53 protein-coding genes and 3 tRNA genes (2 of these 56 running past the window's edge) are annotated in these 56,302 nt (G+C 72.4%); 29 read left to right on the top strand and 27 right to left on the bottom strand.

Annotated elements, in window-relative coordinates; genetic code table 11:
- The 3 genes from ACIG87_RS22095 to purD all read left to right on the top strand — a co-directional run.
- Positions 1-130, top strand: partial view of an adenylosuccinate synthase gene (locus ACIG87_RS22095; RefSeq protein WP_396852802.1) — the 3' portion only. It extends 1,160 nt beyond the left edge of the window; the window shows 130 of its 1,290 coding nt (coding positions 1,161-1,290); its start codon lies off the left edge, out of view; the stop codon is at positions 128-130.
- A 179-nt stretch (positions 131-309) separates the two neighbouring features.
- Positions 310-1,230: a type IV toxin-antitoxin system AbiEi family antitoxin domain-containing protein gene (locus tag ACIG87_RS22090; RefSeq protein WP_396852800.1), complete on the top strand. Its 921-nt coding sequence runs from the start codon at positions 310-312 to the stop codon at positions 1,228-1,230.
- Between the two features lie 200 nt (positions 1,231-1,430).
- Entirely contained in the window at positions 1,431-2,681 is a 1,251-nt protein-coding gene (gene purD, locus ACIG87_RS22085; RefSeq protein WP_396852798.1) for a phosphoribosylamine--glycine ligase, read from the top strand.
- Positions 2,682-2,696: 15 nt separating this feature from the next.
- Here the strand turns inward: purD and ACIG87_RS22080 are convergent, their stop codons facing one another.
- The 4 genes from ACIG87_RS22080 to ACIG87_RS22065 all read right to left on the bottom strand — a co-directional run bounded on the left by ACIG87_RS22080 (position 2,697) and on the right by ACIG87_RS22065 (position 7,473).
- Positions 2,697-3,896 (bottom strand): serine hydrolase domain-containing protein, encoded by a 1,200-nt coding sequence (locus tag ACIG87_RS22080; RefSeq protein ID WP_396852797.1) that lies wholly within the window; start codon positions 3,894-3,896, stop codon positions 2,697-2,699.
- Between the two features lie 98 nt (positions 3,897-3,994).
- Positions 3,995-5,560: an AMP-binding protein gene (locus ACIG87_RS22075; protein ID WP_396852795.1), complete on the bottom strand. Its 1,566-nt coding sequence runs from the start codon at positions 5,558-5,560 to the stop codon at positions 3,995-3,997.
- A gap of 243 nt (positions 5,561-5,803) precedes the next feature.
- Positions 5,804-7,018, bottom strand: a complete 1,215-nt coding sequence (locus tag ACIG87_RS22070) for an acyl-CoA dehydrogenase family protein (protein WP_396852793.1) — start codon at positions 7,016-7,018, stop codon at positions 5,804-5,806.
- A gap of 2 nt (positions 7,019-7,020) precedes the next feature.
- On the bottom strand, positions 7,021-7,473 hold the full coding sequence (locus tag ACIG87_RS22065; protein WP_396852792.1) for an SCP2 sterol-binding domain-containing protein: 453 nt from the start codon (positions 7,471-7,473) through the stop codon (positions 7,021-7,023).
- A 77-nt stretch (positions 7,474-7,550) separates the two neighbouring features.
- On the opposite strand from ACIG87_RS22065, the gene ACIG87_RS22060 reads away from it, so the two are divergent.
- Positions 7,551-8,189 (top strand): TetR/AcrR family transcriptional regulator, encoded by a 639-nt coding sequence (locus tag ACIG87_RS22060; RefSeq protein ID WP_396852790.1) that lies wholly within the window; start codon positions 7,551-7,553, stop codon positions 8,187-8,189.
- Positions 8,190-8,399: 210 nt separating this feature from the next.
- Positions 8,400-9,632 (top strand): hypothetical protein, encoded by a 1,233-nt coding sequence (locus ACIG87_RS22055; protein ID WP_396852788.1) that lies wholly within the window; start codon positions 8,400-8,402, stop codon positions 9,630-9,632.
- A 17-nt stretch (positions 9,633-9,649) separates the two neighbouring features.
- Here the strand turns inward: ACIG87_RS22055 and ACIG87_RS22050 are convergent, their stop codons facing one another.
- From ACIG87_RS22050 to ACIG87_RS22025, 6 genes are all read right to left on the bottom strand, one after another.
- Positions 9,650-10,939: an adenylosuccinate synthetase gene (locus ACIG87_RS22050; RefSeq protein WP_396852918.1), complete on the bottom strand. Its 1,290-nt coding sequence runs from the start codon at positions 10,937-10,939 to the stop codon at positions 9,650-9,652.
- Between the two features lie 80 nt (positions 10,940-11,019).
- Complete coding sequence (locus tag ACIG87_RS22045; RefSeq protein WP_396852787.1) at positions 11,020-11,985, bottom strand: hypothetical protein; 966 nt, start codon at positions 11,983-11,985, stop codon at positions 11,020-11,022.
- A 10-nt stretch (positions 11,986-11,995) separates the two neighbouring features.
- On the bottom strand, positions 11,996-13,009 hold the full coding sequence (locus ACIG87_RS22040) for a serine/threonine protein kinase (RefSeq protein WP_396852786.1): 1,014 nt from the start codon (positions 13,007-13,009) through the stop codon (positions 11,996-11,998).
- Complete coding sequence (locus ACIG87_RS22035; RefSeq protein WP_396852784.1) at positions 13,006-13,758, bottom strand: NUDIX hydrolase; 753 nt, start codon at positions 13,756-13,758, stop codon at positions 13,006-13,008. The genes ACIG87_RS22040 and ACIG87_RS22035 overlap by 4 nt, the downstream gene beginning before the upstream one ends.
- Positions 13,759-13,907: 149 nt before the next feature.
- Positions 13,908-14,912, bottom strand: a complete 1,005-nt coding sequence (locus tag ACIG87_RS22030) for a MaoC/PaaZ C-terminal domain-containing protein (protein WP_396852782.1) — start codon at positions 14,910-14,912, stop codon at positions 13,908-13,910.
- Complete coding sequence (locus ACIG87_RS22025) at positions 14,912-16,288, bottom strand: 3-oxoacyl-ACP reductase (protein ID WP_396852780.1); 1,377 nt, start codon at positions 16,286-16,288, stop codon at positions 14,912-14,914. Before ACIG87_RS22025 ends, ACIG87_RS22030 begins: the two co-directional genes overlap by 1 nt.
- A 56-nt stretch (positions 16,289-16,344) precedes the next feature.
- On the opposite strand from ACIG87_RS22025, the gene ACIG87_RS22020 reads away from it, so the two are divergent.
- From ACIG87_RS22020 to purB, 6 genes are all read left to right on the top strand, one after another.
- Entirely contained in the window at positions 16,345-17,637 is a 1,293-nt protein-coding gene (locus ACIG87_RS22020) for an acetyl-CoA C-acetyltransferase (RefSeq protein WP_396852778.1), read from the top strand.
- Between the two features lie 205 nt (positions 17,638-17,842).
- Positions 17,843-19,300 carry a UTRA domain-containing protein gene (locus tag ACIG87_RS22015; protein WP_396852777.1) on the top strand — a complete coding sequence of 486 codons (1,458 nt, stop codon included), beginning with the start codon at positions 17,843-17,845 and terminating at the stop codon, positions 19,298-19,300.
- 19 nt (positions 19,301-19,319) lie between these two features.
- Positions 19,320-20,036, top strand: coding sequence for a GntR family transcriptional regulator (locus ACIG87_RS22010; RefSeq protein WP_396852776.1), 717 nt, complete (start codon positions 19,320-19,322; stop codon positions 20,034-20,036).
- A gap of 165 nt (positions 20,037-20,201) precedes the next feature.
- A complete protein-coding gene (locus tag ACIG87_RS22005; RefSeq protein ID WP_396852774.1) occupies positions 20,202-20,828 on the top strand; it encodes a hypothetical protein in 627 nt (208 codons plus the stop codon).
- A 244-nt stretch (positions 20,829-21,072) separates the two neighbouring features.
- Positions 21,073-23,040, top strand: a complete 1,968-nt coding sequence (locus tag ACIG87_RS22000) for a GTP-binding protein (protein WP_396852772.1) — start codon at positions 21,073-21,075, stop codon at positions 23,038-23,040.
- 194 nt (positions 23,041-23,234) lie between these two features.
- The gene (purB, locus tag ACIG87_RS21995; protein ID WP_396852771.1) at positions 23,235-24,659 is read left to right on the top strand and encodes an adenylosuccinate lyase; all 1,425 of its coding nucleotides are present in this window, start codon (positions 23,235-23,237) and stop codon (positions 24,657-24,659) included.
- A 192-nt stretch (positions 24,660-24,851) separates the two neighbouring features.
- Here purB and ACIG87_RS21990 read toward each other — a convergent pair whose 3' ends face one another.
- Positions 24,852-25,418: a YbjQ family protein gene (locus tag ACIG87_RS21990; protein WP_396852770.1), complete on the bottom strand. Its 567-nt coding sequence runs from the start codon at positions 25,416-25,418 to the stop codon at positions 24,852-24,854.
- Between the two features lie 769 nt (positions 25,419-26,187).
- On the opposite strand from ACIG87_RS21990, the gene purS reads away from it, so the two are divergent.
- The 4 genes from purS (at position 26,188) to ACIG87_RS21970 (ending at position 30,799) form a co-directional block, all read left to right on the top strand.
- The gene (gene purS, locus ACIG87_RS21985) at positions 26,188-26,448 is read left to right on the top strand and encodes a phosphoribosylformylglycinamidine synthase subunit PurS (RefSeq protein WP_091252121.1); all 261 of its coding nucleotides are present in this window, start codon (positions 26,188-26,190) and stop codon (positions 26,446-26,448) included.
- Entirely contained in the window at positions 26,445-27,128 is a 684-nt protein-coding gene (gene purQ, locus ACIG87_RS21980; RefSeq protein WP_396852768.1) for a phosphoribosylformylglycinamidine synthase subunit PurQ, read from the top strand. The genes purS and purQ overlap by 4 nt, the downstream gene beginning before the upstream one ends.
- Positions 27,129-27,198: 70 nt before the next feature.
- The gene (purL, locus tag ACIG87_RS21975) at positions 27,199-30,039 is read left to right on the top strand and encodes a phosphoribosylformylglycinamidine synthase subunit PurL (RefSeq protein WP_396852767.1); all 2,841 of its coding nucleotides are present in this window, start codon (positions 27,199-27,201) and stop codon (positions 30,037-30,039) included.
- A 4-nt stretch (positions 30,040-30,043) separates the two neighbouring features.
- Positions 30,044-30,799, top strand: a complete 756-nt coding sequence (locus ACIG87_RS21970) for a 2-phosphosulfolactate phosphatase (protein WP_396852765.1) — start codon at positions 30,044-30,046, stop codon at positions 30,797-30,799.
- A 158-nt stretch (positions 30,800-30,957) separates the two neighbouring features.
- Here ACIG87_RS21970 and ACIG87_RS21965 read toward each other — a convergent pair whose 3' ends face one another.
- Entirely contained in the window at positions 30,958-33,231 is a 2,274-nt protein-coding gene (locus ACIG87_RS21965; protein WP_396852764.1) for a carboxypeptidase regulatory-like domain-containing protein, read from the bottom strand.
- A 133-nt stretch (positions 33,232-33,364) separates the two neighbouring features.
- On the opposite strand from ACIG87_RS21965, the gene ACIG87_RS21960 reads away from it, so the two are divergent.
- From ACIG87_RS21960 to amcA, 5 genes are all read left to right on the top strand, one after another.
- Entirely contained in the window at positions 33,365-33,688 is a 324-nt protein-coding gene (locus ACIG87_RS21960) for a sterol carrier family protein (protein WP_396852917.1), read from the top strand.
- A 168-nt stretch (positions 33,689-33,856) separates the two neighbouring features.
- Positions 33,857-35,392 (top strand): amidophosphoribosyltransferase, encoded by a 1,536-nt coding sequence (purF, locus tag ACIG87_RS21955; protein ID WP_396852763.1) that lies wholly within the window; start codon positions 33,857-33,859, stop codon positions 35,390-35,392.
- Between the two features lie 59 nt (positions 35,393-35,451).
- Positions 35,452-36,606, top strand: coding sequence for a phosphoribosylformylglycinamidine cyclo-ligase (gene purM, locus ACIG87_RS21950; protein WP_396852761.1), 1,155 nt, complete (start codon positions 35,452-35,454; stop codon positions 36,604-36,606).
- A 129-nt stretch (positions 36,607-36,735) separates the two neighbouring features.
- A complete protein-coding gene (gene amcB, locus ACIG87_RS21945) occupies positions 36,736-37,839 on the top strand; it encodes a cyclophane-forming radical SAM peptide maturase AmcB (protein ID WP_396852915.1) in 1,104 nt (367 codons plus the stop codon).
- Entirely contained in the window at positions 37,808-38,041 is a 234-nt protein-coding gene (amcA, locus tag ACIG87_RS21940; protein WP_396852759.1) for a multiple cyclophane-containing RiPP AmcA, read from the top strand. Before amcB ends, amcA begins: the two co-directional genes overlap by 32 nt.
- A 151-nt stretch (positions 38,042-38,192) precedes the next feature.
- Here the strand turns inward: amcA and ACIG87_RS21935 are convergent, their stop codons facing one another.
- Together ACIG87_RS21935 and ACIG87_RS21930 are read right to left on the bottom strand one after the other, a co-directional pair.
- Positions 38,193-38,411 carry a DUF3073 domain-containing protein gene (locus ACIG87_RS21935; protein ID WP_091252097.1) on the bottom strand — a complete coding sequence of 73 codons (219 nt, stop codon included), beginning with the start codon at positions 38,409-38,411 and terminating at the stop codon, positions 38,193-38,195.
- A gap of 339 nt (positions 38,412-38,750) precedes the next feature.
- Complete coding sequence (locus ACIG87_RS21930; RefSeq protein ID WP_396852758.1) at positions 38,751-39,833, bottom strand: Glu/Leu/Phe/Val dehydrogenase; 1,083 nt, start codon at positions 39,831-39,833, stop codon at positions 38,751-38,753.
- Positions 39,834-40,007: 174 nt separating this feature from the next.
- Here ACIG87_RS21930 and ACIG87_RS21925 point away from each other — a divergent pair, with 174 nt between their 5' ends.
- Positions 40,008-40,847, top strand: coding sequence for a hypothetical protein (locus ACIG87_RS21925; protein ID WP_396852757.1), 840 nt, complete (start codon positions 40,008-40,010; stop codon positions 40,845-40,847).
- A 251-nt stretch (positions 40,848-41,098) separates the two neighbouring features.
- Positions 41,099-41,308, top strand: a complete 210-nt coding sequence (locus ACIG87_RS21920; protein ID WP_007073996.1) for a BldC family transcriptional regulator — start codon at positions 41,099-41,101, stop codon at positions 41,306-41,308.
- 93 nt (positions 41,309-41,401) lie between these two features.
- On the opposite strand, the gene ACIG87_RS21915 is transcribed toward ACIG87_RS21920, so the two are convergent.
- Positions 41,402-41,782, bottom strand: coding sequence for a PPOX class F420-dependent oxidoreductase (locus ACIG87_RS21915; RefSeq protein ID WP_396852755.1), 381 nt, complete (start codon positions 41,780-41,782; stop codon positions 41,402-41,404).
- A 43-nt stretch (positions 41,783-41,825) separates the two neighbouring features.
- Here ACIG87_RS21915 and ACIG87_RS21910 point away from each other — a divergent pair, with 43 nt between their 5' ends.
- A complete protein-coding gene (locus ACIG87_RS21910) occupies positions 41,826-42,617 on the top strand; it encodes a class I SAM-dependent methyltransferase (protein WP_396852754.1) in 792 nt (263 codons plus the stop codon).
- 130 nt (positions 42,618-42,747) lie between these two features.
- Here ACIG87_RS21910 and ACIG87_RS21905 read toward each other — a convergent pair whose 3' ends face one another.
- Entirely contained in the window at positions 42,748-43,053 is a 306-nt protein-coding gene (locus tag ACIG87_RS21905) for a hypothetical protein (RefSeq protein WP_396852752.1), read from the bottom strand.
- A gap of 168 nt (positions 43,054-43,221) precedes the next feature.
- Here ACIG87_RS21905 and ACIG87_RS21900 point away from each other — a divergent pair, with 168 nt between their 5' ends.
- Complete coding sequence (locus tag ACIG87_RS21900) at positions 43,222-44,076, top strand: 3-hydroxyacyl-CoA dehydrogenase family protein (RefSeq protein ID WP_396852914.1); 855 nt, start codon at positions 43,222-43,224, stop codon at positions 44,074-44,076.
- A complete protein-coding gene (locus tag ACIG87_RS21895) occupies positions 44,073-44,816 on the top strand; it encodes an enoyl-CoA hydratase/isomerase family protein (RefSeq protein WP_396852750.1) in 744 nt (247 codons plus the stop codon). The genes ACIG87_RS21900 and ACIG87_RS21895 overlap by 4 nt, the downstream gene beginning before the upstream one ends.
- Before the next feature lie 133 nt (positions 44,817-44,949).
- On the opposite strand, the gene ACIG87_RS21890 is transcribed toward ACIG87_RS21895, so the two are convergent.
- The gene (locus tag ACIG87_RS21890; RefSeq protein ID WP_396852749.1) at positions 44,950-46,302 is read right to left on the bottom strand and encodes an ABC transporter substrate-binding protein; all 1,353 of its coding nucleotides are present in this window, start codon (positions 46,300-46,302) and stop codon (positions 44,950-44,952) included.
- A gap of 182 nt (positions 46,303-46,484) precedes the next feature.
- Between ACIG87_RS21890 and ACIG87_RS21885 the strand changes: the two genes are divergently transcribed.
- On the top strand, positions 46,485-46,874 hold the full coding sequence (locus ACIG87_RS21885; RefSeq protein WP_396852747.1) for a hypothetical protein: 390 nt from the start codon (positions 46,485-46,487) through the stop codon (positions 46,872-46,874).
- A gap of 61 nt (positions 46,875-46,935) precedes the next feature.
- Here the strand turns inward: ACIG87_RS21885 and ACIG87_RS21880 are convergent, their stop codons facing one another.
- Positions 46,936-47,349 (bottom strand): hypothetical protein, encoded by a 414-nt coding sequence (locus ACIG87_RS21880; RefSeq protein WP_396852746.1) that lies wholly within the window; start codon positions 47,347-47,349, stop codon positions 46,936-46,938.
- Between the two features lie 126 nt (positions 47,350-47,475).
- Here ACIG87_RS21880 and ACIG87_RS21875 point away from each other — a divergent pair, with 126 nt between their 5' ends.
- Positions 47,476-48,189, top strand: coding sequence for a DUF2786 domain-containing protein (locus ACIG87_RS21875; RefSeq protein WP_396852745.1), 714 nt, complete (start codon positions 47,476-47,478; stop codon positions 48,187-48,189).
- A 112-nt stretch (positions 48,190-48,301) separates the two neighbouring features.
- On the opposite strand, the gene ACIG87_RS21870 is transcribed toward ACIG87_RS21875, so the two are convergent.
- The 9 genes from ACIG87_RS21870 to ACIG87_RS21830 form a co-directional block, all read right to left on the bottom strand.
- Positions 48,302-48,826 carry an SRPBCC family protein gene (locus ACIG87_RS21870; protein ID WP_396852743.1) on the bottom strand — a complete coding sequence of 175 codons (525 nt, stop codon included), beginning with the start codon at positions 48,824-48,826 and terminating at the stop codon, positions 48,302-48,304.
- A 265-nt stretch (positions 48,827-49,091) separates the two neighbouring features.
- Positions 49,092-49,165 (bottom strand) — tRNA-Phe (locus ACIG87_RS21865).
- 102 nt (positions 49,166-49,267) lie between these two features.
- Positions 49,268-49,344 (bottom strand) — tRNA-Asp (locus ACIG87_RS21860).
- Between the two features lie 32 nt (positions 49,345-49,376).
- Positions 49,377-49,449: transfer RNA gene (locus tag ACIG87_RS21855), tRNA-Glu, on the bottom strand.
- Between the two features lie 143 nt (positions 49,450-49,592).
- On the bottom strand, positions 49,593-50,387 hold the full coding sequence (locus tag ACIG87_RS21850; RefSeq protein ID WP_396852741.1) for a polysaccharide deacetylase family protein: 795 nt from the start codon (positions 50,385-50,387) through the stop codon (positions 49,593-49,595).
- 63 nt (positions 50,388-50,450) lie between these two features.
- Positions 50,451-51,389, bottom strand: coding sequence for a MerR family transcriptional regulator (locus ACIG87_RS21845; protein ID WP_396852739.1), 939 nt, complete (start codon positions 51,387-51,389; stop codon positions 50,451-50,453).
- The gene (gene idi, locus ACIG87_RS21840) at positions 51,379-51,996 is read right to left on the bottom strand and encodes an isopentenyl-diphosphate Delta-isomerase (RefSeq protein ID WP_396852737.1); all 618 of its coding nucleotides are present in this window, start codon (positions 51,994-51,996) and stop codon (positions 51,379-51,381) included. The genes ACIG87_RS21845 and idi overlap by 11 nt, the downstream gene beginning before the upstream one ends.
- A gap of 4 nt (positions 51,997-52,000) precedes the next feature.
- Positions 52,001-53,482, bottom strand: a complete 1,482-nt coding sequence (crtI, locus tag ACIG87_RS21835) for a phytoene desaturase family protein (protein ID WP_396852735.1) — start codon at positions 53,480-53,482, stop codon at positions 52,001-52,003.
- A gap of 28 nt (positions 53,483-53,510) precedes the next feature.
- Entirely contained in the window at positions 53,511-54,665 is a 1,155-nt protein-coding gene (locus tag ACIG87_RS21830; protein WP_396852733.1) for a polyprenyl synthetase family protein, read from the bottom strand.
- A gap of 65 nt (positions 54,666-54,730) precedes the next feature.
- Here ACIG87_RS21830 and ACIG87_RS21825 point away from each other — a divergent pair, with 65 nt between their 5' ends.
- Together ACIG87_RS21825 and ACIG87_RS21820 are read left to right on the top strand one after the other, a co-directional pair.
- A complete protein-coding gene (locus ACIG87_RS21825) occupies positions 54,731-55,642 on the top strand; it encodes a phytoene/squalene synthase family protein (protein ID WP_396852731.1) in 912 nt (303 codons plus the stop codon).
- Positions 55,639-56,302: the 5' portion of a cryptochrome/photolyase family protein gene (locus ACIG87_RS21820; protein WP_396852729.1), read on the top strand. 659 nt of this gene lie beyond the right edge of the window; the window shows 664 of its 1,323 coding nt (coding positions 1-664); it begins with the start codon at positions 55,639-55,641; the stop codon falls past the right edge of the window. Before ACIG87_RS21825 ends, ACIG87_RS21820 begins: the two co-directional genes overlap by 4 nt.

Genomic DNA, 56,302 nt, shown 5'->3' with positions numbered 1-56,302 from the left:
GGACGAGCTCCCCGAGAACGCCCGCCGCTACATCGCCCGCATCGAGGAGCTCACCGGCACCCGCGTCAGCGTCGTAGGCGTAGGCCCCGGCCGCGAAGAAAACGTAGTCCGCCACCCCCTCCTCCCCTAACCCCTCCCTCCCCCGCCCCCGGTCTCCCCGGTCTCCCCGGTGATCAAGAGGTTTACGTCAACGATGAGCAGGCTCGTGACGTAAACCTCTTGATCACCAGCTGATCCCGTGCGGGTTATCCACAGGGTTGTCCACAGGGGTCGAAAGTGGGGTAGGTGGGGGGTGAGGGTGGGGCGGTGATGCCGCTCGAACTCATCCGTCGTGTCGCTGCCTCGCAGGACGGGATGGTCACCACCAGACAGGCGTTGGCGGCCGGGTTGACCCGGGATCAGATTCGGCAGCTCTGGCGCTCCGGCCGGTGGACGAGGCTGGCCCGCGGTTGTTTCGCGCCGGTCGGGGAACTGCACGGCGCGGCCACCGCGCGGGCCCGCATCCGGGCTGCCGTGGCGAGCCTCGGCCCGGGAGCCTTCGCGGTCCTCGACAGCGCACTGGATCTGCATGGCATCGCCGGACTGCGCCGAAGCTCCGCCGTCCACGTCTCGGTGCCGGTGGACCGACCCCGGCCGCAGCGAACCGGCGATCCCTCCCCCGTGATCCACCAACTGACCGTGGCCGCCGGCGACATCGTCGAGGTGGCCGGCATTCCCACCACCTCACCGTTGCGCACCGTGACGGACGTGATTCTCCGGCAGGGCCGGTACCCGGCCGTGTCCGTGCTCGACTCCGCGTTGAACAGCGGACTCGTCACGTGTGAGGACTTGGCGACCGTACCGACGCTCGTCCGGGGCCGACGAGGAGCTCCGGCGGCCAGGAGCCATCTCGGCGAGGCGGACGGGCGGGCCCAGTCACCGCTGGAAACCTGGGCACGGTTGCGATGCGTCGACGGTGGTGTCCCGCCCGACGTGTTGCAGCTGGAGGTCCGCGACCGGGACGGTCATCTGCTCGGCGTCGGGGACCTGGGTTGGCGTGCCGCGCGGCTGATCGCCGAGGCCGACGGCGCTGGCCCGCACAGCACGCCGGATGCCCTCTTCGCCGACCGTCGCCGGCAGAACCGCCTGGTCAACGCGGGCTGGCGAATTCTCCGATTCACCTGGTCCGACGCTCTCCGCCCGGACTACATCCCCCAAACAATCCGCCAAGCCATGCCCCCCACCCCCTGACCCACCCCCCACCCCGCCCCCCACCCCGCCCTCCCCCTCCCTTCCCCCTGATTCCGCGGTGATCAAGAGGTTTGTGTCACCTCAGAGATCAACTTTGACGTAAAGCTCTTGATCACCGCGACTGGGCGGGCGGGGTGAGGGTGGGTGGGGCGGGGGCGTGGGGGGAGGGGATTGGTGGGGGGTGGGTAGAGTTCGTCGCCGTGCGTGTACTTCTTCTGGGTGGTGGCGGGCGGGAGCATGCGCTCGCCCTGGGGCTGGTCGATGATCCGGCTGTCGAGGCCCTGCTCGCGGCACCCGGCAACCCGGGAATCGCGGGGCTGGCGGAGCTGCGACAGGTCGACCCCGTCGATCCCGTCGCGGTGGCCGAGTTGGCCGTGGAGGTCGGTGCCGATCTGGTGGTGATCGGGCCGGAGGCGCCACTGGTCGCCGGGGTCGCCGACGCGGTGCGCGCCAAGGGTGTCCCCGCGTTCGGGCCGTCGGCCGAGGCCGCCCGGTTGGAGGGTTCCAAGACCTTCGCCAAGGAGATCATGACGGCTGCCGGGGTGCCGACCGCCCGCGCGTACACCTGCACGGACGCGGAGAGCGTCGGTCGGGCGCTGGACGAGTTCGGCACGCCGTACGTGGTGAAGAACGACGGGCTGGCCGCTGGTAAGGGAGTGGTGGTCACCGACGACCGGGCCGTCGCGCTGCGGCACGCGCAGGAGTGCGGCCGGGTGGTGGTCGAGGAGTACCTGTCCGGCCCCGAGGTCTCCCTCTTCGTGGTGACCGACGGCGACGCCGCCCTGCCGCTGCTGCCCGCGCAGGACTTCAAACGGGTCGGCGACGGCGACGCCGGCCCGAACACCGGCGGCATGGGGGCGTACGCGCCGCTGCCGTGGGCGCCGTCCGGCCTGGTCGAGGAGGTGATGGCCGACGTGGTCCACCCGACGCTGGCCGAGATGCGCCGCCGGGGCACCCCGTTCTCCGGTCTGCTCTACGTCGGGCTGGCGCTCACCGCCGCCGGCCCCCGGGTGATCGAGTTCAACGCCCGCTTCGGCGATCCGGAGACCCAGGTCGTCCTGGCGCTGCTGGAGACCCCGCTCGCCGGGCTGTTGCACGCCGCCGCGACGGGCACGCTGGCTGCGCACCCGCCGCTGCGGTGGCGTGACGGCGCGGCCGTCACCGTCGTGGTCGCGGCCGAGGGTTATCCGGCCGCGCCGCGCACCGGTGACGTGATCACCGGTGCCGACCACCCGGGGGTCATCCACGCCGGCACCGCCCGGCGGGCCGCCGACGGCGCGCTGCTCTCCGCCGGCGGCCGGGTCCTCTGCGGTACGGCCACCGGCCCGGACCTGACCGCCGCCCGGGACGCCGCCTACGCCCTGGTACGCGGCATCGAGCTGGCCGGTTCGCATCATCGCGGCGACATCGCCGCCACCGCGATCGCCGGCCGGATCACCGTCCCCGACTGACGGTCCACCGACGGGTCAGAGCAGCCCGAGCGTGGCGGTGATGACCCGTTGGGCGGTCAGGCCGAGTTCCTCGCCCTTGGCGTCGGTGCCGGTGATCGAGTACTCCACCCGGAACCGGCCGTCCCGGGTGGAGGCGACTGCGGCGAGGTAGCCGTACCGGGAGCCGGTCTTGATCCACAGGGTCTCGCCGTCGGGCAGCGGGTACGCGGTGAGCCCGGCGCCGTAGCGGGCCGGCCCGCCGTCGACGTCCGGGACGGTCGGCAGGGTGAACATCACGGTCAGCTGCGCCGCGGGCACCACCCGGCCGGCGAAGAGCGCCGTGTAGAAGGTGTCCAGGTCGGTCAGGCTGGAGATGACGTTGCCGGAGGCCGGGGTGAAGGTCTGGCTCCAGTTGGTCACGTCCACCAGCTCGGTCCGGCCGTCCCGGACGACGGTCTGGTAGCCGTGGGCGTGCGGGCCCCGGATGGTCGGGTCGTCGCTCGGGGCGTAGGTGTCGCGCAGGCCGAGCGGCCGGGCGATGCGTCGGTCCAGCTCCGTCGCGTACGAGTGGCCGGTGACCTTCTCGATGAGCAGGCCGGCGACGATGTAGCCCATGTTGGTGTAGTGCTGCTTCTCGCCGGGCTCGAACTCGCGGGGGTTCTCCAGCCCCAGCCGGACCAGTTGTTGCGGGGTCCACCGGTCGTACCGGTGGACGAGCTGCCACTCGATGTCGTGGGGAACGGTGGGGCTGGGCAGCCCGCTGGTGTGGTCGAGCAGCTGGCGGACGGTGACGGTCGGGTAGTCGGCGGGGAGCAGTCCGGGAAGGAGTCGCTGCACGGTTCCGTCCAGGTCGATCCGGCCCTCGGCCGCGAGTTGCAGCACCAGCGCGGCGGTGAAGACCTTGGTGACGCTGCCGACCCGGAACCGGGCGTGCGATGGTACGGGTGCCTGGCTGCGCAGGTCCCGGACGCCGGTGGCACCGGTCCAGCAGCCGTCGGGCGTGGTGATCCGGACCTGGGCGCTGGTGGCGTCGGCGTTGGGTAGTCCGGCGATCGCCTGCTGGATGGGGGTCGGGTCGAGGGTGCCGGGCCGGCAGTCCGTCCCGGCCCGGCGTCCGTCGAGGACGGGCGCGGCGACTTTACCGGGTGCGGCGGCGACTGCGGTGGGGGCCACGACGCTCAGCAGGGTGCCGAGCGTCGTGGCGACGACAAGGCTGCGGCGATTCATGATCTTCATAGCGTTGAGCCTGCCGGCCGGCGGGTTCGCAGGCATCCGGGAGAGGCCCTCGGCGTACCCGGGTCGTCGACTCCGGGGACTCCCCCGGTGGCCCCAGCTCAGCCGTAGTAGCGGCGGAGTTCCCGGGTGAGCACCTTGCCGGTGGCGTTGCGGGGCAGGTACTTCACGAAGACCACATCCCGGGGTACGGAGAACCGGGCCAGGTAGTGCCGGACGTACTCGCGGACCGCCTCGGGGTCGAGGGTCTCGCCGGGGCGCAGCGCGAGGAAGGCGGCGAGCTGCTGCCCGTACTTCGGGTCCGGCACGCCGAGCACGGCGGCCTCGCGGACCTGCGGCAGCCGGGCGAGCAGGTCCTCCACCTCGGACGGGAAGACGTTCTCCCCGCCGGAGACGATCATGTCGTCGGCCCGGCCGTCGACGAAGAGCAGCCCGTCGGCGGTGATCCGGCCGAGGTCGCCGGTGTCGAGCAGCCCGTCATGGGTCTCCCGGCGGGTGCCCGAGGTGTAGCCCTCGAAGAGCATCTCGTTGCCCACGAAGATCCGGCCGACCTGCCCGGTGGGCACCGGGCCGCCGTCGGCGTCGAGGATCTCCAGCCGGGTGCCGTGCGGGGGCCGACCGGCGGTGGTCGGTGCCCGGCGCAGCTCGGCGGGGCCGGCGATGGCGGCCCAGGAGACCTCCGTCGAGCCGTACAGGTTGTAGATGACGTCGCCGTAGGTGTCCATGAACCGGGTGGCCAGGCCGCCGGGCAGCGCCGAGCCGCTGACCGCGACCACCTTCAGCGCCGGCCGTGGCTCCGGTGGCGGCTCGTCGAGCAGGCGTTGCAGCATCACCGGTACGGCGAAGAGCGCCCGACACCGGTGCGCCACGAGCGCGGCCAGCGTGGCGGCCGGGTCGAACCGCCGGTGCAGCACGATGGTGGCGCGCAGCGCGAAGGCGACCTGGAGTGCCGCGTACCCCCAGGTGTGGAAGATCGGGGCGGCGATCAGCACGGTGTCCCGGGCATGCAGCGGGATGCGGTCGATGATGGACACCAGCGGGCCGAAGCCGTTCGGGACGGGCCGGCGGGCGCCCTTGGGCGCACCGGTGGTGCCGGAGGTCAGCACGATGGTCCGGCCGTCGTGGGCGGGTGGTTCGAGCCGGTCGCCGGGGAGCGCGGCGGCGATCAGGTCGGTGAGGCCGCGTTCGTCGATCCGGTGCACCTCGGCGGGGATGCCGAGGACCCGTTCGGCGAACTCGGTGTCGTGCACCAGCACCCTGAGGCGTTGCTCCTCGGCGACGGTGGCGAGCTGAGCGGCGGACAGGCCGGTGTTGACCAGGACCGCGTCGGCACCGAGCAGGGTGGCGGCGACGATGCCCTCGACGAGCCCGTGGTGGTTGCGGCAGAGCAGCCCGACCCGGTCGCCGGCCTGCACGCCGAGGCCGGTACGCATCGAGCGGGCCAACCGCTCGGCCCGGTCGAGCAGTTCCCGGTAGGTGAGTTCGTCGCCGTGTTCGTCGACGACGGCGACCCGGCCCGGGTCTCGGGCGGCGGCCTGCCGCAGCTCCCCGGCCATTCCCCAGCCCCACGTGCGCAGCGCGCCGAGCTGTGCGGCCACCCGGACGGGGTGTCCGGGAGCGAGCAGTCCCCGCTTGGTCAACGTGGCCACGATGAACGGCAGGTCCATCCGGCGATCCTCCTTCGGGGTGCGTCGCGGGGCCGACTCAGGCCCTCACCAGGGGTCCACCTTTCGAGCATGCGCTCTTTCCGGCGGGCGGCCCAGCCGCCGTGAAGCGGGACTGCCGTGGCCCGGCGGTTTCGCCGCTTGGGTGACGGGCAGCCGGGTGTTGCTCATCGGCAGCACCCGGCTACCGCAAGGGCCCGCCACCGCGCCGACGCCATCGTGACCCGAGGCGGAAGGTAGGTGCGGTCAGCGGATCTGGATGCCGGAGATGGCGCGGGAGATGACCAGCCGCTGGATCTCGGAGGTGCCCTCGAAGATGGTGTAGATCTTGGCGTCCCGGTACCAGCGTTCGACCGGGTGGTCGCGGAGGAAGCCCGCGCCGCCGAGCAGCTGCACCGCTTTGTCGGTCACCGAGACGGCCACCTCACCCGCCTTGAGCTTGGACATCGAGCCCTCGCCGGCGGTGAAGGGGCGGTTGTTGCGGCCCATCCAGGCCGCCCGCCAGACCAGCAGCCGGGCGGCGTCGATCTCCATCTTCATGTCGGCCAGGGCGAAGGCGACGGCCTGGTTCTCGATGATCGGCCGACCGAACTGGACCCGGTCCTTCGCGTAGTCGAGGGCGTACTCGTAGGCGGCTCGGGCCACCCCGAGGGCCTGCGCGCCGACGGTCGGCCGGGACAGCTCGAAGGTGCGCATCGCGGCCTGGCCGCTGGCCCGCTGCCCGGAACGGGCCCGCGCCAGGCGCTCGTCCAGCGCCTCCTTGCCGCCGAGCAGGCAGCGCCCCGGCACCCGTACGTCGTCGAGGAAGACGTCGGCGGTGTGCGAGGCGCGCAGCCCCAGCTTCTTGAGCTTGCGGGTCGCGTGCAGCCCAGCCGTCCCCGGCGGTACGACGAACGCGGCCTGCCCGCGCGAGCGCAGCTCGGGCTCGACCGAGGCGGTGACCACGTGCACCCCGGCGATCCCGCCGTTCGTGGCGTACGCCTTCTGCCCGCGTAACACCCACTCGTCGGTGGCCTCGTCGTAGCTGGCCCTGGTCCGCATCGCCGCGACGTCGGAGCCGGCCTCCGGCTCGGTGGTGCAGAACGCGGCGACGGCGGGTTCGTCGACCGTGCCGAAGCACTGCGGCACCCATTCGATCAGCTGGTCCGGGGTGCCGGTGCCGTAGATCGCGGCGATGGCGAGCGAGGTGCCGAAGATGCTCAGGCCGATGCCGGCGTCGCCCCAGAAGAGCTCTTCGCTGGCGATCGGCAGGGAGAGGCCGGTGGGATCGGCCCAGCAGGTGGCGAGGAACTCGAAGCCGTACAGGCCGACCTTCGCCGCCTCCTGGATGATCGGCCAGGGGGTCTCCTCCCGGGCGTCCCATTCGGCCGCGGCCGGGCGCACGACCTCGGCGGCGAAGCCGTGCACCCAGTCGCGCAGATCCCGCTGTTCCTCGTTCAGGTCGAGCGAGAACTCGGCCATCGTCAGGCCTTGGGGATGTCGAACAGGTTGGCGATGTTGGCGGCCAGGCCCAGGTCGCCCTTGGCCTTCAGCTTGCCGGTCATGAACATCATCACCGGGTTCGCGCCACCGGAAATGATCTTCACGAACTCCAGCGGACCCATGGTGAGGCTGAGCTTCGGGTCGTGCTGCGGCGGCTCGTTGACGGTGCAGGCACCGTCGGCGATGGCCACCTCGTAGGTGTCGGTGCCGCCGTCGGGGCGACCGGTGATGTTCCAGTGGATCACGGCGTTGGTGGCGCCGGCGCGGTCGGCCCGGAACAGTTGGGGCATCCGGCTGAAGACCTCGCTGAGCACCTTGCCGCGCAGGTCGCCGGACATCACCTCGACGATCTTGTCGTCCGGGGTGGACTTGACCAGCTGGGCGAACTCCTTGGGGCCGTAGTTGGCAAAGTTGGCCGGGTCGAAGTCAGTCATGGGAAATGCACCTCTCGGGGTGGACCGATTTGGTTACTCTGGCGTAACCTTACGCACGAGTAGGTATGCTCGCAAGAGTGTCCAGCACCCCCAGCTTCAAGCGCCTTCCCCGGGCTGTCCGCGAACAGCAGATGCTCGACGCGGCCGTGAAGGTCTTCTCCCGACGCGGCTTCCACGCCGCCAGCATGGACGAGATCGCCGAGGACGCGGGCATCTCCAAGCCGATGGTCTACGCGTACCTCGGCACCAAGGAGGAGCTCTTCATCGCCTGCCTGCACCGGGAGACCGCCCGGATGGTGCAGGCCATCGCCGGGGCCGCCGCCCCCGACCTCCCGGCCGACCAGCGGCTCTGGCGCGGGCTGCGGGCCTTCTTCGGCTTCGTCGGGGCGCACCGCGACGGCTGGGCGGTGCTCTACCGACAGGCCCGGGGCTCCCAACCGTTCGCCGCCGAACTGGCCGCGATGCGCGCCCGGTTGGTCGACGTGGTCGCCGGGATGTTCGACCACGCGCTGCGCGCCCAGGGCCGGGAGGTCGCCGAGACCGAGCTGGAGGTCGTCGCGTACGCCCTGGTCGGCGCGAGTGAGTCGCTGGCGGACTGGCTGGCCGACCACCCGGACGCCGAGCCGGAGAAGACCGCCACCCGGATGATGAACGTCGCCTGGCTCGGCGCTGCCCAGCTCCTCGACGGCGTCACCTGGCACCCCCCGGCGGACTGACCGCTACCGGTGGCCACCCGGCAGTGGGCCGGCCGGGCCGGCTGCGTCGCCACGTTCGCCGGCCGCTCGGGCCGGCACTGGTCAGGCGGTACCGGTCGGGCCGGCAGTGGTCAGGCGGTACCGGTCGGGCCGGCAGTGGTCAGGCGGCACTGGTCGGGACGGCGGGCAGCACGCCGCCGGACTGTCGGAGCCGACTGCGAGGATCACCGCGTGCTGAACGGTATCGACGAGATCGACTGGTCCCGGTTGTCCCACGCGTACGGTCCGGCGGACGACGTGCCCGCGCAGCTCCGGGCGCTCGCCTCGGCCGACCCGGCCGTCCGGGGCCGGGCCCTGCACGACCTCTACGGCAACATCTTCCACCAGGGCACCCGCTACGAGGCCACCGCCTACGCGGTGCCTTTCCTGTTGGAGCTGCTGGCCGATCCGGTCACTCCGGAGCCGTCCGAAGTGCTCGCCCTGCTCGTCGCGTTGGCCGTCGGTTACGACGAGAGCTGGCTCCCCGACAACCTGCCCGTGGCCGAGCTGCGCCGCGTGGCGGCCGGCGGTGCGGCCCTGCTCGCCGCCGCCCCCCACCCCGGCGACCCGGAGTTCGACGACAACGAGGGCGACTACGTCTATGTCGGCTCGCTCTCCACGGCCGACCAGGAGCGGCTGTACGCCCACATCGAGCTGACCGCATACGACGCGGTGCGCGCGGGCGTACCGCTGTTCCGGGAGCTGTCGACCCGGCCCGACCCGGCGCTGCGGGTGGATGCCGCCCACGCGCTGGCCTGGTTCCCGGAGGACGCGGCGGGCAGCGTGCCGGCGCTGACCGCCCTCATCGACGCCGCCCCCGACGCAGCGCAGACAGCGCAGGAGCAGGCGGTGGTGGCCGGCACCGCCGCAGTCGCGCTCGGGCTGCTCGGCGTCGCTCCCGACCCGGCCCTGCTCACCGACGCCCGACCGGTGGTCCGCTGGGGCGCGGCGGTCGGGCGGGCCCGGGTGCTCGGCCCGGCCGCCGACCGGGCGACGGTCGACGAGCTGATGACCTGGGCCGCCGGTCGGGGGGAAAGGGTCGAGGGGGTGCCGTTCCTCGACGGTGACCTGGCCGGTCACGCCGGCCTGGCGCTGCGGCAGCTCGGCACCGACCACGCCGGGGCGGGCTTCGAGGTGCTGCTGGGCCGGATTCCGTCGGTCTCCGGCACCGAGGCGCTGCCCGTGGTGGCGCAGGCGCTCACCATGGCGTTTCCCGACGGCCCGCTCCCCGCCGCTACGCCCGCGACCGACCTCACCGACCGGCAACGTCGGCTGGCCGAGACGCTGGCCGGGTCGCCCGACAGTTGGCTGATCGGGACGCGCAACTTCGGCAACTTCTCCCAGTTGGTCGCCAGCCGTGGACTGCCCGGTGACCCGGCGACGCTCCGCGCCTACCTGGACGACGGCTCCGCTCCGCCCCGCTGACCCCACCGGCCCGCCGCTCATGCCGGCACGGCGTTACGGGTCGCCGGCCGGGGGCCCGGGACCGGGTCGGCGGCCAGCCAGCCGTACGCCGTCTTGTCGGCGGCGGTGGGGCCGTGCGAGGTGAGCACCACCGGGGCGGCCAGCGCCTCGGCCACCGCCGCCGGCCAGTCGGTCGGCAAGTCGTCGTAGACCGGGCGGGCCCGCAGCAGGCGGGCGGTGAGCGCCGCCTGCCGGTCCAGGTCGCCGGGTGGGCCGGGGCGCAGCCGGTCGACGCCGTCGTAGCGGCGGCAGAACCGCAGCAGCCGGCCGGTCGGGTCGGGGCCGGTCAGGTCGAGGTGGGTGAGGGCGAGCCCGTCCACCCCGCCGGCCACGTCCAGGGCGTACCGGTGGGCGACGGCGTCGAAGTGACCGAACCGGAACCGGCCCTGCCACGGGTTCGTCGGGTTGCGCGGGTCGGTCAGTGGCAGCGCCGGATCCTCGGTGACCAGCGGACCCGGCCCGTGCCGGGTGGTCACCGTCCGCAACACCCCCAGCCGGTACGCCGCCCCGGCCGACCCCGCCTCGGCGAGCAGCGTCTCGGCGTTGGCGAAGGTGGTGGTGCTCCACGTGGTGTACGGATGGAAGCCGTGCCACTCGTCCAGCAGCACCCCCTGCGCCCCCTCGAAGACGCAGGTCCCGGCCCGCAGCGCCCCGGCCAGGTAGGACCGGTCGACGATCGCCACCCGGGCGGCGAAGCCGGTGAACGCCGGCAGGCAGTCCGCCACCGGCGGGGCGTCCAGCGGGCCCAGCTCGGCGGTGAGCCGGTCCCGTAGCGCGGTGAGCCGGCGACGCAGCAGCTCCGGATCGCGGCAGTCGGCCACCCGGGGCGCCTCGTCGGGGTGGGCGAGCCCGTACCGGACGGCCTCACCCACCCCCAGCCCGCAGGAGCCGTGCCGGTCGGCACCCCGGGCGATCTCCCGGGCCCGGTTGGCGGCCCGGTGGTACGGCGTGGCCAGCAGCGCCTCCCCGTCGACGGTGAGCCGGTCCAGGGCGTCGGGCACCCCGACCGAGGCGAGGTGGTCGGCCTCGGCCGCCAGCGCCAGCGGGTCCACCACCTGCTGCCGGGCCAGGTGGGTACGCACTCCCGGGTGGAACGTCCCAGCCCCGAACTGCGCGAAGGTGTGCTGCCGGCCGTCGGGCAGCACGACGTTGTGGGCGGCCTGCGCACCCCCGTTGAACCGCACCACCGTGTGCACGGGACGGGTCGCGCAGAGCCAGTCCACGACGGTGCCCTTGCCGGCGTCGCCGTAACCGAGGTCCACCACGATCACGTGCCGGCCGGGCCCGGGTCGGTCCGGGCCCGGCGGGACCGACCCGGGCCGTCGGGTGGCGGGGCCGGGGGCGTCGTTCACAGCCGGGTCACCCCGCCGGCCGGGCGCGGCGCGGTCGGGGCCGGCAGCGCGGACACCTCGGTGCGCCGGCCGCCGCCCAGCCGGGCCAGCGCCTTCGACACCGTGCCGGTGGCCGTGGAGCCGGCCCGGTCCAGGTCCCGCAGCCCCTCGTCCAGGTCGATGGCCTGTTCGCCGAGTCCGACGGTGAGCGCGATGGTCTCGCAGACCGCGTCCAGGTCGTCCAGGACGACGGCGCGCTGCCCGAGCAGGTCGCGCCAGAAGTCGAGCACCTTGGCCTTGCCGGCGTAGTGGCTGCCGGCGGGGAGCAGGTAGTAGGTGTCCCAGCGGCGGGTCACCTCGTCGACGATCTGCCGCAACGGCACGTCCGCGCCGAGGTCGTCGCCGATCAGCCGGCTCACCTCCCGCCGGTTCACCCGGGGGTACGCCAGCTCGTCGCCGATGATGAACAGGTAACCGCGCCGGCCTCGCTTCTCCCAACTGTCGGTGACCGTGTGCCGGGCCATGAAGTACATCGCCAGCTCGTACGACTCGGTCATCTGACCGCCCCCGCCGCGCTCCAGCACGATCCGGCCGAGGTCGTCGTCCATCCGGTTGTCCGACTCGAACTGCCCCACCTGCAACGGCACCCGGTCACAGGTGGCGTCACCGATCGCACCGAACAGGATCTGCGGGTCGCGGGCGTAGCCCTGGCGCAGCAGCAGCCCGAGCAGCTGCGGCAGCTTGGCCTGGAGGGTGCGCGGCACGTGCCCCATCGAGCCGGTCACGTCGAACAGCACCGCGATGGGTGTCGACTGCGGGTGCTCGGCGTTGTCGCGGCTCTCGCGTACGGCACCGCGCGGGTCGAGTGCGGGGTGCACGGTGCGCGCCCCGCTGTCGCTGTAGGAGAACGCGCTGGTGCCGGTGGTCCGGCGGTAGCGGTCGGCGGCGTCGTACACGTCGGTGGACCAGATTCCGCTGCCCATGGCAGCCTCCCTAGGGGTTGAGGGTGAAGGGTCGGAAGGTGCGTGGCCCGTAGAGCCGGTCCAGCACCTCGTCGAGTTCGCCGAGCAGTCGCCAGGCGTCGTCGGGTCGGGCGGCCAGCGCCGGGCGGCGGCAGCCGTCGGCGAAGGCGCGCAGTTCGTGCGGGGCCCGGTCGCCCATCAGCCAGCTCATGCACCGGGCGGCCATCGCCAGGTCGGTGCCGGGGCCGGCGGGCCGGCGCGCGGCCACCTCCGCCGGGTACCAGTCCTCGTGACCGGGGACCAGTGCCGGGACGGTCCCGCCGTCGACGGCGGAGAAGCACCAGTCGACGAGCACCACGCCGTGCGCGTCCGGCTCGATCAGCACGTGTCGGGGGAGCACCGCGCCGTGCACCACGCCGGCCCGGTGGGCCAGGCCGAGGGCGACCAGCAGCCGCCGCCAGATCCAGGCCGCGTCCCGGGCGTCCAACCCGTCCGGGTACGCCCGGCGCACCGCGTCGAGGTCGTGCAGTCCGGGTACGGCGGCCAGCACGTTGACCCGCCGCTCCGCGCCGCTGGCCGCCTCCCGATGGCGGAAGGTGTCGACCAGCCGGGGCACGTACGGCAGGTGGCGTGGGTCGCCCCGCACCTCGATGGCCCGTAGGGCGTCTGCCTCGCGGACCATCAGGTCGTTGTCGGCCGGATCGCGGGGCAGCTTGAGCAGCCGGTCCGCCCCGACGTCGTAGAGGTCGGCGAGGTCGCCGGTGTGGGCGAGCGCCCCGAGCCGGTACCCACCGAGCACGACCGGCTGCCCGCCGAAGGCCGCCGATCCGGTGGGCGGCGGGGTCCGGGCGGCGTGCCAGCGGGTGGTGACCTGGACGAAGGCGTCGGTGGCTTCGGCGCGTACCCGATCGTCGAGCGCGCCAAGCCGGTCGGGGTGCAGGGCCGCGACCAGCTCGCGGTAGCGGTGCGCCGGGGTGTCGACGCCGAACAGCTCGGCGTCGGTGCGGGCCACCGCGACCAGGCGGATCGCCTCGTCGATCCTCACCGGACGGTCTCCTCCCGGGCGGGGCGCAGCAGCGCCGGGTGCAGCAGGCGGGCGTCGCCGGCCCGGTAGAGCCGGGCCCGGGGGCCGCCCCGGGCACCGCCGCGCTTGGTGCTGGTGCCGGTGCTCTCCACGAACCCGGGGACGGAGAGCACCTTGCGGTGGAAGTTGCCGGCGTGCAGCGGGTGCCCCCAGACCGTCTCGTAGACGCCGCGCAGCTCGCCGATGGTGAACTCGGGGCCGAGGAAGCGGGTGGCCAGCGGGGTGTACTCCAGCTTGGACCGGGCCCGCTCCAGCCCGTCGTCGACGATCCGGGCGTGGTCGAAGGCGAGCTGGCGGCTGGGCAACGCGGTGACCGGCAGCCAGGCGGCCTCGTCGGCGTCGGAGTCGGCGACCGGGTCGGGCAGGTCGGGGGCGAAGGCGAGGTGGGCGACCGAGACGATCCGCATCCGCGGGTCGCGGTCCGGGCTGCCGTAGCTGGCGAGCTGTTCCAGGTGGACCCGGCGCAACCGGTCGCCGCCGAGCCCGGTCTCCTCGGCGAGTTCGCGGCGGGCCCCGGCGGTCAGGTCCTCGTCGGGCTGGACGAAGCCGCCGGGTAGCGCCCAGTGCCCCTGGTACGGCGGTTGGCCGCGCCGGATCAGCAGCAGGTGCAGCGCGTCCTCGCGGATGGTCAGCGCGACCACGTCGACGGTGACCGCGGTCGAGGGGTAGGCGGTGGGGTCGTACGCGGCGAGGAAGTCCTGCTCGTTCACGGCGTCTCTCTCAGTCAGAGAATTACTCGATCTGAGAACAACTTAGCTCATGCTGCGGCCATGGGCAACCGACGCCGCGTGTGGTGGTGGGCGCACGCAGCAGTGGCCGCCCGCCCGCCGCGGGTAGCGGCGGGGGACCACTGTGGCGGTCAGCGGACGGTGCCCACCAGGTGCGGACGGCCGGTCCGCGCGTCGTGCAGGGCGAAGTCCCAACCCGGGACGGCACTGAACGCCACCGTCGACGGCAGCGGCACCGGCAGCTTGAACCCCACCTCCACGGTGTACGCCTCGGGCAGCCGGCTCTCCAGCGCAGCCAGACAGCGGGCCTTGCTCCACATGCCGTGCGCGATCGGTCGGGGGAAACCGAACAGCCGCGCCCCCAGCCGGGAGGTGTGGATCGGGTTGTGGTCACCGGAGACCCGGGCGTATTCCGTACCCACTCGGGGGGTGACCCGCCAGTGCGCGGTGGCGGCCGGCGGTGCGGGCCGCTCACCCGGGGCGCGCCCGGCACCACCGCCGGCCCCCCGCTCCCGGCCCAGGTACGTCGAGACCCCGCGCCACACCTCCTCGCCGCCGACCGAGCCGACCAGGACGACGTCGACCTGCCGCCCGCGCGCATGCGGTCGCAGCTGCTCCGCGTGGACGACGAAGTCCCACGGTTCGCCGGCCGGGACCGGCCGGTGCACGGTGATCCGGTTGCCCACGTGCACCACCCCGGCCAACGGGAACGGGAACTCCGGCAGGGTCATCAACCGCAACGCCAGCGGAAACCCCAGCACGTGCGGGTACGTCGCCGGCAGCGTGTCGGTGAGCCGGAAACCGCAGACCCGGTCGTACTCGGCGAGGTGGCCCCGGTCGACGGCGAGCCCGGTGACGGCCAGCTCGACCGGCGGCGCGGCGTCCGGCCGGCGGGACCGGCCGAGGCCGGGCACCGTGTCGCGCAGCGCCCGCCGGTAGAGCGCGCCCGGCCTCGGCAGCCGGGGCAACTCCACCCGGTCCCGCCCGGTCCGCGCCGCCAGATCCCCGGGCGCGTGGTCCGTCAGGTCCCCGGTGACTGCCGCCGGTGAGATGACCTCGGTCGGTCCCTCGATCAGGTCGTTGACCGACAGCTCTCCGCCGTCGGTCTCCTCGGATCGGTCCCTGCGCCGTGCCATCACGCCCCCAACAGACTCTGGCCGCAGACCCGGACCACGTTGCCGCTGACCGCGCCCGAGGCCGGCCAGGCCAGCCAGCCGATCGTCTCGGCGACGTCCACCGGCAGGCCGCCCTGCGCCATGCTGTTCATCCGGCGACCCGCCTCGCGGATCACCAACGGAACCCGGGCGGTCAGCCGGGTCTCGATGAAGCCGGGGGCCACCGCGTTGACGCTGATTCCCCGCCCGGCCAGCGCCGGGGCGAGCGAGTCGACCAGGCCGATCACCCCGGCCTTGCTGGTCGCGTAGTTGGTCTGGCCCCGGTTGCCGGCGATCCCGGCGATCGACGAGACGGCGACCAGCCGACCCCCCTCGGGGATCAGTCCCCGTTCCAGCAGCACCTCGTTGATCCGTTCCTGGCTGGAGAGGTTGACGTCGATCACCGAGTCCCACCGGTCGGCGTCCATCCGACCCAGCGTCCGGTCCCGGGTGATGCCGGCATTGTGCACCACCACGTCGACCCGGCTGTGCCGGTCGGCCAGGTGGTCGGCGAGCCGGGCGGGGGCGTCCGCGCCGGTGAGATCGAGCTGCACGGCGGTGCCGCCGATCTCGTTGGCGACCGCCGCGAGGGCGTCCCCGGCCGCCGGGACGTCCAGCGCGACGACCCGGGCGCCGTCGCGGGCCAGTACCCGGGCCACCGCCGCGCCGATGCCCCGGGCCGCGCCGGTGACCAGCACGATCTGCCCGGCCAGCGGCAGGTTCCAGTCCGCCGGGGCGGTCGCCCGCCCGGTGCCGACCCGGATCACCTGCCCCGAGACGTACGCGGAGCGGCCGGAGAGCAGGAACCGCAGGGTCGCCGCCAGGCTGGTCGAGGTACCGGCGTCCCCGCCGGTGGTGACGTGGACCAGTTGGGCGGTGACGCCCCGGCCGAACTCCTTGCCGATGCTGCGGGTCAGCCCCTCCAGGGCCCGCTGGGCGGTGGCCTCGCGGGGCGAGCCGCACTCGGCGGGCGGGGTGCCCAACACGATCACCCGACCGCTGGGCAGCACCGACCTGGCCTGCGGGTGGAAGAAGTCGTAGAGCTGACGCAGGCCGGTGGAGTCGGTGATGCCGGTGGCGTCGTACACCAGGGCACCGTTCTTCGGCAGTTGGCCCGTGGTGGGGTCCGGGTCGCCGCTCGCCGGGACGTCCCGCAACTCGACCCCGGCGTCGAGCAGCATCCGGCCCACCTGCACCGCCAGTCTCGGCCCGCCGGCCGCGCTGAGCAGGACCGGGCCGGGCAGCAGCGGGTCGCCGGGGGTGTGCCGGCGCAGTCGCGGCGGGTCGGGCAGCCCGAGGCGCTTGACCAGCGCGCGACCGGCCCCCGATTGGACGAAGCTCGCGTACCTGTCGGTCATAGGCGTAGCCTACTGGCCAGTAGGTTGTGGGCAAGTCCTGAAACGGAGGCGGGATCGTGCAGAGCATCCGGCGGGTCGCGGTCATCGGCGGCAACCGCATCCCCTTCGCCCGGTCCAACTCCCGGTACGCCAGCGCCTCCAACACCGACCTGCTCGGCGCGGCGCTGGACGGGCTGATCGCCCGGTTCGGGCTGGCCGGGCAGCGGGTCGGCGAGGTGGTCGCCGGCGCGGTGCTCAAGCACTCGAAGGACTTCAACCTCACCCGTGAGGTGGTGCTCGGCTCCAAGCTCGACCCGCACACCCCCGCGTACGACATCCAGCAGGCCTGCGGCACCGGCCTGGAGGCGGCCATCCTGGTCGCCAACAAGATCGCCCTCGGGCAGCTCGACGTGGGCATCGCCGGTGGCGTCGACACCACCTCCGACGCGCCGCTGGCGATCAACGAGGAGATGCGCCGCACCCTGCTGAGGCTGAACAGCGCCCGCACCCTCGGTGAGCGGTTGAAGATCGCCGCGAAGCTCCGCCCGCACCAGCCGTTCACACCGGAGTTGCCGCGCAACGCCGAGCCCCGGACCGGGCTGTCGATGGGCGAGCACGCCGCGCGGACCGCGCTGCGCTGGCAGATCGACCGGCGGTCCCAGGACGAGCTGGCGCTCCGCTCGCACCAGCGCCTCGCCGCCGCGTACGACCGGGGTTTCTTCGACGACCTGATGACGCCGTACCTAGGGCTGACCCGGGACCAGAACCTCCGCGCCGACACCAGCCTGGACAAGCTCGGCGCGCTCCGGCCGGTCTTCGGCACCCGGGGTCCGGACGCCGACCAGGCCACCATGACCGCCGGCAACTCGTCCCCGCTGACCGACGGCGCGTCCACCGTGCTGCTCGCCTCCGAGCAGTGGGCGCGCGAACACCAGCTTCCCGTGCTGGCCTGGTTCTCCTGGTCGGAGACGGCGGCGGTGGACTTCGTGCACGGCGACGAGGGGCTGCTGATGGCCCCCGCGTACGCGGTGCCCCGGATGCTGGGTCGGGCCGGACTGACCCTCCAGGACTTCGACTTCTACGAGATCCACGAGGCGTTCGCCTCGCAGGTGCTGGCCACCCTGGCTGCCTGGGAGTCGCCGGAGTTCGGCAAGGAGCGGTTGGGGCTGGACGCCCCGCTCGGTGCGATCGACCGGGACCGGCTCAACGTCAACGGCTCGTCGCTCGCCGCCGGGCACCCGTTCGCCGCTACCGGCGGCCGGATCGTGGCGACGCTGGCCAAGCTGCTCGCCGAGAAGGGCAGCGGCCGAGGGCTGATCTCGATCTGCGCGGCCGGCGGGCAGGGCGTGACCGCCATCCTGGAGCGCTGACACCGCACCGGTCCCGGCGAAACTGATCTACGTGCCTCGGCGAGGCGCGGGCACCGGCCTGCGCGCCACCCGGTGGGCCACGGCACCGGCCTGCGTCACTCGCGGAGGCACGGGCCTCCTTTGAGGGACGAACCACCCGAAGACTCTCATTTACCTTCTGACCTCCGCACGATGAGGGCAACGCTCGTCCCTTGTCAGGAGGTTTGTGGTGATACGCAGAGGCTGGCTCGTCGCCGTACTCTCCGGTGCGGCCCTGGCCGTCTTCCCCGGGGTCGCGCCGTCGGCCGGTGCGCCGATCACCACGGCCGAGGCCGCCGCGCCGATCACCACGGCCGAGGCCGCCGCGCTCCCCGACGACGGCTCCCGGGTACCGGACGGGAGCCGCCCCGGCCACGGTGAACAGCCCGGCGGCCCCACCGCGCCCGGTCGAACCAGGGCTCCGCAGCCGGCGGCCGACAGCCTCTGCCGCCCCGGCCTACCGCCGGACGCGCCGCAGACCACCCAGTTCTACGACGACAACCGGCTGCTCGGGCCGACCACGTTGCCGAGCCCGTCCCCGGTCGGCCCGCTGCTCGCCGGCTACCAGCGGTTCGGCGCGCAGAGCGAGGCCCAGTGGGTACGGAACTACACCGCGAACGGGGCCGGCACCGCACTGGTCTTCCCACCGGAGAACGGCTTCTTCCTCGGTCCGGACGGCAAGCCGGTGAAGCAGCGGCAGACCATGCTGCCCGGGTACCGCCTCGACCGTTTCGGCTTTCCCGGCGGTGCCTTCCTGGCCCCGCTCGGCACCCCGTTCGGCTCCCGCTCCCTCGCCCCGCAGAGCCTGAACACCCCACCCACGCCGCCGGCCACCACGCCACCCGCCCCGCTGGCCAACTACCACACCTACTGCGTGCTCAAGCTGCGGGGCGGGCGTACGGCGGGTTCCACCGGCCGCGGGGGAGTGCGGTGGTGGATGCCGCTGCCGTACGCCCGCCCGATCTCGGCCGGCGCGGAAACCGACGCGACGCGGTCAGACCACTGGAAACCTTACTGCCTTTTCGATAAGGCGACAAGGAGTGGCGGGCGGGGTAGTTTCTTCGAACTACCCTTGACCAGTGCTGGTGTGGAGGAGTCGAAGGTGAGTCGTCCCGAGTGGATCAGCGTCTCGATGCCCTACGTCAGGCCCGGATCGCGAGCAGGCGGGGACGCGTGGGCAGCGGAGGCGGCGCAGCGCGGTGGGCTCGGTACCCAGAGCCTGTTGGAGGTGGTGGAGCTGACACCTGCGGCTGAGGTGACGGAAGCTCTGCAACTGGACGCCGAGACGCCCGTGATCGTTCGACGGCGGCTCATGATGTTCGATGGGCAGCCGGTGGAGTTGACCGACTCGTACTATCCGGCCCCGATCGCTCGCGGCACTGCCCTGAGTAAGCCTGGCAAGATTCGAGGAGGAGCGGTCAGCCTGCTCGCCGAGTTGGGCTATCGTCCCCGGCGGGTCACGGAGGACGTCTACACCCGGCAGCCCACCGAGTCCCAGCGGGGCGCGCTGGGGTTGACGGCTGGGGAATGGGTGCTCGGCCTGACCCGGGTGCTCAGTACCGCCGAGGGCGTGCCGGTCGAGTTGAGCGTGATGACGATGGTGCCCCACGGTCGGCGTCTACGGTACGAACTGACCGTCGAATAGCGGATCGAGGGAGCGGCACATGGCCAGCGAAGGCGACGGTCGTCCTCGGCACGAGCAGATTGCGGCCGACCTTCGAGCCCGCATCATGTGTGGCGACCTGCCCGCCGGTTCGCAGCTACCGTCGATCCCCACCCTGACGACGCGTTATGCCGCTGCCACGGCGACTGTCCAACGGGCGCTTGCCGCCTTGAGGGCGGAGGGAGCGGTGCGCAGCGAGATGGGCAGGGGCGTTTTCGTGCGCGACCGCCAACCTCTCGTCATGGAGGCTTCGGCATACCTCGCGCCGGAGCCGAGCGGGATCAGTTACCGCCTGCTGGCCGTCAACGAGGTGGAGCCGTCCCCGGAGATCGGGCGGCTACTGGCGCTGGACGGCGACGACAAGGCGGTGCTGCGACAGTGGCTGATGCTGCATGGCGGAGAGCCGACGGAGTTGTGCTGGTCGTACTACCCGGCCTCGATCGCGCGGGGCACCGAGCTTGCCGGCCGCCGCAAGATCAGTGGTGGGGCGTCCCGGGTCCTGGCGGATCTCGGCCATCCGCAGCACGAGGTGGTCGATCGGGTGTCGGCCCGAATGCCGACCTCCGAGGAGGTGGAGACCTTGGCGCTGCCGCCGTACGTGCCGGTGTTACGCCAACTGCGGGTGGTCTACACCGCGACGGAGCAGCCCGTCGAGGTGTCGGTTCTGATCAAGGGCAGCCATCTGCACGAGCTTCGTTACGGTTTCCGCACCGGGTAGTCGTTGCCGGAGTGGTGGAGCGCGCTGACGAACTGTCGGACCAGGAGCGGGCCGAACGGGTCGGCTGAGCCTTCACGCAGTTCGGGGCCGTGTTGTCGGGGCTTCCTACCGTGGTGTCAGCCCGCCCCGGACATCATGGTGGCGGCGCCCCGTCAAGGAGTTGTCATGCCTGGTCGTGCTCTGCTCCGTACCACCGCCGTCGCCCTGGCCGCCGTGCTGGCGGCCGGCGGCTGTGCCTCCACCGCGACGAGTTCTGCGGATGCCACGGCGACCGGGGCGACCGGCGGCCCGTCGAACCCGGGCGACGCGACGACCGCCCCCGTCGCCGACGCCGGCACCGGCACCGGCACCGGCACGGTCACCGACGGCGAGACGCCGGACGGCGGCGTCAAGGGCGGCGGCCCCGCCGGCAGTCCCTCGGCCGGCGGTGGCAACGACAGTGGCGACGCCAAGTCCGGTACGAAGGCGAGCGGGCCCGTCATCAGCTTCTTCCGGGTGGCCGACAAACCGCGCTGCCCGGCCGGCACCAGCGCCAACCCGATCGCCGGCGGCGGGGTGCTGGTGGAGTGGCGGGTCAGCAACGTCAAGGCGGTGGCCCTGTCGATCGACGGTCCCGGCATCTATCGCGACGACTATCCGTCGGCGGGTAGCGAGGAGTTCACCTTTCCCTGCTCGGGTCGGGAAGGGGACATCCAGAAGCACACCTACCTGTTGACCGCGAGCAACGCCCACGGCAAGCAGACGAAGACCATCGTGGTGACCGCTCCGGTGCACGACATTCCGACCGTGTGACCGAGCTCTGATCTCCGCGATCTGCCACCCGACCTGAAAGGGCGGTCGGCCTGTCGAAGGGGCGGATCCGGGCCGTGGGGGACGGCCCGGAGCGGACACCGGGAGAACCGTGATCAATGGTAAGGTCCGTTCAGGTAGATCGTCATTTCATTCTGTTCGCGATAGGGAGATGAGATGCGCCGACAGTCCGGAGCAGTAGACGGGACGGTCATGTCGGCTATCTACCTCTGGGCGGCGTTCATCAATGGGCTCCCTCAATATCGGGATCGTTGCGCATGTTGACGCAGGAAAAACGAGCCTGACCGAGCGGCTTCTTCATCACACCGGTGTCATCGACCAGATCGGAAGCGTCGACACCGGCAGTACCCAGACCGACTCCATGGAGATGGAGCGGCGTCGCGGGATCACCATCCGGTCAGCCGTGGTGTCCTTCGCCATTGACGGTCTTCAGGTCAATCTCATCGACACGCCTGGTCACCCGGACTTCATCGCCGAGGTGGAGCGGGCGCTGCGCGTGCTCGACGGCGCCATCCTGGTGGTCTCGTCCGTCGAAGGGGTGCAGGCGCAGACCCGGATTCTCATGCGGACGTTGGATCGCCTGCGGATTCCCGTCCTCATCTTCGCCAACAAGATCGACCGCGTGGGTGCCCGGTACCAGGATCTGCTGGACAGCATCGGGGAGAAACTCACTCCCCGCCGACTCGCGATGAGTGCGGTGACCGATCCCGGCACCGGCAGGGCGCGGTCGCTGCCGCTGCCGCTGTCCGGTGGCGGGCGGGGTGCGTCGGTGGCCGATCTGCTGGCCGAGGAGAGTGACGCCTTTCTCGAGTCCTACCTCGGCGACGCCGGGCACCTCACCGAGCGGGACTACCGCGCGGAGTTGACGCGTCAGGTGCGGCAGGCGCTGGTGGTGCCGGTGTACTTCGGCTCGGCCGTCACCGGCGAGGGCGTGGGCGAGCTGCTCCGGGCCGTCAAGGAGTTCCTTCCGCCGTCGGCCGGCGACCCGTCGGCGCGGCTGCGGGCGAGCGTCTTCAAGATCGACTGGGTGCCCGGTGGTGAGAAGGTCGCCTACGCGCGGGTGCACTCCGGTCGGCTCGCGGCCCGGGAGCCGGTCGGCACGTATCGCCGTGACCGCACCGGCGAGGTGGTCGAGGGCAACGGCAAGGTGACGTCGGTACGGGTCTTCGCGCACGGCACCACGACCCGCGAGACGGTGGCCGGGCCCGGCGACATCGCCAAGGTCCACGGGCTGGCGCAGGTGCAGGTCGGCGACCAGCTCGGTTCGCCCGAGGGGCTGCCGACCGGCGGCTTCTTCGCTCCGCCGAGCCTGGAGACCGTCGTCCGGGCCGCCCGGCCGGAGCAGACCGTACAGCTCTACCAGCGCCTGCAGCGGTTGGCCGAGGAGGACCCGCTGATCGACGTACGCCGCAACGAGGCGGAGCAGAGCATCTCGGTGGCGCTCTACGGCGAGGTGCAACGCGAGGTGATCAGGGACCTGCTGATGGACCGGTACGACATCGAGGTGATCTTCGAGGAGACCACGACGGTGTACGTCGAGAAGGTGGTGGGCATCGGCCGAGGGCTGGACGTGATCGGGCAGAACGAGTTCCCCGCCACCGTCGGCCTGCGGATCGAGCCCGGCCCCTCGGGCACCGGCGTGCGGTACCTCATCGAGGTCGAGCCCGGCGGGCTACCGGCCGCCTTCCACAAGGCGATCGAGGAGACCGTCCGGCAGACGTTGCGGCAGGGGCTGCACGGCTGGGAGGTCGTCGACTGCGTGGTCACGTTGACCGACACCGCGTACTTCAGCCCGGTCACCTCGGCCGGCGACTTCCGTAAGCTCACCCCGCTGGTGCTGATGACCGCGCTGCGCGAGGCGGGGACCACGGTGCACGAGCCGGTGAACCAGTTCGACCTGGAGGTGCCCGACGACACGGTCCGCGCGGTCATGTCCCGGCTGGCCGCTGCGCGGGCGATCGTGGACCAGTGCGAGGCGCGGGGCCCGGTCAGCCGCCTGCACGGCACCATCCCGGCGAGCAGCGTCCACGACATCGAGCGCCAACTACCGGGCCTGTCCCACGGCGAAGGCGTGTTCGTCTCCACGCTGAGCGGTTACCGCAGGACCACCGGCAGCCCGCCGACCCGCCGACGCACCGACGGCAACCCGCTCCACCGCAAGGAGTACCTGACGCACGTGCTCAAGCGGGGGTGACCGATCGCCGGGTCGGCGGTGTCGGCCGCTTCGCGCCGAGGTCGGCGGTGTCGGCGCGGGACAGGGGGCCGGCACGTGGCGCACGGGCTCCCCGGTCATCACCTGGGGGTGGTGGAGGGCATCGCGGCTCGCTTCCTCCGCCCCTCGTCGGCCCGACCAGGTCACCGGTCGTCGGGTAGGCGAGAATGAGGTACGTGACGACGATCCCGAACGTGCTCGCCCACCGGTACGCCTCACCCGAACTGGTCGCCCTCTGGTCCCCGGAGGAGAAGGTCCGGATGGAGCGGCGGCTCTGGCTCGCGGTCCTCCGCGCCCAGCGTGACCTCGGCGTGGCCGTCCCGGACGGGGTGGTCGAGGCGTACGAGCGGGTGGTCGACGACGTCGACCTGGCCTCGATCGCCGAGCGGGAGCGGGTCACCCGGCACGACGTGAAGGCCCGGATCGAGGAGTTCAGCGCGCTCGCCGGGTACGAGCACGTGCACAAGGGGATGACCTCCCGCGACCTCACCGAGAACGTCGAGCAGCTCCAGGTGCGCGCCTCGCTGGAGCTGATCCGGGACCGGGTGGTCGCCGCGCTGGCCCGGCTGGCCCGGCTCGCCCACGAGCACTCCGGCCTGGTGCTGACCGGTCGCTCGCACAACGTCGCCGCGCAGGCCACCACGCTGGGCAAGCGCTTCGCCTCGGCGGCGGAAGAGCTGCTGATCGCGTACGAGCGGCTGGAGGACCTGATCGGCCGCTACCCGCTGCGCGGGATCAAGGGCCCGGTGGGTACCGCCGCCGACCAGCTCGACCTCTTCGACGGGGACGCCGAGAAGGTCGCGGAGCTGGAGCGTCGGGTCGCCGGCCACCTCGGCTTCGCCCGGGTGCTGGACAGCGTCGGGCAGGTCTACCCGCGTTCGCTGGACTTCGACGTGCTCTCCGCGCTCGCGCAGGTGGCCGCCGCGCCGTCCTCGCTGGCCACCACGATCCGGCTGATGGTCGGTCAGGAGCTGGCCACCGAGGGCTTCAAGCCCGGTCAGGTCGGCTCCAGCGCGATGCCGCACAAGATGAACACCCGCTCGTCGGAGCGGGTGAACGGCTTCGCGGTGATCATCCGGGGGTACCTGTCGATGGTCGGCGAACTGGCCGGCGACCAGTGGAACGAGGGGGACGTCTCCTGCTCGGTGGTCCGCCGGGTGGCCCTGCCGGACGCCTTCTTCGCCGCCGACGGGCTGTTCCAGACCTTCCTCACCGTGCTCGACGAGTTCGGCGCGTACCCGGCGGTGATCAGCCGGGAGCTGGAGCGCTTCCTGCCCTTCCTGGCCACCACGAAGATCCTGGTCGCGGCGGTACGCCGGGGCGTCGGCCGGGAAGTCGCCCACGAGGTGATCAAGGAACACGCGGTCGCCGTCGCCCTCGCCATGCGGGAGAAGGGCGCTCCGGAGAACGACCTCTTCGACCGGCTGGCCGCCGACTCCCGCCTCGGTCTCACCCGTGCCGAGATCGACACCCTGGTAGCCGACCCCACCACCTTCACCGGCGCCGCCCAGGCCCAGGTGGACGCCATCACCCGCCGCATCACCAAGGTCGTCACCACCCACCCCCAAGCCGCCACCTACACCCCACCCCCCATCCTCTAACCCCACCCCCACCCCCACCCCCACCCCCACCCCCACCCGCCGCCCCCCTCCCCCTCCCGCCCCCCGCCCCCCGCCCCCCGCCCGCCCCGGTGATCAAGAAGTTTGTGTCACCGTTGATGATCAAATTGACCTAAACCTCTTGATCACCGGGGGCCTGCGGTCCCCTGGGGGTGCGGGGTGTTGGGGGGTGGGTCAGGGGTTGCGGGTGGGGGTTTCGGCGGCGGAGGAAAGGTCGGGGGCGCTCGCCGGTTCGGCGATGCCGCCGGGGGCCTCGGTGAAGCCGGGCTCGTGGGCGGTCTCGGCGGCGACCAGGGGCTGGTCGTGCGGCATGACGTCGGGGACCTTGGGCACCACGATCACCGCCGTGCCGTAGGCGCAGATCTCCATCCACATCTCGCCGCAGTCGCGGCTGTCGAAGCGCATTCCCACCACGGCGTTCGCGCCGATGCGCAGGGCCTCCTCGCCGAGCCGGGCCACCGAGTCGGTACGCCAGCGGGTGAGGTTGTCCGGGGCCATCGGGTCGTACGCCCCGCCGCGCAGGTTCTTGACCCCCTCGCGGTACGGGTTCCGGGTCCGCGCCATCGACGACACCACTTCGCCGAGGATCTGGCGGATCTCGTAGCCGGGCAGTTGATCCGTCGTCACGACCAGCACGGTTCCGATGCTGTCAGTAGCCGCACGGCGTCGACGCGTGCCGTGGTCAGCTGGCCGGATGCTGCAAAACGAGGCGGCGCGGACGGTCGGCGCTCGGCCGACCATCCGTGCCGCATGAGCGGTAACGGGCAGGGCCGGACCTGCACCGACCATTCCTGCCGGGTCGGGCGGTAACAGGCAGGGCCAGACCTGCATCGGCCACTCCGCGCCGGGTCGGGCGGTAACGGGCAGGGCGGACACCGACCATCCGCGTCGGGTCGGGCGGTAACGGGCAGGGCGGTACTGCACAGACGATTCCTGCCGGTCGGGCGGTAACCGGCAGGGCAGGTCAACACCGACCATCCCCGCCCTGCCGGGGTGACTGTCCCGGCCGTCGAGGTGATCCAGACCCGGTTGTACGCGACGCTGCCGTGGTTCTGGATGCCGGACCCGTCGGGCCCGGGTCATCGGGCCGGGTCGGCCGTCGGGGTGGGGGTGGCCCGCCGTGGACGTCGAGCAGGAATCGACACTTGGCGATCGAGGATGGGGGTCCACGGGTTCATTCACAAAAGTGTGGTCATCTCGATCAATGTGACAGAGGCGACTCGCGGCGTGCTCGTCCCTGTTTGTCGGATACCGGTCCCAAATCTGGCGTTGAGTCGCGTATTGCCTGGTCAAAACGGTTGTGTCGAGACGGCGCGTCGACGATCGGCAACAAATCCGCATCAGAGCGGCAACGAACGGATATCGGCCGCCCGTCCCGGTCGCCGGCAATGTTGATCACTGCCTGAACTGGCCCCGGCCGGTGCGTCCGGACCGGTATCTGCCAGGTAGGCTGGCTGCGCTCGCCCCTAGTGGGCCGGCACCCAACTGCGTACACAGTCAGGAGTGCCCAGTGCCTCGCGTCGTCGTCGACGTCATGCTCAAGCCCGAGATCCTCGATCCTCAGGGCCAGGCCGTCGCAAACGCGCTGCCGCGGCTCGGCGTCAGTGACGTCGCCTCCGTCCGGATCGGCAGGCGGATCGAGATCGAGTTCACCGGCGAACCGGACCTGGACCGGGCCCGGGAGATCGCCGACAAACTGCTCGCCAACCCCGTCATCGAGGACTTCACGGTCCGGGTCGAGGCCGACGAGACCGTGGACGCGCACTCGTGACCGCCCGCGTCGGAGTGGTGACCTTCCCCGGCTCGCTGGACGACGGGGACGCCGCCCGTGCCGTCCGGATCGCCGGTGCGGAGCCCGTCCGGCTCTGGCACGGCGACCCGGAGCTGCACGGGGTGGACGCCGTCGTCCTCCCGGGTGGCTTCTCCTACGGCGACTACCTGCGCTGCGGGGCCATCGCCCGGTTCGCCCCGGTGATGGAGACCCTGGTCGACGCCGCCCGGGGTGGCCTGCCGGTGCTCGGCATCTGCAACGGCTTCCAGATCCTCTGCGAGGCCCACCTGCTCCCCGGCGCGCTCACCCGCAACCAGCACCTGCACTTCCGTAACCGGGACCAGGTCCTGCGCGTCGAGTCGGCCGGCACCGCCTGGACGAACACCTTCCAGCCCGGCCAGGAGATCCTCATCCCGGTCAAGAACGGCGAGGGCTGCTACGTCGCGGACACCGCCACCCTCGACGAGCTGGAGGCCGAGGGGCGGGTCGTCGCCCGCTACGTCCGCGGCAACCCGAACGGCTCGCAGCGGGACATCGCCGCGATCACCAACGCCGCCGGCAACGTGGTCGGCATCATGCCCCACCCGGAGCACGCCGTGGAGGCGCTCACCGGCCCCTCCCTGGACGGCCTCGGCTTCTTCACCTCGGTGCTCAAGCATCTGGTGGGGACGCCGGCGTGACGGTGCCCGGCAGGATCATCGGTCGGCTCGACCGCCCCACGGGCGGCTCCGAGCGCAGCGAGGAGAGGTCATGACCACCCACCAGGACCCGGCCGTGCGGGAGACCCCGGGCCACTTCCCGGCGGACCCGACGGAGCCGCGTGCGGCCGTCGTGCCGCCGGGCGGTCCGGCCGATGCCGGCCGGCACGGCGGTCCGACGCCGGTCTCCGACTGGGCCGACGGCGTGGACACCGTGCAGCGGGCCGCCGGCACCGGCGACGAACTTCAGCCGTACGCCGAGCTGGGCCTGCGCGACGACGAGTACGACCGGATCCGGCACATCCTCGGCCGCCGCCCCACCCAGGCCGAGCTGGCCATGTACTCGATCATGTGGAGCGAGCACTGCTCCTACAAGTCGAGCAAGGTGCACCTGCGCCAGTTCGGCGAGAAGGCCCCGCCGAGCGACCGGCTGCTCGCCGGCATCGGTGAGAACGCGGGCGTCGTCCGGGTCTCCGACACGCTGGCCGTCACCTTCAAGGTCGAGTCGCACAACCACCCGAGCTTCGTCGAGCCCTACCAGGGCGCGGCTACCGGCGTCGGCGGCATCGTCCGGGACATCCTGGCGATGGGCGCGCGCCCGGTCGCGGTGATGGACCCGCTGCGGTTCGGCGCGGCCGACCACCCGGACACCGCCCGGGTGCTGCCCGGCGTGGTCGCCGGCGTCGGCGGCTACGGCAACTGCCTCGGCCTGCCCAACATCGGCGGTGAGCTGGTCTTCGACCCCTGCTACCAGGGCAACCCGCTGCTCAACGCGCTCTGCCTCGGCGTGCTGCCGGTCGACCGGTTGCAGAAGAAGGACGCTGCCGGCCCCGGCAACGTCGTGGTGCTGCTCGGCGCAAAGACCGGTCGGGACGGCATCGGCGGCGTGTCGGTGCTGGCCAGCGCCACCTTCGACGAGGGCAGCGAACAGCGCCGTCCGTCGGTGCAGGTCGGCGACCCGTTCATCGAGAAGCTGCTGATCGAGGCGTGCCTGGAGCTGTACGACGCCGAGCTGGTCGTCGGTATCCAGGACCTAGGCGGCGCGGGCCTGACCTGCGCGCTCACCGAGACCGCCGCGTCGGCCGGCACCGGCATGCGGGTCTGGCTGGAGCGGGTTCCGCTGCGCGAGCCGTCGATGGAGCCGCACGAGATCCTGGCCAGCGAGTCCCAGGAGCGGATGCTGCTGGTGGTGACCCCGGAGAAGCTGGAGGCGGTGCTCAAGACCGCCGAGAAGTGGGGGGTGCTGGCCACCGCGATCGGTGAGGTCACCGCGCCCTCGCCCGACGGCCGGCCGGGCCGGCTGCTGGTCACCTGGAACGACCACGTGGTGGTCGACGTGCCGCCGGGCTCGCTGGTCGACGACGGCCCGGTCTACGCCCGCCCGATGCGCGAGCCGGCCGACCTGATCCTGCTCCAGGCTGACCGGGCCGAGACGCTGCCCCGGCCGAGCAACCCGGAGGCGCTGCGGGAGACCCTGCTGCGCATGATCGCCTCGCCGAACCTGGCCGACAAGACCTGGGTCACCGAGCAGTACGACCGGTACGTGCTGGGCAACACCGTGCTGGCCCAGCCGGAGGACTCCGGGGTGATCCGGATCGACGAGCAGAGCGGCCTGGGGGTCGCCCTCTCCGTCGACGGCAACGGCCGGTACGCCCGCCTCGACCCGTACCAGGGGACGAAGCTGGCGCTCGCCGAGGCGTACCGGAACGTGGCGGTGACCGGCGCGAAGCCGATCGCGGTGACCAACTGCCTCAACTTCGGCTCGCCGGAGGACCCGGGCGTGATGTGGCAGTTCGCCGAGGCCGTGCGCGGCCTGGCGGACGGCTGCCTGGAGCTGGGCATCCCGGTCACCGGCGGCAACGTCAGCTTCTACAACCAGACCGGTGCCGCCGCCATCCACCCGACCCCGGTGGTCGGCGTGCTGGGCGTGCTGGACGACGTGGCCGACCGGGTGCCGATGGGCTTCGTGCCGCGCACCGGCGGCGACCACGACCAGCTCTTCCTGCTCGGCGACACGCACGTGGAACTGTCCGGCTCCGAGTGGGCCTGGGTGACGCACGAGCACCTGGGCGGTATGCCGCCGCAGGTCGACCTGGGCCGGGAGCGCCAGCTCGCCGAGCTGATGGCCGAGGCGGCCCGGGTGGGCCACCTCAGCTCCGCGCACGATCTGTCCGACGGTGGTCTGGCCCAGAGCCTGGTGGAGTCCAGCCTGCGCAGGGGCGTCGGTGCCCGGGTCGGTCTGCCGGAGCGGTTCGCCGACGGTTCGCTGCCGTTCGTCTTCCTGTTCAGCGAGTCGGCCGGTCGGGTGTTGGTGACCGTTCCGCGCGGGCACGAGAAGGCGTTCACCGCGCTCTGCGACGAGCGCGGCGTGCCGTGGGAGCTGATCGGCGTCACCGACCCGGCGAGCGGCGCCCTGGAGGTGCACGGCCAGTTCCGGATCGGTCTGGACGAGCTGCGGGCCGCGCACACCGCGACCCTGCCCCGGCTCTTCGGCGGGTCGGAGGCGGCCCAGGTGCAGGTCGAGGCGGTTCGGACCGGCACCACCACGATCGCCCCGGCCACCGCCGCCCAACCGGTGGACGTACCGGAGCGGGAGCAGCCGGCGGACGCGGACGACCCGGCCGGCGAGGTCGTGGCCGCCCCGGCGACCGCTGCCCCGACGCCCGCCGCGCCGGCGGCCACCGCGTCGGAGTCGAGCGTCCCGCCCGAGGTGGCCACGCCCGAGACGGCCACGCCCGAGGCCGCAGCGGCGGCCGAGGGGCGCGGTGCCGACGTACCGGCTGCCGAGTCGGCACCGACCACGGAGGCCGGCGCGGAGGCACCGACTCCCGACGCACCAACGGCCGAGGCCGACGGCGGCGTAGCGCAGCGCCCCGCGCCCGATCAGCTCTGAGGCGGTGGCCCCGGCCGTCCACGCCCAACCCGGTTCGGGTGCCCGGTTCGACTGGGGGCTGACCGGGGCGGCGGAACTCGGCCGGGTCTGCGCCGTCCTGGTGGTGGTGGACGTCCTCTCGTTCACCACCACCGTGGAGGTGGCGGTCGCCCGGGGCATGCGGGTCCACCCGTTCCCCTGGGGAGAGCAGGCGGCCGAGTACGCGGTGCGGGTCGGCGCGGTTGCCGCAGTGGGTCGCCGGCAGACGACCACGGCACACCCGTGGTCGCTCTCTCCGGCAGCCCTGAGTAGCGCGCCGGTCGTCGCCGACCTGGTGCTGCCGTCGCCGAACGGCTCCGCGATCAGCGCCGCGGCCAGCGCCACCGGCCGGCCGGTGGTCGCGGCCTGCCTGCGCAACGCCCGCGCCGTCGGGCGATGGCTGCGCCGCCACGGGTACGGCTCGATTGACACCCCGGTGGGGGTGGTGGCCGCCGGCGAGCGTTGGCCGGACGGCACCCTACGCCCCTCGGTGGAGGACCAGTTGGGCGCGGCCAGCGTGCTGGACGCGATCTCCGGGGTGCCCGGTGGGCTGTCGGTGGAGGCGGCGATGGCGCTGGCGGCGCTGGCCAGCACTCCCGACGTGCCGGCGGCGGTACGTGGGTGTGTCTCCGGCCGGGAGCTGATCGAGGGTGGCTTCGCCGGGGACGTCGAGGTCGCCGTCCAACTGGATGTCTCGGACGTGGTGCCGGTGCTCCGCCGGGGCGTCTTCTCGGCCGGCTGACACCGCTCCGCGAGGGCGTCTTCTCGCCGGCTGAAACCGCTCCGCGAGGGGTCTGCTCGGCCGGCTGACACCGTTCTGCCAGGGGTGGCTGACACCGTAGCGACGACGGGCCGCCCGGTGAGTCCGGGCGGCCCGTCGTCGTCGCTGTTGCCGGTGGGTCAGTCGTCCAACCAGTCGAGGCGGCGTCCGCCGCGCTCCGGGGGCGGACCGTCCGGCCGGGCCCGCCCGGACGGCGTCTGGTCGCGGCCGGCCTGGGCCGGGTCGCCGTAGTAGCCACCCGGCTGCTGGTCGTAGCCCTGCTGGTCGTACCCACCGCTGCGCTGCTGTGGCGGTTCCTGGCCGTAGCCGCCCGGCGGCTGATCAGCAGGGTAGCCGCCCGGCTGGCCGTACCCGCCCTGCGGAGAGGCGTAACCGGTCTGCTGGTCGTAGCCCGCGCCTGGCTGGTCGTAACCGCCCTGGTGGGCACCGCGTTGGTCGTAGCCCCCCTGGTGGGCACCGCCCGGCTGGGCATAACCGGCTGGCTGGTCGTAGCCGGCTGGCTGGTCGTAACCGCCCTGGTGGGTTCCGGCCGGCTGGTCGTAGCCGCCCTGGTGGGCACCGGCCGGCTGGTCGTAACCGCCGTGCTGGCCGCCGTAACCCTGTGCGGGGCCGGCGTCGTAACCCGCCTGCTGACCGTAGCCGCCGCCACCGGCATAGCCACCGGTCGGCTCCGCGCCACGGCTGTAGCCGCCCTGCTCGGGCTGGCCGTAGCCGGCCGCGCCGGGCTGGCCGTACGCGTCCTGCGCCGGTTGGTAGGTGCTGGTCGGGTAGGGGTCGGCGGCCGGCGCGTACGAGGTGCTGTCGCCGGTGTACCGGCCGGTGGGCTCGTCGTAGCGTTCGCCGCCGTAGCCGCCGGCCTGCTCCTGCGCCGGGTAGCCGGCCCCGGCCGTCGCGCCGTAGTCCCGGCTGCCGTAGCCGCCGCCGGAGGCCGGGGCGTTGCCGTAGCCGCTTCCCGAGGACGGGGCGTTGCCGTAGCCACCGGCCGGGGAGGCCGCCGCGCCGTAGCCGCCAGCGGCACCTGCCGCCCCCGCCGCACCGTAACCGCCGCCGGACGAGGGAACGGCACCGTAGCCGCCCGGCTGGCCGTAGCCGCCCTGGCCAGCGGGCTCGTCGCCGTAACCGCCGCCGGCGGCCCAGTTGTCCTGCGGTGCGCCGTAGGGCTGTGGCGGAGCGGCGTACGGGTCCGGTGGGACGTCGTCGACGACCGGCCGGTGCATCATCGTCGGCGCGTCGCTCAGCGAGGAGTTGCCGACCATCGTCGGGTCGGGCCCGGCACCGACCCGGTTGACCACCCGGGTCTGGTCGTCGGTGCCACGCGGGCCCCGGGGGCCGGGGACGCCTCCCGCGGCGGCGGCACCGTCCGGTCCGTCCCCGTCCCCGTCGGCGTCCGCGTCGGCGTTCTTGCGCCGGATCCAGAGCAGCACGATGGTGCCGACGCCGGCCGCCACCAGCAGGCCGCCGAGCAGGATGATCAGGAAGGAGCCGAAACCGCTGTCGTCGTCCTGGGACGCGGCCTGCTGCTGCCCGGAGCTCGGTTCGGTGCTCTCCTCGTCGGTGGTCTCCTCGGTCGTCTCCTCCGTCGGAGTCGCCTCCACGGAGGTCGACGGGGTGGCGCTCGGGCTGACCTCGACCTTCAGCGCCAGGCTGATCCGCTGGTTGGACAGGCTCTGCCCGGCACCTGCGGTGATCGGCTTGGTCGCGACGATGCCGTCCTTGCTGGCACCGAGCACCAGTGCTCCGGGCGCGATCGGGTTCGCGCTGGACCCGGTGATCCGGAAGTTGCCGCTGCCGTCGCTGGTGGTGTTGAACTGCCGACCGGTCGGGTCCTCCAGCCCCACCACCGCGTTGGGCACCGGGTCGCCGGTGGCCGCCACGACCACCTTGCCGGAGATCGACTTGACCGTCGGCTTGTCCTGCGGCGCGGTGGTCTGTGGGGCTGCCTTGGCGATCAGGGTCACGGTCGTGCTGGCCGAGTTCTCGGCGCCGTTGGCGTCGACGGCCTTCACGGTGATCGTGGCGGAGCCGTTCGACGCGTCGTCGGCAAGGGAGAAGCTGGCGCTGGAGTTGCCGCTCTCGTTGACCTTGTTGCGACTGCAACCGTCCACGCAGCGCAGCTTGCCGTTGCTGGACGTGACCGAGACGTCGACCGGGGAACCGTCACCCACGGTGAGCGAGTAGCTTACCCGGGTAGTCTTCCCAGCTTCGACGGAACTCGGAGACGCCGACACGTTGTTGACGCTCGGCGCGGCGAAGGCGGGTGTGGCGGGGGTGATGAGCAGGGCCCCGGCCACCAGCGCTACGACCACACCGGCCCGCTGCGTCCAGGCACGTCGGTGTGTTGACACGTCCACCGCCTTCCGGTCTGACTTCCCCGGCGAAGGGCCGGGGATCATCACGGTATGAATACGCCGTCGGCAACTATGCCTTGTCTGACCGGATCGGCGCGACCCAGGGGCCAGCGTGGCACCCGGCAGACTCGGGTCGTATCGTCCCGTCGTGTCCTCTCCGCACATTAAGTCCGCCGTGGTGCTGGCGGCGCTGACGGCGCTCGATGAGGGGCGTACGCCCGATCGGCCGGTGTACCGGGAGGCGGTCCGTACCCTTCTGACCGTCCTCGCGGAGCGTGCCCCCGGCCGATCGGTGGAGGTGCGTGTCCCACCTTACGGTGCAGTTCAGTGCGTTCCGGGGCCCCGACACACCCGGGGCACCCCGCCGAACGTGGTGGAGATGGCGCCGGCCACCTGGCTGGAACTCGCCACCGGGCGGCTGTCCTGGGCGCAGGCGGTCACGGACGGTCGCGTACAGGTGAGTGGAAACCGGGCGGACCTCTCCGACCATCTGCCCCTCTAGCTGCGCCGTTCCGCCGGCAACGGTGACTGGATGGAGGTGGATCGTGACTTTCTGTATCGACTCGGATTCGCGTACACTGTCATTCGACGACAGTGGTCCAGGGCCGAAAGGCGCGGAGCAGCCCCCCGGTTCCGCCAGGCCAGTCCAGACCAGCATGAGGGAGCGGCAGTGCCCCGAGGCGATGGCCGGCTGAGCCACGACCTTGACCCCCAGCGACCCGGCCCCCAGGACGCCTGTGGCGTCTTCGGCGTCTGGGCCCCGGGTGAAGAGGTCGCCAACCTCACCTATTTCGGTCTCTACGCACTCCAGCACCGCGGCCAGGAGGCTGCCGGCATCGCGGTGAGCGACGGGTCCGGGGTGGTGGTCTACAAGGATCTGGGCCTGGTGGCCCAGGTGTTCGACGAGCCGACGCTGAAGAGCCTGCGGGGTCACCTGGCGATCGGGCACGCGCGTTACTCCACCACCGGCGGGTCGACCTGGGAGAATGCCCAGCCGACCATCCGTTCGACCACCTCCGGCACCACCATCGCCCTGGCGCACAACGGCAACCTGGTCAACACCGCCGAGCTGCAGAAGGAGGTCGCCGAGCGCGGCCTGCTCGACGACGGGGCCACCAACGACACCTCACTGGTGACCATGCTGCTGGCCAGCCGCCCCGACCTGTCGGTGGAGGCCGCCGCGCTGGAGGTGCTGCCGCAGCTGCGGGGCGCGTTCAGCTTCGTCTTCATGGACGAGTCGACCCTCTACGCCGCGCGGGACCCGCACGGCGTCCGCCCGCTGGTGCTCGGTCGGCTGGAGCGCGGCTGGGTGGTGGCCAGCGAGACCGCCGCGTTGGACATCGTCGGCGCGAGCGTGGTGCGTGAGGTCGAGCCGGGCGAGTTGATCGCGATCGACGAGAACGGCCTGCGGTCCAACCGGTTCGCCGCGCCGGAACCGAAGGGTTGCCTCTTCGAGTACGTCTACATCGCCCGCCCGGACGCCACCATCGCCGGCCGCAACGTGCACGCCGCCCGGGTGCAGATCGGCCGGCAACTCGCCAAGGAGCACCCGGTCGAGGCCGACCTGGTGATCCCGGTGCCCGAGTCGGGCACCCCGGCCGCCATCGGTTTCGCCGAGGCGTCCGGCATCACCTACGGCGCCGGCCTGATGAAGAACCCGTACGTCGGGCGCACCTTCATCCAGCCGTCGCAGACCCTGCGTCAGCTCGGCGTACGGCTCAAGCTGAACCCGCTGCGGGAGAACGTGCGGGGTAAGCGGCTGGTCGTGGTCGACGACTCGATCGTGCGCGGCAACACCCAGCGGGCGATCGTCCGGATGCTCCGCGAGGCGGGCGCGCTGGAGGTCCACGTCCGGATCTCCTCCCCGCCGGTCAACTGGCCGTGTTTCTACGGCATCGACTTCGCCACCCGGGCCGAACTCCTGGCCAACGGGCTGGACAACGAGGGCATCCGGCGGTCGATCGGTGCCGACACCCTCGGTTACGTCTCGCTGCCCGGTCTCATCGCCGCGACCGAGCAGCCCAGGAGCCGGCTCTGCCGGGCCTGCTTTGACGGGGAGTACCCGATCGACCTGCCGGCCGGGAACCTGATCGGCAAACACGTGCTCGAAGGGGTGGGCCGGCGGGTCGCCGACGCCCCGGACGCTCCGGAGCACCACACACCGCTCGTCGCCACTCCGGGCGGCGCGACCGCCCACCGCCCGTAGTACACCGGCGTCGTCCGGCCACCGTCGGCACGGCACCGAGAACCACAAAGGGGAGAACCGTGACGTACGTGTCCGAGCGCAGTGGCGCAGGAAGCAGCCCGAGCGGCGCCAATGGCGACCGCCAGCCCTGGACGGCGGGCACCGGCCGCACCACCCGCAAGCGCTCGGTCTCGTACGCCGACGCCGGGGTGTCGATCGAGGCGGGTGACCGGGCGGTCGAGCTGCTCAAGTCGAAGGTGAAGGAGACCCGGCGTCCCGAGGTCATGGGCGACCTGGGCGGCTTCGCCGGCCTGTTCCGGCTGGACACCAAGAAGTACAAGAACCCGATCCTGGCCTCCTCCACCGACGGGGTGGGCACCAAGCTGGTCATCGCCCAGCAGCTCGACATCCACGACACGATCGGCATCGACCTGGTCGCGATGGTCGTCGACGACCTGGTGGCCTGCGGCGCCGAGCCGCTGTTCCTGCTCGACTACATCGCCACCGGCGAGGTCGTGCCGGACCGGGTCGCCGAGATCGGGGCCGGCATCGCCGACGGCTGCCGGTACGCCGGCTGCGCGCTGCTCGGCGGCGAGACCGCCGAGCACCCGGGAGTGCTGCGCCCCGACGAGTACGACGTCTCCGCCACCGGGGTCGGCGTGGTCGAGGAGAGCGAGATCCTTAGCCCGGACCGGGTCGAGGTGGGCGACGTGGTGATCGCGATGCGCTCGTCCGGCCTGCACTCCAACGGCTACTCCCTGGTCCGGCACGTGCTGCTGGGGGCCGGTCGGATGCGGTTGGACGTGGTGATCGACGACTTCGGCCGGCAGCGCACCCTCGGTGAGGAGCTGCTCACCCCGACCAAGATCTACGCACAGGACTGCCTGAAGCTGATCACCGAGGCGGAGGTGCGCTCGATCGCCCACGTCACCGGCGGCGGCATCCCGGGCAACCTGGTCCGGGTGCTGCCCGAGCACGTCGACGCGGTGGTCAACCGGGCCACCTGGAAGCCGCAGCCGATCTTCGACCTGATCCAGTCCAAGGGTCGGATCGAGGACCCGGAGATGGAGTCGACGTTCAACATGGGCGTCGGCATGTTCGCCATCGTCTCCGCCGAGGACGCCGACCGCGCGCTGGCCACCCTGGCCGGCCGCGGCGTGGACGCCTGGCAGGCCGGCGAGATCATCGAGGGCACCGGCAACGTCCAGATGATCGGCCAGCACACCCGGGGCTGATCACCTCGGGGCGATCGGCCGGGCACCTGGTCGGGGTTCACCCGAGTGGCTGTCGCCGCCTAGCCTGAAGGACACTTCGGGCACGGGGGAGGAGGGTCGATGGCTGCTCGGGCACGGTCCGTGACGGGTATGCGGGGCATCGCGGCGATTCCGTCGTACGTGGTGATGCAGCCGACGACGCTGTGCAACCTGGACTGCGCGTACTGCTATCTGCCGCACCGGTCGGCCGATCGGCGGATGCCGGTGGCCGTCGCCGCCGCGGTCGCCGCCGCGGTGGCACCGTGGGCGGCGCGGGGCCGGTTCTCGGTGGTCTGGCACGGCGGGGAGCCGCTCGCCGCCGGGCGGGAGCACCTGGCGAAGCTGATCGCCCCGTTCCCTGCCGGGGTGGAGCACCACGTGCAGACCAACGCCACGTTGATCGATGACGCCTGGTGCGCGTTCTTCGTCGAGCACGGGATGCGGGTGAGCGTGAGCGTGGACGGCCCGCGCACGCGCAACGACGATCGGGTGACCCGGGCCGGCCGGCCGGCGTACGACCGGATCGTCCGGGGGATCGCGGCGTTGCGCCGGCACGGCCTGCCGTTCTCGGCGCTGGCGGTGGTGAGCCGACCGGCGCCGGGCCTCGCCACCGAGCTGTACGACTACTTCCTCGATCTCGGCTGTGACGTGCTCGGTGTGAACATCGAGGAGACCGAGGGGGTCAACACCCGGAGCAACGCGCACGACGCGGCGGCGGTGACCGCGTTCTGGGCCGAGCTGGTGGCGGCCTGGCGGCGGACCCCCCGGGTGCATCTGCGCGAGGTGGAGTGGTCGCTGCGGTACGCCGCGGCGGTGCTGGCCGGAGCGGATGACGACCTGCTGCCCCGACAGCTCGACCCGATCCCGACGATCGGACACGACGGCTCGGTGACCGTGCTCTCCCCGGAGCTGGCCGGCTTCACCGACGCCCGGTACGGCGATTTCAGCAGCGGTAACGTGCTGGCCACCCCGCTGGCCGAGATCCTGGCCGGCGCGACGGGCACGGACTGGGTGGGGGAGTTCCTCACCGGGGTCGAGGCGTGTCGTTCGTCCTGCGCGTACTTCGGTTTCTGCGGTGGTGGCCACGCGGCGAACCGCTACTTCGAGCAGGGACGGTTCGACGGTACGGAGACCGAGCACTGTCGCAACAGCAAGATCCGCCTACTGGAGGGAGTGTTGGACCATGCCCGAGACCACGAGTCACCGGCAGCCTGAGCGCGTCGGGGGAGGCGCGGACCAGGTCGCCGACCGGGTGCGGGAGGCCGCTCCGGAACTTGCCGCCCTGCTCCACGAGGCCGAGGCCGCGCGTCGTTTCCGGGCGGAGGTGCCGGGCGGGGAGGGTGCCGGCGCGGTCTGCGCCTGGAACCACTTCGAGAACATCCCGACCTTCTACAACTGGAACAACCGACCGCGCTGAGTGAGGCGTGCCCGTCGAGATCAGGGACCGCGCCGGCCGCCGGAGTGTGCTCCGGGATGGCGAGGTCCCTGATCGTCGATCGTAGTGCCGCTCTGGTCGGGCACATGCGTGAGCACGCGGAGAGTTGCCGCGTGCTCGATGTGACCGGAGGTCAGCGGGTCGGAGGAGCCCAGGGGTCCGGGTCGTCGTCCGCGTGATCCTCGTCGTCGTCGTCGACATACTCTTTGTAGTCGTCGTCGAAGTGCTGCTCAGACTTCCCACCAGCACTCGCCAGTTCGCGCTGCAAGGCGGTGAGGTCGGTGTTCGGGGAGTGGTACTTCAACTCCCGGGCCACCTTTGTCTGCTTGGCCTTAGCACGGCCGCGCCCCATGGCTCGACCCCCTCGCACAGAATGCGGGGCAGCCCGAAGGCGGGCCCCGATGACGTCAGGCATCTCTCGTGGCTCTTACGGTACATGGGGATGCCACCCTTCGGCACCTCGGGTTACCGTCTGCCGGCCCTGCGCGTCGCAGTCACCCGGTCGTCACCGAGTGTACCCGGTAAGGGGTAACCGCCGGAGCTGCCCATGACACCGGTCAAACCGTCTGAAAAGCCGCGTATCCCCATGCTGGCGCGCGGGGCCCGGCTGCGGAGAACCGCCGTGCCCGGGTCGGTCGATCAACGTGCGGCGTCCCGGATGCGGACCACCGCCGCACCCGGGACGCCCCGCTCAACGCAGGTGGATGGTGCGCAGCCGGCCCACATCGGCCATCCGCCGTTCGGCCAGCCGGTCCGCGGCCACCGCCGGGGGCACTCCCTCGTCGTCGGCCAGCCGGAGGATCTGCCGGGTGGTGTCGTAGATCCGGGTGGCCCGCAGCTTGGCCCGGTCGAAGTTGAAGCCCTCGATCTCGTCCGCGACCTGGATCACGCCCCCGGCGTTCACCACGTAGTCAGGGGCGTACAGGATGCCCCGGTCGGCGAGGAGCTTCTCGATGCCCGGGTGGGCGAGCTGGTTGTTCGCCGCGCCGGCGACCACCCTGGCCCGCAGCGCCGGCACGGTGTCGTCGTTCAGGGCGCCACCCAGGGCGCACGGGGCGTACACGTCGATGTCGGCGGCGACCAGCGCGGAGGCGTCGGTGACCAGCTCGACCCGGGGGTGGGTGGCCCGTACCCACTCCAGCGCCCTGGGGTCGACGTCGGTCGCCACCACCTCGGCCCCGTCGTCGACCAGGTGGCCGGTCAGGTGCTTGCCGACCTTGCCGAGGCCGGCCACGCCGACCCGACGTCCGCGCAGCGTCGGGACGCCCCAGACGTGCTCGGCGGCGGCCCGCATGCCCTGGAAGACGCCCCAGGCGGTGAGGACCGAGGAGTCGCCCGCCCCGCCGTGCTCCACGCTGCGGCCGGTGACGTAGCGGGTCTCCCGGGCGATCACGTCCATGTCGGCCACGTAGGTGCCCACGTCGCAGGCGGTGTAGTAGCGCCCGGCCAGGGACTGCACGAACCGGCCGTACGCGCGCAGCAGCGCCTCGCTCTTGACCCGCTCCGGATCACCCCAGATGACCGCCTTGCCGCCACCCAGGTCCAGCCCGGCCAGGGCGTTCTTGTACGCCATGCCACGGGACAGGTCCAGCACGTCGGCCAGCGCCGCCTCCTCGCTGGCGTACGGGTAGAACCGGGTGCCGCCGAGCGCGGGGCCCAGCGCGGTCGAGTAGATGCCGATGATCGCCTTGAGGCCGCTCTGCTTGTCCTGACAGAAGACGACCTGTTCGTGACCGGCTGATCCCGGGTCGTCGGTGCTCGCGAATACGCCCATGGCTTGCTCCTGTTCGGTGTGCGTCCTCGTGGGGCGCGGACCTGGTCGGATGCCGGCGGGGATGGTGCCGACCCTGGTGAGCCTAATCCCGGCCCGGAACCGTGCCGTCGTCCACGTCACGGCAGCGCACGACGGCAGCGGCGCTGGTACGGGGTTTCGTGGGAGGATCGCGCGGTGCCGTCGCTCTTCGCTTCTTACCTGCGCGTGTACGAGCCGCTGACCGCCTTCGACCGGGACCGCCAGTCGTACTGGCGGCGCTATGTGCGGGAGGGGCGGGCGGTGGCCCCGTCGGAGGGGCCGGGCCGGCAACGGACCTCGGTCATCGAGGCGCTCGGTGCCGGCTGGACCCGGCTGCCCGATCTGCCCGACGAAGCGTACGTGCTGGAGGTCGACGACGCGCTGCTGGTCTGCCCGTGGAACCTGCGGGTCCGGGTGGCCGAGGCGGCACTGAGCGCCCGGGAAGGGGTGCCCTCGGTGATCGCCGACGCGTTCGTCCCGCCGGTCCTGGCCGGGCAGGCCAAGACGGTGGTGGAGGACTGGCGCAGCGGCGCCCGGGTGCTGGAGCACGGGGTGCCCCGGCTGCACGAGCAGATCGCCACCTGGGGCGTACCGCTGCGGTGGTTCGTGCTCTTCGAGGCGGGCGAGCGGGACCTGGTCACCCAGCCGAAGCGGCGGGCGCTGCGCTACCGGACGGAGATCTCCAAGGCCCGCCGGCGGGCCTCCCGGGCGCTGTCGGTGCTGAAGAAGTCGATAGGTGAGGCACCGATCACCGAGGCGGTCGAGGAGGCCGCCCGGTGGCTGGAGGAGTTCCACCCGCGCTCGGTGGTCGAGTTGGACTACGGCGGCCTGGTGCAGTTGCTCTCCGACGAGACCCTGGCGGCGGACGACTCGCCGGAACTGGTGGCGACCGGCCTGGCCGGGCTCTCCCGGGGCGAGGCGGAGGAGGCGTCGGCGGCGTACGACCGGTTGGTCGCCCGGTGGCGGGCGATCCAGCTGCTGGAGCGGTGCAATTGACCATGAAACGCCCAGCGGTGGTGTCAAATGCGAAGGTGTCTCGTAGTTGACGCATCACGAACCGTGATCATGAGTCCGAATAAGGTACTTTCTGCCGTGTAAAAGTCAGATAAATCGGGCATGGTTCATCCGTCCGTCTAGGGACCTTCGGCCGTTCGGCCCATGTCGGACATCGGGGACTAGCCGGACCATGGGAGACGCGTCGGCCGGCGGGACCCCGGCCGATGTCTATCCATGTGGAGGAGTGACCGATGGCATCGCGAACGCACGAACCAGAGCCGCTACTCACACCGGCCGAGGTGGCGTCGATGTTCCGTGTCGACCCGAAGACGGTGACCCGGTGGGCCAAGGCGGGGAAGCTCAGCGCGATCCGCACCTTGGGCGGACACCGTCGGTATCGTGAGTCGGAGGTGCGGGCGTTGCTACAAGGGCAGATCCCCCAACAGCGCCAGGGGGACTGACCCGGTCAGAAGGTTTCGGCCTCAGGGGCGGGCGGACGTCGCAGCAAGCGGCGTTCCACCGCCCCTGAGGCTTGTCCGGGCCGACCCCGGCGATCACTCCTGCACGGTGACCCGGATGCCGATCGTGCCCGACTCGCCCCGGCGCAGCCGGCTGCCCATGAGGGTCAGCCGGCCCAGCAGCCAGTACTTCCGCTTGAGCAGGTCGCGCACCCGGCGACTCTCCTCGGGCCCGCAGAGCACCGCGTGACCGGGCACCGCCTCGCCGTGCGAACGGCCGCGCACGTCACAGGGGGCCACGGTCACCGTGCCGTCCCGCCTGATCCGCTTGACCTTCCCCGACTCGGCCACCGTCCAGACCGCCAGGGCGTCGCCGTCCCGGACCGCCCAGACCGGGGTAGACACCGCCCGACCGTCCTTGCGGAACGTCGTCAGCAGGACGTACTTCTCCGCCGACAGGCGGTCCAGATCGGTCACGCCGCCCAGGATACGGCGACCGCCTCCCGATAGCGTGCACGGTGTGACCGGAGAACCTCGGCTCGGCGACGTGTTCGGAGAACTGCTGCGTGACGCGTACGCGGTGCACACCGGGATCGGCCCCCGGCCGCTGGCCGGCGGGCGGCTGCCCCGGCCGGTCATCGAGATCATCGAGCGGGACGACGGGCTGATCAACGGGGCGCCCGCCGCGCACTACCTGGACGGGCCGGAGCACTGGCAGCCGTACGACCACCGGGCCGTGGACCGGACCCGGGGCGCCACCCTGGACATCGGCGTCGGCGGCGGCCGGATCGCGTTGGTGCTCCAGGAGCGTGGCGTGCCGGTGACCGGGCTGGACACCTCACCGGGCGCCCTGCGGGTCAGCCGGCACCGGGGGGTGCGGGACCTCGTCCTCGGCACCGTCGACGAGCACGTGGCCGGCGGCCGGCGCTACGACACCTTCCTGCTGCTCGGCAACAACCTGGGGCTCATCGAGGGGCGGGAGCGGGCCCCGGCGTTCCTCGCCGCGCTCGCCGCCCTCGCCCGGCCCGGCGCGCAGGTCATCGCGCACGGCACCGACCCGTACGGCACCACGGACCCGTTACACACCGGCTACCACGAGCTGAACCGGCGGCGGGGTCGGCTCGGCGGGCAACTGCGGCTCCGGCTGCGCTACCGCGAACTCGGTACCGACTGGTTCGACTACCTGGTCTGCTCCGCCGACGAGCTGGCCGAACTGGTCCGGGGCACCCCGTGGCGGTTGACCGACATCGACGACCGGGACGCCCCGTACTACCTGGCCACCCTGCGCCTCGCCGCCCCAACCCAGGGGTAGGGACGGTGGGCCCCTCCGGTGGCGATCGAGGGCTACGGTCGCGGTCAGCGAGGTGCTGCGTCGGAACGGCTCGTTCAAGGCAGGAAGGGCCCCGTGTGGTACGGAGAGTGACGGGGCCCCTCCCTGCCGCTCACACCTGGACGGTCGGGGGGAGCTGTTCCGGGGGGAGGCCGCCGTCGCCGTCGACCACCTCGTCCGGGGTGCCGTCCTCGTCGATGTCGACCATGGTGATGTCGACCTTGCCGTCGCCGTCGGTGTCGAACTGGAACAGGTCCGCCCGGCCGTCGCCGTCGGTGTCCACCACCCACACGTCGGTCTTGCCGTCGTTGTTGGTGTCGGCGCGGAGCAGGTCGACGCGCTCGTCGCCGCGCGTCTCCACGATCGCCGTGCCGTCGGTGGTGCCGCTGCCGTCCACGGTCTCCGGTGCCTGGCTCATGTCGACTGGTTCCTTCCCTTGACGTTGGGCCGTCTGTACCCGGTGCGGCGGTCCCCCACGCATGCCGTCGGGATCGGTGCTGCATAGGGTCGCACCATGAGCCAGCGAAGCGAGCGGCAGGGCGTGCCGGAGACCCCGTACGCCGCCGCGCGCAGTGAGGGAGCGTCCATGAGTCGTCTTGTCGTCGTCGGGGCCGGCACGATGGGGCTCGGCATCGCCTACGTGGCGGCCGGCGCGGGCTACGCCGTCGAACTGGTGGAGGTGGACCGGGAGCGGGCCGAGGCCGCCGCCGTCCGCCTCGACGAGCTGTGCGAACGGGCGGTGCGGCGCGGCAAGCTCGGTGCCGACGAGGCCGGCGCGCAGCGGGCCCGGATCACCCTGCGTGGCGCGCTCGCCGAGGTCGCCCCGGAGCCGGAGGTGATCGTCGAGGCGGTGCCGGAGCGGGCGGAGCTGAAGCGTTCGGTGCTCGCCGAGGCGGAGCGGCTGCGCCCGGCCCTGCTGGGCAGCAACACCTCCAGCATCCCCATCGGCGAGCTGGCCGAGGGGTTGACCCGCCCGGAGTCCTTCCTCGGGTTGCACTTCTTCAACCCGGTCTGGGCGATGGCCCTGCTGGAGGTCGTGGTCGGCGCGGCCACCGCACCGGAGACGACCGCGGCGGCCGTCGCGCTCGCCGGCCGGCTGGGCAAGGACCCCGTCGTGGTACGCGACCTGCCCGGCTTCGCCACCTCCCGCCTCGGCGTGACCCTCGGCCTGGAGGCGATCCGGATGGTGGCCGACGGGGTGGCCGAGCCGGCCGATGTCGACAAGGCGATGGTGCTCGGCTACCGGCACCCGGTCGGCCCGTTGGAGCTGACCGACCTGGTCGGACTGGACGTGCGGCTGGACATCGCCCGCACCCTTCAGGCTGCGTACGGGGACCGGTTCGCACCGCCGCCACTGCTGGTCGAGATGGTCGCCGCCGGAAAGCTCGGCAAGAAGTCCGGCCAGGGCTTCTACTCGTGGAAGGACGGTCGGCGGCAATGAGCGGGCTGCGGGTGGAGGAACTGCCCGACCGGCTGGTGGTGACGTTGGACCGGCCGGAGAAGCGCAACGCCATCGACGCCGACCTGATCGGTGAGCTGCACGACGTCTGCGCCGAACTGGAGGCCCGTCCCCGGCTGCTGCTGCTCACCGGGGGCGCGGACGGCCTCTTCGCCGGCGGTGCGGACATCGGCCAGCTGCGCGAGCGGGGTCGGTTGGACGCCCTCGCCGCGATCAACTCGGCGGCCTTCGCCCGGCTCCGGGCGCTGCCGATGCCGAGCGTGGCCGCTGTGGACGGTCCCGCGTTGGGCGGCGGCGCGGAACTGGCGTACGCCTGCGACCTGCGGGTGTGTACGGCACGGGCGGTCTTCGGTCAGCCCGAGGTGCGGTTGGGCATCCTGGCCGGCGCCGGGGCGACCCACCGGTTGCCGGCACTGGTCGGCGAGGGCCGGGCCAAGGAGTTGCTCTTCACCGGCCGGCGGGTCGACGCCGACGAGGCGCTGCGGATCGGCTTGGTGAACCGGGTGGTGGCCGAGCCGGCGGAGCTGCTGCCCACCGCGCACGGGCTGCTCGACGAGATGGCCAAGGGCTCCGCGTTGGCGCTGCGGCTGACCAAGCTGGCGGTGGACGCGCCGCCCGCCGCCCACCCGCAGCTGGACCTGGTCAGCCAGGCGGTGCTCTTCGAGGACGAGGAGAAGCACCGACGGATGACCGATTTCCTGGAACGTCGTCGGCCCCGCTGAGCCGGGCCGGCCGTGGTTGGTCCCGGCACCTGCGAGCGGCGCGGCCGGGACCGGTCCGGAGGTCGGCTGCGCGCCGGCCCGGACATCGACGTGGCCCGCACCGAATCCGGTGCGGGCCACGTCGTCGTCGGCGTCAGTGCCGGATCGGTACGCCCGCGTCCGCCAGTGCCTTGATCAGCCCGGCGGACTCGCCGAAGCCGATGACCAGTACGGCCTCCGGGCGGTAGCCCTTGATCTCGCCGGCCAGCTTGCCGAAGTCGACCGGTGGGGCCTTGGCGTCGGGCGGGGGCTCGTAGGTGAACAGCTTCACCCGGTCGCTGCCGAAGCCGGCCCGCTCCAGCTCGGCGCGGACGGTCTCCTGAAGACCCTCGCCGTACGAGTCCTTGCGGGCCACCACCACGATCCTGTGTGGCCCGTCGCGGAGGATCACGTCGGCCAGGGCCCGGCCCTGCAGGCTGTCCGGCGGGGCGGTACGGAAGTACAGGCCCTTGTCGTCGGCCTGGCTCAACCCCGAGTCGGTGTTGGACGGCGAGAAGAGGATCTTCCCCGCCGCCACCACGTCCGGTAGCACCGCGCTGGAGATGCCGGACGCGCCGGCCCCGATGATGACCTGGACCTTGTTCCTGACGTGCGAGGCCACGGTCGCCTTGGCGACGCTCGGGTTGGTGCCGTCGTCACCGTCGAACCAGACCACCGGCTCGCCGAGCACCCCGCCGGCGGCGTTGATCTCCTTGACCGCCAGTGCCGCGCCGGCGGCCAGCGGTGGATTCGCCAGGGCCAGGTCGCCGGTCTTGGGCAGCAGCCCGCCGAGGATCAGCGGGGAGCCGTCGCTGTGGTCGTTGCGCCCGCCCCGCTGCTTCTTCGGCTTCGGCGCGGCCCTCGTGCTCGCCCCGGACTCGTCACCGGCCCCGACGAACTCGGTCTTCGCGTCGTTGATCTTCTGGTTGTCGAAGTGCATGGTGGCGTAGCTGGCGGTGGCCGGCTCCCCGATGTCGGTGAAGCCGGCGCGGCTCAGCGACGGGCCGCGGTACTCGATGTCCTGGCCGTCCCGGGCCAGCCTCAGGCAGCTCGCCGCGTCGGTGCAGCGCTGACCGTTGGTGGTCACCCCGACGATCTGCTTGGCGATGTCGGCCGGATCGGTGCTGCCGGCGAGCTGGGCAGCCAGCGAGCTGATCATGACCGCGTCGTACGATTCCGCCGCGTAGAGATAGTCCGTCAGCTTCGAATTGACGGCGCGTAGCCGCTGCTTGAAGTCGTCGGAGAGCGGCGTGAGCGGGGTGGTGCCCTTCATGCCGTCGACGAGGTCGGCCCGGTCCTTCAGCTCGGCGGCGAAGGAGTTGAGCATGTTGCCGTCGGTGCCGTACAGGCGCACCTGCGGGGCCGCTGCCTCCTCGGGCTTGTCGGTCGTCCCGCATGCGCTGACGGCGAGCAGGAACGACGCGCAGGCCGCCAGGATGGCCGCGCGCGGGCCGCGTGTAACGAGCATGGTCGTCCTTCCTCCGGCGCAGGTCCGGTGCGCACCATAGCGTGCCGGCGCGGGCCGTGGGACCAGGGAGGCGGCCCTCGTCGTCGCCCCGACAGTCGACCGCACGCTCTGTCACACCGTCCCAGCAGGTGGTCATCATTGTGGCACTCTGTCGCTTGACCTGCCGTCCTACTGTGCCGCAGGTGACCGACGTACCGGATCAGACGCTGGCCGACGCTACCGCCGTGCTCCATTCGGCGCTGTCCGGAGACGGAGCCGCAGTGGTGGGCACCTTCGACGCCGTGGTGGACCGGTCCGGTCTCGCCGGGGCGTACACGGTCGCCTGGACCCTGGCCGCCACCATGGTCGGCGACCCGCCACCGCCGGGCACCTGCGCGCTGGACTTCCCGGGCATCGACGAGGCGGGGTACGACACCCGCTGGGTGGCCCGCTTTGTCAGCGCGTACGCCAACCACGACGCCGACACCGGCGAGGCGCTGTTCGGGGCGGCGGTCGCCGACGGGCAGCTACCGGACTGCCTGCTCACCCTCGCCGGCTCGACCGTGGCCACCCTGCGGAGCCGGGCCGGCTGACGCCGAGACGGCCCGGTGCGCCCGCCGAGACGGCCCGGTGCGCCCGCCGCGCCGATCGGGCTCAGTAGGCGTGGTACGCCACCAGCGGCTCGTACTCGTAGCGCAGGTTGGAGAAGCGGACCTTGAAGTTCGCGCCGTCGCGCACGTTGGTGGCGACGGTGATCCAGTCCGACTTCGCCGGCAGGTAGGTCAGGTAGTTGCACTTGTTGGTCTTGTCGATGAAGACCACGCACGCCTCGGTGCCGAACTCGCTGCTGTTCTTGACGTTGACGTCCTTGCACCGGGTGCTGGCCTTGTACGGGCCGGCGTCACCACCCCAGCCGCCGACCTGGAAGTACGAGCGGACCGACCCGCCGTAGCAGGTGGCGGTCGAGGCGTACAGGTTTGTCTCCGGGGCGGCCTGCGCGGGTGCGCCGTACCAGAGCAGGGGCAGGGTGGCGGCGATTGCGGTCAGGCGGGCGGGCCGGGATGCCATTGCGGTGCCTCCAGGGAAGGGGACGGACCCTGAGTCGCGGACAGGGCGCAGTGAGTGGCGATGATATCTGTCGATCTCCGATTCTGCTGGGACGGACCCGTGAACCTTCTGTGGTACCTGTGACGTATGTCGGAGGCGATGCTCAGCAAGGTGCGCAAGCTGCTGGCCCAGGCCGAGGATGCGGCCTGCACACCCGCCGAGTCGGCCGCCTTCACCGCCAAGGCCACCGAGTTGATCGCCCGGTACGGCGTGGACCGGGCCCTGCTGGCCGCCCGCGACCCCACCACCGACCCGGTCGGCGACCGGGTGGTCGACGTCGTCGCCCCGTACGCCAGGGACAAGGCCGGGCTGCTCGCGGCGGTGGCCGACCCCCTGCGCTGCCGCTGCGTACGACGACAGGACGGCAGTGGTTTCGCGCTGCACCTGTTCGGCTTCGCCAGCGACCTGGAGCGCGTCGACCTGCTCTTCACCTCGCTGCTGGTGCAGGCCGCGCACGGGCTCGCCGGCACCGTCGTCCCGCCCGGCGAGCACCCGGCGGCGTTCCGCCGGTCCTGGCTGGCCGGCTTCGCCCGGGTGATCTCCGAGCGGCTGCGGGCCGCCGAGGCGGGCGCGGCGGCGGAGCGGGGCACGCCGTCGGTAGCGCTGGTGCTGGCCGACCGCTCGGACCGGGTGGCCCGCCGGGTCACCGAGGTCTATCCCCGGCTGAGGAACGCGCCGACCCGCCGGCTCGCCGGCACCGGCTTCGGCGCGGGAGCCGCGGCCGGACACCGGGCGAACCTCGGCGGTCCCGGCGCGGTGACCCGTACCACCGGAGCAGACCAGGCACTCCCGCCCTGCTGAGCCGCGCCACCACCAGCCCACCCGGACGGTTCCGTTCGCCCACCGAACAGAAGCCGCGCAAGATCCTGCCGGGTTCGAGCTGTTTTCCGCTGGTGGGCGCTCTCCGGCCGAATCAGCGGGGGCCGGGGGCGGTACGGGTGAGGGTGGCGAGATAGCGGCCGAGCAGTTCGTGCCAGCCGGCGGTCAACGCTTCGCGGTAGCCCTCGGCGGCGGCACCGTGCCGGTCGAAGTGCCGGTGCTCCAGCTCGATGCGGGTCTGCCCCGATTCGTCCGGCAGGAACAGCACCTCCACCTCGCTGGCTCGGGCCGGATCGGGCACCGGCACCCGGTCGGGGCCGAGCTGCCAGGTGAAGACGAGCCGGCGCGGCGGGTCCCAGGTGAGCACCCGGCCCCAGTCGCCCCGGAAGCCGTACGGGCCGATCTCGTAGAGCATGCCGCCGGCCCTGGGTTCCATCCCCAGCTCGGCCAGCGCCGCCGGCCCGGACCAGGTGTACTCGCGTACCCACCAGTCGGTCAACGAGCCGGTGAAGACCGCGAATGCCTGTTCCGCGGTTGCGGGGACGAGGAGCTCGGAGCGCAGCGAGTACCGGTCGACGTCCTGACGGACGTCCTCCGGGTTCGCATTCTCCGGTCCCATAGGCCCGGACCATACCGGCTGATGATGCGCTGTGCAGCTTCGTGTACTGGCTCCTTCCGGACAACAGAGCCCACTCCACGAGCGCCGGGACGGGCACACCGCAGGGGCCAGGGCGGCGAGCGGGGCCATCGTGACGGCCGGTGCCCCGGTGCTGGTGGTGATCGGCCCGACCATCGGGTGAACGCCCCTGGGGGAGCCGGATACACGAAAACGGTGACCGCGTTTCCGCAGGTCACCGCTTTCTGTAGCCCGGCGAAAGGCTATGTGGCCAGGGGCGGGGTCGAACCGCCGACCTTCCGATTTTCAGTCGGACGCTCGTACCAACTGAGCTACCTGGCCTGGTGCTTCGGGACATGTTACCCGGAGGGCGAGGTCTCCGCCGACAGGGTGACGCGTCCCGATACGCAGAACGCCGCGCAATGGTGCACGCGGCGTCGGCGCTGGCGGTCCTGACGGGACTTGAACCCGCGACCTCCGCCTTGACAGGGCGGCGAGCACTCCAACTGCTCCACAGGACCTTGCTGATGTTGCCTCCGGCTGGGCCGGACCGTGCCCCCAACGGGATTCGAACCCGTGCTACCGCCTTGAAAGGGCGGCGTCCTGGGCCGCTAGACGATGAGGGCGGCCCCGCCATCATTGCACACTCGCAACTTCAAGCGGACTTGCTCCCATCCGGCCCCGCCGGAGGCATGAGAAGCATATGTCATGCCCCGCCAGTCGGCCAAACCGGTATGCCCGGCCGGATGCGGCCGGGCATAGCCGCAGGTCAGCGAGGTGGCGCGATGCCGAATCGGCGCTTCAGGTCGGGAATGACGTGCGGTACGGCACCGAGTGTGCGGCTCCGGTCACCCCCGCCGTCGTGCATCAGCACCACCGCGCCGGGGCGCGCGGCGCCCTCGACCCGCCTGGTGATGACCTGCGCCTGGGGTTTCGCCCAGTCCTGTGGGTCGACGGTCCAGTGCAGCGACCGCATGCCGAGCTGCTTGGCCACCTCCACCACCTCCGGCGTCCACCGGCCGCCGGGCTGGCGGTAGAACGGCACCTTCGCGCCCGGGACGGCCTTGGTGATGGCCTGGTTGGTGCGGCCCAGGTCGGCCCGGATCTCGGCGACCGGCCGGCGGCCCAGGTCGACGTCGTGCCGCCAGCTGTGGTTGCAGAGCTGGTGCCCCTCCCGGACGATCCGGGCCACCAGCTCCGGGTGCTTACGGACCTGGGTGCCGACCACGCAGAACGTGGCCTTCACCTTGTTCGCCCGGAGCTGGTCGAGGACCTTCGGTGTCCAGGTCGGGTCGGGGCCGTCGTCGAAGGTCAACGCCACCGCGCGTACCCCGGTCGCCCGGCGCAGGCCGGCGGGAAGCGTCTTCGGCTTCGGTCGCAGCCGGGGTTTCGGTTTGCTGGTGGGCGACGGCGACGGCGACGGCGTCGGGGTGTGGGCCGGTTCGGGTGCGGCGGTGGTCGGGGTGGGCGCTGCGGCCGGCCGGACGTTCCGATGCTGGTCTCCACAGCCGGCGACCAGCAGGAGCAGGCCCAGGGCGACCGCCAGGACGGGGCGTGAACGCATCGTCACTCCGGGGGGTGGGGGTACGTGGACCGCCCCGACGGTAGTTCACGATGTCCCGTTTCGTCAGGCCCGGTCGACCCCCGTCGACTGGTCCAACGAATCCCGGACGGCCAGCGCGAGCGAGACCGCCTCGGCCAGGTCGACCGGACGGACCACCCCGGCGGGCAGCGTGTCGGCCCGCCAGCCCGGCCCGGCGGCGAGCACCAACAGCGGTCTGCGGGGCACCGCGAGCACGGCGGCGAGCTGCCCCGGGTCGGCGGTCGGGCGGGTCTGCGACCAGACCACCACGGCAGCCGGTCCGGTCCGGTTGACCGCCTCGACCAGCGCCGCCACCGGCATCCGGGCGCCGAGTGTCCGGTACGCCACCCCCGCCTCGGCCAGCGCCGCAGCCAACGCCTCCAGTGGCAGGGTGTGCTGCTCCTCGTCGGCGCAGGAGAGCAGGATCCGGGCCGGCGCGCCGGCCCGGCCGGACCGGGCGACGGCGGCGAAGGCCTCGGAGACGCACCGGGACATCAGGTGTTCCACCTCGATCAGGCCTGCGGTGGCGACGTGCCGCTCACCGATGCCGGCCAGCACCGGCCGGATCAGCCCGTCCCAGGTGGCGATGACCCCGTCGGTGGCCAGGGCGTGCGAGATCGTGTCGCCGATCGTCGCCGCGTCCAACCGCATGGCGGCTCGGGCCAGTCCTCGGGCAGCCGGACCGGCCCGGCCGACCGGGATGGTCTGCCCACCGCCGTCCCGGCCGGCTCCGGCCCGCAGCCGCAGTTCGACGCCGGGGCCCTGTTTCGCCCAGCGGGCTGCGTCCGCCGGGGTGACCCCCTCGGCGGTGAGTTTCCGCATGATCTCCAGGCGCGCCAGGTCGGCCGGCGTGTACCGCCGGTGGTGACCCGGGACGTGCTGGCTGGGGCCGAGGCCGTATCGCTGGTGCCAGGTACGCAGGGTGGTGACCGCCACACCCAGGCGGCGTGCCACGGCTCCCGCGCTCAGCGGCTCATCGGCCACCCGACCGCTCCGACGCGTCGTCCACCCGGCGGCCGGACGGGGTGGCGGTGCCAGCGGTGGGGGTGTCGGCCGGGGTCGGGCGGAGCAGCCGGCTCACCACCCCGCCGAGCCAGGGCGCGTACGTGCGCGGGTCGGCGGCGATCTCGCGCACCAACCAGGCCGGGTCGACCCAGCGCAGCTCGGACACCTCGTCGGGGTCGGGCCGCAGGGTGAGGTCGGCCGGCACGTCGGCCCGCAGCACGTGGTCGTACTCGAACTCGACCCGGCCGGTGCTCGGGTCCTCGGCGTAGTAGAGGTAGACGCCGACCTCGGTCAGCGACGCCGGCTCGGCGCCCAACTCCTCGGCGAGCCGTCGGTTGGCGGCCTCCGGCAGCGGCTCACCGGGCTGGGGGTGCCCGCAGCAGGAGTTGGCCCAGCGCTGCGGGAACCGGGTCTTGACCTCGGCCCGCCGTTGCAGCAGGACCCGGCCGTCCGGGTCGACCAGCAGCACCGAGAAGGCCCGGTGCAGCCGCCCCGGCGCCTGGTGGGCGGCGGCGACGGTGGCTTCGCCGAGCGCCCGACCGGTGTCGTCGACCAGTTCGACGAGGTGACTCTCCCTGGACTTCACGCCGTCACCGACCCGCGCCGGTGATGCGGTTGGCGGCGAGCTTGCCGGAGATCAGCACCATCGGCACGCCCACCCCGGGCTGGGTGCCGGAGCCGGTGAAGACCACGTTGGGCAGGCTCCGGTGCAGGTTCGACGGGCGGAACGGCCCGGTCTGGAAGAGGCTGTGTGCGGCGGCGAACGGCGTACCGGCGGCCATTCCCTGCTCCTCCCACTCGGCGGGGGTGATCGTACGCAACACCTCGATGCCGGCGCCGAAGCCCACGTACCCGCGCTCCTCCAGCGTAGCGACGAGCTGGTCGGCGTAGCGACGGCTCAGGTCGCCCCGCCAGTCGAACGGGGCCCGGTCGAGGTTGGGCACCGGGGCCAGCACGTAGTAGGTGTGCCGACCGGCCGGAGCGACCGACGGGTCGGTCCGGCTCGGGTTGGTGACCAGCAGCGACGGATCGGTCATCAGCTCACCGCGCCTGATCACCTCATCGAAGGTGCCCTTCCAGGATCGTCCGAAGTGGATGTTGTGATGGGCTATCTTCCCATACCCCTGCGTCGATCCGACGTGCAGAACGACGCAGGACGGCGAGTAGGTCAGCTTCCGCTGCCGGCCCTCGGGCAGCAGATCGCGGTAGGCGACCGGCAGGTCCGGGTTGAGCACCACCACGTCGGCCGGGACCAGCTCACCGTCGGTGGTGACCACCCCGACGGCCCGACCGTTGGCGGTCTCCACCCGGGCGACCGTGGTGTCGTACCGGAGCTGCACGCCATGCTTCTCGGCGGCGCCGGCCATCCCCTTGGCGACCGCGTGGATGCCACCGCGCGGGAAGTAGACCCCGGCCACCGAGTCGAGGTACGCGATGACGCTGTAGATGGCCAGCGCGTCGTGCGGCGCGAGCCCGGCGTACATCGCCTGGAAGGAGAAGATCCGCTGGGTACGCGGGTCGGCGAAGAACTGGTTGATCTTCGTCTGGAGGCGTCGGAAGGCCCCGTTGGCCAGCAGCTTCAGCAGGTTGGCGGTGAGCAGGTCCGTCGGGGCGTCCAGGTTGCGGTCGATGAAGTCGGCCCGCTCCCAGTTCCACAGGTTGCGGGCGTAGTCGACGAACCGCAGGTAGCCGTCGGCCTCCCGGGGGCCACAGACCCGGGAGATCTCGGCCGCCATCCGGGTGGTGTCGGTGATCACGTCCAGCGTGGAACCGTCCGGGTAGTAGGCCCGGTAGGCGGGATCGAGCGGGGTCAGGTCGAGCCAGTCGCCCAACTCCTCGCCGACCGCGCCGAGCGCCTCGGCGATCAGGTCGGGCATGGTGAGCACGGTGGGGCCGGTGTCGAACTCGTACCCGTCGACGGCGAGCCGCCCGGCCCGGCCGCCCGGCGCCGGTTCGCGCTCCAGCACGGTCACCTGCCGGCCGCTGCCGGCCAGGTGCAGCGCGCACGCCAGCCCGCCCAGTCCCGCGCCCACGACCACCACCCGGTCCGTACGTCCCTTCACGGTGCGCACGCGACCACCTCCTTCACGAAGTTGCCCATCATGCCCGCCGCGCGGTGGCGGCGGTGGCGAGGCCGGTCAGCGCGGTGCGCGCCGTCTCGTCGATCGACGCGGTCTCCAGCGCGGCCAGCGCGTCGGTGACCCGGTCGGAGATCATGCGTTCGACCCGGGCGACCGCCCCGGTGTCGGCGACGAGTTCGGCCAGCCGGGCCAACTCGCGGACGCCGGTGGCGCTGCCGGCCCGCTCCAACGCCCGCCGCTGGCCGCCGGTGGCGAGTTGGCGGGCGAGCATCAGCAGGGCGGTCGGCTTGCCGGTACGCAGGTCGTCACCGGCCGGCTTGCCGGTGGTCGCCGGGTCGCCGTAGACGCCGAGCAGGTCGTCGCGGAGCTGGAACGCCTCGCCGACGGCCAGCCCGTAGCGGGTGTACGCGGCGGTCAGCGGCGCGTCGGCGTCGGCCCCGGCCAGGCAGGCGCCGAACAGCAGCGGACGCTGCACGGTGTAGCTGGCCGTCTTGTAGCGGGCCACCCGCAGCGCCCGGTCCACCGTCCAGTTGGCCGCGTCGTTCTCGCCGAGCACGTCGAGATACTGCCCGGCGATGGTCTCGACGCGCATCTGGTCGTAGCAGCGCCGTACGTCCAGCAGCCGGGCCGGCGGCACCGTGGCGTGGCCGAGCAGCCGGTCCGCCCAGACCAGGCAGAGGTCGCCGACGAGGACGGCGACCGACTCACCGAACCGGTCCGGGTCGCCGGTGTGCCCGGCGGTGACGTGCCGGGCGGCGGCGGCCCGGTGCACGGTGGGCCGGCCGCGTCGGGTGTCGGAGGCGTCCATCACGTCGTCGTGCACCAGGGCGAAGGTGTGCAGCAGTTCCAGGGCGGCGAGCGCAGGCAGCACCGAGGGCAGCGGTTCGTCGCCGCCCGCCACGCCCCGCCAGCCCCAGTACGCAAAGGTGGGGCGGACCCGCTTGCCGCTGGCCAGCACGCAGTCGCGCGCCGTCGCGGCGAATCCGCCCATCGCTGCGTCGATCTCGGTCAGCGAGTCGACCTCGTTGGCGAGGAACGCCACCAGGGTGTCGTCGACGCCGTTGACCAGGTCTCTGGCGAACGCGGCCAGTACGCCGCGGACCGGATCGTCCGTCGCTCCCGGCTGTGCCGGCGCGACGCGGAGCGCATTACCCGCAACTGCGTCGTTGGCCATGTGGGCGAGCGTACCCTAGGGTTACGAATTGAGTCGATTGCTGCGTCGAATCTCGAGGAGGCCCGGTGGACACCGATCTCACCGCTGCCTATGTCCGCTGCCAGGAGCTGCACAGACACCACGGGCGTACCTACTATCTCGCCACCCGGCTGCTCCCCGCATGGAAACGGCGGCACGTGCACGCCCTGTACGGGTTCACCCGCTACGCCGACGAGATCGTCGACCGCACCGAGGACCTGCCCCCCGCCGAGCGGGCCGCCAAGCTGGACGCCTGGGCCGCCCGCTTCGTCGCCGGCCTGCACGGCGAGCCGGTCGACGACCCGCTGCTGCCGGCGGTGCTGCACACCATCGCGGTGTTCGACCTGGACCGTGCCGACTTCGCGTCGTTCCTGCGCAGCATGGCGATGGACCTGACGGTCATGTCGTACCCCACCTATGACGACCTGCTCGACTACATGGAGGGCTCGGCGGCGGTCATCGGCACGATGATGCTGCCCATCCTCGGCAGCTCCGACCCGGTCGCCGCCCGCGAACCGGCCCGCCAGCTCGGGTTCGCCTTCCAGCTCACCAACTTCATCCGGGACGTCGCCGAGGACCTCGACCGGGGCCGCACCTACCTGCCCGACGAGGACCTGGCCAAGTTCAACGTCAGCCGCGACGACCTGCGCGCCGCGCAGGCCGCCGGCCGCAGCACCGACAGGATCCGCGAGCTGATCGAGTACGAGGTGACCCGCGCCCAGGCCCACTACGCCGCCGCCGCGCCGGGCATCACCCTGCTCGCCCCCGCCTCCCAGGCGTGCATGCGCACCGCGTACGCCCTCTACGGCGGGATCCTCGACGAGGTCGCCGCCCAGGATCACGACGTCTTCGCCCGGCGGGCCCTGGTGCCGCAGCGGCGGCGGCTGTCGGTGGCGGCGAGGGCGCTGCTGACCCGTACCGGCACCCCGGTCGTGGTGCCCGGCCCGGCCCTGTCGTGAGTGGCCGTACGGCGGTCGTGTTGTTCACCCGCGACCTGCGGGTGCACGACCACCCGGCGTTGGCGACGGCCTGCGCCGCCTTCGACCGGGTGGTGCCGCTGTACGTCCTCGACCCGGCGCTGGGGGACCGCTCGCCCAACCGGACCCGGTTCCTGCACCAGTGCCTGGCCGAGCTGCGCGACACCCTGCGCGGCCTCGGCGGTGACCTGGTGATCCGCCGGGGCGACCCGGTGACCGAGACGATCCGGGTGGCCCGCGAGGTGGCCGCCGAGGGGATCGGCCTCTCGGCCGACGTCAGCCGGTACGCCCGCCGTCGGGAACGCCGGCTCCGCGCCGAGTGCGACCGGCACCGGCTCTTCCTGCGGCTCTTCCCCGGTGTCACCGTCGTCGAGCCGGGGGCGCTGCGGCCCGGCGGTGGTGACCACTACCGGGTGTTCACCCCGTACCACCGGGTCTGGTCGGGGGTCGAGCGGCGGGCGGAGCTGGCCGCGCCCCGACGGGTCACCCTGCCCGACGGGATCCAGGTCGGCCGGCTGCCCGCGCTGCCGAAGGGAGAATCGCCGGACGCCGCGGTGGGCGGCGAGACCGTCGGGCAGCGCCGGCTGAAGCAGTGGTTGCCGACCCTCGACTGGTACGACGACATCCACGACGACCTGGCCG

It is taken from the genome of Micromonospora sp. NPDC051925, assembly GCF_044548625.1.
Lineage (GTDB): Bacteria > Actinomycetota > Actinomycetes > Mycobacteriales > Micromonosporaceae > Micromonospora.
Note: the sequence above shows the minus strand (reverse complement) of the source record. Positions and strands in the feature narration are given on the sequence as shown.

Coding starts and splice junctions, on each gene's coding strand:
- ACIG87_RS22090 (WP_396852800.1), top strand. CDS start 310: ATGCCGCTCGAACTCATCCGTCGTGTCGCTGCCTCGCAGGACGGGATG.
- ACIG87_RS22080 (WP_396852797.1), bottom strand. CDS start 3,896: ATGAAGATCATGAATCGCCGCAGCCTTGTCGTCGCCACGACGCTCGGC.
- ACIG87_RS22075 (WP_396852795.1), bottom strand. CDS start 5,560: ATGGACCTGCCGTTCATCGTGGCCACGTTGACCAAGCGGGGACTGCTC.
- ACIG87_RS22070 (WP_396852793.1), bottom strand. CDS start 7,018: ATGGCCGAGTTCTCGCTCGACCTGAACGAGGAACAGCGGGATCTGCGC.
- ACIG87_RS22065 (WP_396852792.1), bottom strand. CDS start 7,473: ATGACTGACTTCGACCCGGCCAACTTTGCCAACTACGGCCCCAAGGAG.
- ACIG87_RS22045 (WP_396852787.1), bottom strand. CDS start 11,985: ATGGGCAGCGGAATCTGGTCCACCGACGTGTACGACGCCGCCGACCGC.
- ACIG87_RS22030 (WP_396852782.1), bottom strand. CDS start 14,912: ATGGCACGGCGCAGGGACCGATCCGAGGAGACCGACGGCGGAGAGCTG.
- ACIG87_RS22025 (WP_396852780.1), bottom strand. CDS start 16,288: ATGACCGACAGGTACGCGAGCTTCGTCCAATCGGGGGCCGGTCGCGCG.
- ACIG87_RS22010 (WP_396852776.1), top strand. CDS start 19,320: ATGGCCAGCGAAGGCGACGGTCGTCCTCGGCACGAGCAGATTGCGGCC.
- ACIG87_RS22005 (WP_396852774.1), top strand. CDS start 20,202: ATGCCTGGTCGTGCTCTGCTCCGTACCACCGCCGTCGCCCTGGCCGCC.
- ACIG87_RS22000 (WP_396852772.1), top strand. CDS start 21,073: ATGGGCTCCCTCAATATCGGGATCGTTGCGCATGTTGACGCAGGAAAA.
- ACIG87_RS21990 (WP_396852770.1), bottom strand. CDS start 25,418: ATGGTCGGCCGAGCGCCGACCGTCCGCGCCGCCTCGTTTTGCAGCATC.
- purL (WP_396852767.1), top strand. CDS start 27,199: ATGACCACCCACCAGGACCCGGCCGTGCGGGAGACCCCGGGCCACTTC.
- ACIG87_RS21965 (WP_396852764.1), bottom strand. CDS start 33,231: ATGATCCCCGGCCCTTCGCCGGGGAAGTCAGACCGGAAGGCGGTGGAC.
- amcB (WP_396852915.1), top strand. CDS start 36,736: ATGCGGGGCATCGCGGCGATTCCGTCGTACGTGGTGATGCAGCCGACG.
- amcA (WP_396852759.1), top strand. CDS start 37,808: ATGCCCGAGACCACGAGTCACCGGCAGCCTGAGCGCGTCGGGGGAGGC.
- ACIG87_RS21935 (WP_091252097.1), bottom strand. CDS start 38,411: ATGGGGCGCGGCCGTGCTAAGGCCAAGCAGACAAAGGTGGCCCGGGAG.
- ACIG87_RS21930 (WP_396852758.1), bottom strand. CDS start 39,833: ATGGGCGTATTCGCGAGCACCGACGACCCGGGATCAGCCGGTCACGAA.
- ACIG87_RS21920 (WP_007073996.1), top strand. CDS start 41,099: ATGGCATCGCGAACGCACGAACCAGAGCCGCTACTCACACCGGCCGAG.
- ACIG87_RS21905 (WP_396852752.1), bottom strand. CDS start 43,053: ATGAGCCAGGCACCGGAGACCGTGGACGGCAGCGGCACCACCGACGGC.
- ACIG87_RS21900 (WP_396852914.1), top strand. CDS start 43,222: ATGAGTCGTCTTGTCGTCGTCGGGGCCGGCACGATGGGGCTCGGCATC.
- ACIG87_RS21895 (WP_396852750.1), top strand. CDS start 44,073: ATGAGCGGGCTGCGGGTGGAGGAACTGCCCGACCGGCTGGTGGTGACG.
- ACIG87_RS21890 (WP_396852749.1), bottom strand. CDS start 46,302: ATGCTCGTTACACGCGGCCCGCGCGCGGCCATCCTGGCGGCCTGCGCG.
- ACIG87_RS21880 (WP_396852746.1), bottom strand. CDS start 47,349: ATGGCATCCCGGCCCGCCCGCCTGACCGCAATCGCCGCCACCCTGCCC.
- ACIG87_RS21875 (WP_396852745.1), top strand. CDS start 47,476: ATGTCGGAGGCGATGCTCAGCAAGGTGCGCAAGCTGCTGGCCCAGGCC.
- ACIG87_RS21870 (WP_396852743.1), bottom strand. CDS start 48,826: ATGGGACCGGAGAATGCGAACCCGGAGGACGTCCGTCAGGACGTCGAC.
- ACIG87_RS21850 (WP_396852741.1), bottom strand. CDS start 50,387: ATGCGTTCACGCCCCGTCCTGGCGGTCGCCCTGGGCCTGCTCCTGCTG.
- ACIG87_RS21830 (WP_396852733.1), bottom strand. CDS start 54,665: ATGGCCAACGACGCAGTTGCGGGTAATGCGCTCCGCGTCGCGCCGGCA.